Raw genomic sequence first — 57,149 nt, forward strand, 5'->3', positions numbered from 1 at the left:
GCCGCCCCGAATGGCTGCTCCAGGTCGGCACCCAGTTGCTGCCCTGGCTGGCCGACCACGTGGTCAACGGCGTCAAGATCATGCCGGGCGCGGCCTATCTGGATGCCGCGCTCAGTGCCACCGCGCAGCGGATCGGCAGCAAGCAGGTCGCGCTGGAAGGGGTCCGGTTCGTCGCGCCGCTCGTCATGGGCGCCCCCGATGTGCCGTTGGTCGCGATGAGTGTGGAGGAGGCCAGCGGCCGGTTCCTGATCCGCTCCCGCAGCGCCACCGGAACGGCCTGGACCGTGCACTCCACCGGGCGCACCCTGACCGGCGCGCACGAACAGACCGAGGTCGAACTGCCGTCGATCGATGTCGGCGTCGATGTCGACCCGGCCATGTTCTACGCGGGACTCGCCTCGGCGGGTCTGCAGTACGGTCCGTCCTTCCAGCGGGTGACCTCGGTGCGCGTCGGCCGCGATGTCGTACTGGCCACCGTGGACGGCAGCATCGCCGCCGACTCCGGGCACCTGGCGCATCCAGCCGTGGTGGACGCCGCCATGCAGTGCGCCGCGATGCTGTTCACCGACGAACGGATCAACGAGGGCGTCATGGTGCCCGTCGGGGTGACGGCGGTGCGCCTGCTCGCCGACCTGCCCGCGCGGATCACCGTCATCGCCCGCCGCGACCCGAAGGCCCGGCTGCGCGCCGACGTCGACCTGCTCGATCAGGACCGGAAGCTGGTGGCGCGCTTGACCGGACTGCAGATCGGCGCGCTCAAGCCCGGCGACGACCCGCTGCACCGGATGGCCGACTTCTACTACACCGAGACCCTCGAGGAACGCGAAGCGCTCGACCCGGCGGCGCTGGCCGAAGCCGGATCGGTGTCGACGGTGATCGTCGGTCTCGGCGAGAGCCCGCGCACCGCGCGACTCGCCGCGGCCGTCCCCGATTCGCGGGTGTACGTCGTCGATCCGCCGAGCGAGCAGCTCGAAGCGGATCTGGTCGCGCTGCTGACCGCGGCCAAGGCCGAGGACAAGCAGCGCGTGCACGTCTGCGTCGTGGCCGGGGCGGGCACCGACGATGTCGCCGACCTGTGGACGCTCAAGCGCATCGCGGTCGCGATCTCCGAATACGTCACCCCCACCGTCGAAGGCGCCGCACCGCAGATCCACTTCGGCGACGGCACCGTCCACGCCACCCTGATCACCGAATCCGCCTTCGCCACGCGCGACAGCGACATCGCGCCCGACCCGAGACAGGCCGCGTTCGCCGGTGCCCGACGCGTGTTGCTCAATGAGCAGACCCCGCTGCGCTGGCGCCTGATCGACACCGAACCGGGCACGCCGATCGCCGATCTGGTCACCGAACTCGGTGTGCCGGGGGCGTTCTCACTCGACAACAGCGACGAGGTGCTGCTGCGCGGCGGAGTCCGTCTCGCACCGGTGGTGACCAAACCGCTGCCCGGGCGCATCGAGGAACTCGAGACTGCGCACCCGCTCACCGACCCGGAGGCCAACTTCGAACTGGACATGCCGCGCACCCGTCTGCTGTCGCAGGTGGCCTGGCGGCAGTGCCCACGCGTGGCGCCGGGCACCGGGGAGATCGAGGTCGCGATGGCGGTGATCGGGTTGAACTACAAGGACCCGCTCAAGATCATCGGTCTGCTCGGTGAGCGTGAGCTCGCACCGACCTATTTCGGCACCGTGCCCGGTATGGAGGGCATGGGCACCGTTGTGCGCGTCGGTGCGGGCGTCACCGATGTGATGGTGGGTGACAAGGTCGCGGTGGCTTCCAAGGGCATGATGCGCCGGTTCGCCACGGTCGACCGGGAACTGGCGGTGGTGGTTCCCCCCGACACCGATCCCGCCTACTGCACCAGCACCATCGCCTTCGGCACGGCCGAATACGCCCTGCACGATCTGGCCAGGCTGGAGCCGGGGGAGACGGTGCTGATCCACGGCGCCGCCGGCGGTGTCGGCACCGCGGCCATCCAGGTGGCCAAGTCGATCGGCGCCCGCATCATCGGCACGGCGAGTTCGCCCGAGCGCCGCGAGCACGTGTTGGCGATGGGCGCGGACTTCGCGGTGAACTCGCGCTCGCTCAACTTCGTCGACGACGTGCTCGCCCTGACCGGCGGTGCGGGCGCCGACGTGATCATCAGCAGTGCCCCCGGCGAGATCCTGCGCCAGAACTTCAACGCCGCCGCCGAATTCGGCCGCATCGTCGAGGTCGGCAAGGCCGACATCTACACCGGCGGGCTGCTGGAACTGGCCAACTTCGACAAGAACCTCGCCTACTACTCGATGGACCTGGACCGCCTGGTCGCGGTGCGCCCGCAACGCCTGTCGCGGCTGCTGCAGCGGGTGTTCGAGAAGGTCACCGAGGGCGTGTACACCCCGCTGCCGTATCAGCTGTTCGAGACGCACGAAGTGAGCCAGGCCTTCGAGGAGACGCTGCGATCCTCGCGGGTGGGTCGCGTCGCGCTGCGCATGGACGACCCGCAACCACCCGTGCGCCCGTACCTGCCGCCCCTCGAAATCGACGGGGACGCAAGCTATCTCATCACCGGCGGGTTCGGTGGGTTCGGGATGGCGATCGGCCGGTGGCTGGCCATGCGCGGTGCGCGCCGCCTGGTGTTGGTCGGGCGAAGTGGTGCGAGCACCGACACCGCCAAGCGTCAGCTCGAGGTGTGGCGCTCGGTCGGCATCGAAGTGGTCGAGGAACTCGCCGACGTCACCGACGCGGCCGCCGTCGCGGCGATCATCGCCCGCGCGCACCGCGACGAGCACCCGTTGCGCGGGGTATTCCACGCGGCGGGCGCGGTGGCCGACAACCGGCTGGCCAAGATGGAACTGGCCGAACTCGACCGCGTCTACCGCCCCAAGGTCCATGGCGCGCAGGTGATCCACCAGGCGGTCGCGGACGCGGGCATCACCCTCGACATGTTCGTGCTGTGTTCCTCGGGCGGCTCGATGTACGGCATCTACGGCCAGTACAACTACTGCGCCGCCAATGTGGCGGTGGAAACCCTGGCCCGGCGCTGGTCGGCGGCGGGGGAGCGGGCCCTGTGCATCGGCTGGGGCCACCTGTCCGGCGCCTCGGGCGGCATGGCGTCGGACGAGACCGCCGAAAAGTACCTGGACCTGGTCGGTTTCGGCCCGATCGACATGGCCGACGCCACCGCCTACCTCGAGCAGACCTTGCGTCTCGGCGCGTCCAATGCCGCGATCATTCCCACCGACTGGGTGAAGCTGACCGGCACCTTCCCCCAGCTGATCCGCACCGGCCGCACCGCCGGACTCGCGAAGTCCTCCGCCAAGGACACCTCCGAATTGGCCAGGCTCCGAGCCGAATTGGCCGCGATGGAGGAGGCCAAGCGTGGGCCCGCGATCGCCAGGAAGATGGCCGAGGAACTCGCGGTCGTCATGGGCGTGCCCGTGGAGTCGATCGACATGACGGTGCCGGTGCCCGAACTCGGGCTGGATTCGCTGATGGCGGTCGAGCTGGGCGCGCGCGTCACCAAGACGCTCGGCATCGACCTGATGTCGATGCAGATGGGCCGCTCGTTCAGCCTGGAACAGGCCGGACCGAAGGTCGCCGAGTTGATCCTCGCCTCGGAACCCGCTGCCACACCGCCACTTCCGGACGTCGTACCGGTACCAGGGGAGGACACCGCGCCGACGGAGGTGCCGGAGCAGTGGACCGTCGACCGCGCCTCCGAGGTCTCGATGGCGGGATCGCACTGATGGTCGAGTTCGGTCTGATCGATGAGTGGCGGCCCGCGCCGGGACGGCTCGTGACCTGGTTCGCCTCGGCGGACTCGGTCGCGCGCGCGGCGCGGGCCCCGGCCCACCCGGCGCCGCCGTCGCTGCAACAGGAACAGTATCTGCGCCTGGCCGCCCGGCACGCGGGCGCGGACTTCCGCTTCTCGGGCCTGTGCCTGGTGACCGCGCGGATTCCCACCACCGAACTGGATCGTGACGCCATCACCCGGGCGATCCACAAGTTCCTGCTGCGCCACGACACGTTCCGCACCTGGTTCACCGTCGAACCGGGTGGCACGGTGCGCCGCCACCTCGTGCCCGAGGCCGATGTGGAGTTCCTCCCGGTCGACTACGGCTACATCGACGACCCCGAGGCGATCTGCCGGCACGTCGAGAAGACCACACCCGGTCCGTTCCAATGGGATTGCTTCACCTTCGGCGCCATCGAGCACGAGGACTCGACCACCGTCTACCTGGCCGTGGACCACCTGCACACCGACGGCCTCGGCCAGTACCTCTCGGCCGCCGACTTCGCCCAGCTCTACGCCGCCGAACTGTGGCCCGACGCCGAGCCGCTCGCCCCCGCGGCGAGCTATCTGGACTACTGCCGCAACGAACGGTTCCTCAGCGATCAGCAGACACTGGCCTCGGCCGGGGTGAAGAAGTGGCTGGCATTGCTGCGCGGCAACGACAACCGGCTGCCCAGCTTCCCGCTCGACCTCGGCGAGAAGACCGACGGATATCACCGCAGCGCCCACCGCAGCATCGTGCTGCTCGACGAGGAACAGGGTGAGCGCTTCGAGGAGGTCTGCCGGGCCAACAGCGCCGATTTCGCCGGCGGGGTGTTCGCCGCGGCCGCGCTGGCCGAACGCGAACTGGTCGGTTCCGACTACTACTTCGGCATGACCCCGGTGAGCACCAGAACCTCGGCGGCGGAGAACAATTCGGTCGGCTGGTATGTGACGCTGGTTCCGGTCGCGTTCCCGCTGCCGGAACGGCTGACGATCGGACGCGCGATCAGGACCGCCCAGCGCGCCTACGACAGCGGACTCCTGTTGGCGCCCACGTCCTTCCATCGCGTCCTCGAACTGCTGCCCGCCGATTCGGAGATCAAGGCCGAACCGGGCTGGGTGACCCCGATGATCTCCTTCATCGACGCCAGGGACTTCCTCGGCAACGAGCTGTTCGACAGCCTGCACGCCGGTGTGTTCGCCAACCGCGCCGCGTCCGAGGAGGCGCTGATCTGGATAAACCGGTTGCCCGGACAGACCTCGCTGAGCGTCATCTTCCCCGACACCGCGATCGCGCAGGAGAACGTGAGCCGCTACCTCGACACCATGAAGTCCGTCTTCGGAGCCATCATCGACAGCGCCGCGGAGATCCCGTGATCCGAGAAGAGTTCGTTTCCTCCATCTTCCGTGACCCGTTCATCCCCGACGGCGAGAAGTCGACCTATCACGTCGGTATCACCGGACAGCCCGGCGGGATGGAGGTGTCCCAGGTGGTCGTGCACACTCGGGGCGGCTACCACACGACGCTCGAGGTCGGCCCCGCTCAGCGGCATCGGGACGGGCGCGAGCCGGTCATGACGATCGAGCAGCGCATCGGCCGCATCGATGGGTTCCTGCACGCGGAAACCTATCGCGCGCAGACCTTCTCGGGATCGACGCTGGTGTCGCGGGAGGAGGCGAACTTCGTCGACACCGTGCATCTGCAACCCGGTGGCCTGCCCGCGCCCTACCCGGCGAACGTGATGCCGATCGCCGCCGGGCTCACCCTGCTGCGCGGCCTGGAATTCGCCGAGGGGCTGATGGAGACCGTCGATGTGTGGCTGGCGTTCTCGGTGCACTGGCCACTGCTCGTGCGGGTGGAGAAACAGGTCGTGCTCACCGGGCCGGCCGGGGTGTTCTCCTGCTGGCAGGTCCGGTTGCGGCCCGGCTTCGAGCACGTGAACGGGATGCTCGACAAGATGGTCGGGTCCGTGGTGCCGCCGTTCCTCGCCTATTTCGAGGTGGCGGCACCGCACCGGCTGGTGCAGCTGAGTTTCCCGACGCAGATGTCGATGTCGGCTCCGCGCGCGACGATGGAGCTGGTGTCGTGACCGCCACCGAACAATCGCGAACGCCCGAACTCGGTGCCTGGCTGGCCTTCGGCGCCTGCCTGATCGCGGTGTTCATGCAGATGATCGACGTGACGATCGTGAACACCGCCCTGCCGAACCTGACCGCCGACCTCGGTGCGTCGCGCTCGGCGCAGCTGCTGGTGATCTCCGGCTACGCCCTGGCCTTCGCCTGCACCCTGCTCACCGCCGCCCGGATCGGGGCGATGGTCGGGCGGCGCACGATGTTCCTGGTGTCGGTCGCGGCCTTCACCGCGGCATCGGTCTGGTGCGGGTCGGCCGATGGTGCAACGGAATTGGTGATCGCACGCGTGGTGCAGGGCGCGGCCGGGGCGGGGATGGCCGCGCAGACCATCGCGATCCTCACCGCCGGATTCCCGCGTGAACGTCACCCGCTGGTGTTCGCGTTGTACGGGGGCGTGGCGGGGTTCGCCGGGATGCTCGGACCCATCGTCGGCGGGGTGCTGCTCACCCTCGACATCGGCGGCTGGGGGTGGCGGTCGGTGTTCCTGATCAACCTGCCGATCGGGTTGTTCGCGTTCGCGCTGGCCTGGAAATTCCTGGACCGCAACAGACCCGAAGGGCGACACCGCCTCGACCTGGTCGGCGCCGGATTGTCCGGGCTCGGGCTGTTCGCCCTGATCGCGGGCATGGCGCAGATCCAGCAGCACGGCTGGCGTCTCGACCTCGTCGCGGTCGTCGGTGCCGGCCTGGCGCTCACGGCGGTGTTCCTCGCCCAGCAACGTCGACGGACCGCACGCGGTGCGTCACCGCTCGTGCACCTGGAGCTGTTCCGCAACAACGGTTTCCGGGTCGGCTCGGTGCTGGTCGGCGCCTTCTTCGGGCTGTTCACGGCGTTCGTGTTCGCCGCATCGATCACGATGCAGGACGTGCTCGGTTACTCGCCACTGCTCACCGGCATGGTGATGACCCTGTTCGCCCTCGGTGCCGGTGCGGGCGCCATCGGTTCGCTGATCCTGGTGCCGCGCTTCGACATCTGGGCGCTGGCGGGTGGGATAGCGCTGTTCGGCGGGTGCATCGGCGCGGGCGGGGTCTACCTGTACCTGGTCGACGGCGTGGCCAGTGCGCTGCTGTGCGCGGGACCGGTGTTCGCGGCCGGCTTCGGTGTCGGGGTGTTCGGCGTGCAGTTGCAACCGATGATGCTGTCGGGATTGGACGCCGACCGGATGGCCGAAGCGTCCGGGGTGCTGCCGACGATCGAACAGGTCGGCAACGCGGTCGGCCTGGCGGTGTTGACCACGGTGTTCTTCAGCTCGCACAGCCTCGGCGGCGCCGTCACGATGATGGGTGCCATCTGCGGTGTCGCCCTGCTTCTCGCCGTGCTGACCTTGGCGATGCCCGGACGAGAGCAACGCGAGGCAGCCGCTGCCAGCGCTTCCCGCGAGGAGGTGCTCGACGGCGCCTGACTCACGCCGGACGCTCAGCCGAACAAGGTGAGTTGCGGGTTCGTCGGCGCAGGTACGGCGGTCGGCGGAGTCGTAGGACCCTGCTCGCGGCGCAGACCGTGGGCGGTAAGCAGGGGATTCACCCGGTCGCGCAACCAGTCGCGGTAGGTGGGGGTGACATTGGCACCCCGGTTGTAGAGCTGACGGTAGCGGCGCATGAGAGCGGGGTGTTCGGTATCGAGCCAGGCCAGGAACCAGTCGCGGGTGGGGCCACGCAGGTGCATGGGGAAGGCCATGGCGCTGGCGGCGCCCGCGTCGGCGATCGCGGCGAACAGGGCGTCGAGATGGGCGCGGCTGTCGGTGAGGCACGGAATGATCGGGGCCGCCATCACATGCACGGAGAAGCCCGCGTCGGCAAGCGCGCGCACCAGGTCCAGGCGGGCGCGGGGTTCGGGGGTGCCCGGTTCGAGACTGTGATGCAGGTCGGGGTCGAGAATCGCGATCGACACCGCCACACTCACCTCCACCCGCCGCGCCGCCTCGGTGAGCAGCGGCAGATCCCGGCGCAGCAGCGGACCCTTGGTGAGAATCGAAAACGGCGTCCCGGAATCGGTGAGCGCGCGAATGATCCCCGGCATCAACCGGTATCGCCCCTCGGCCCGCTGATACGGATCGGTATTGGTACCGAGCGCCACCGCCTCGCGCTGCCACGACCGGCGCCCCAGTTCCCGCCGCAACACCGCCGCCACATTGGTTTTCACCACGATCTCGGAATCGAAATCACGCCCGGCGTCCAGCCCGAGATATTCGTGACTGCCGCGCGCGAAACAGTACCGGCACGCATGCGAACACCCGCGCATCGGATTGATGGTCCACCGGAACGGCAACGCGCTGCTCTCGGGCATCTTGTTCAGCGCGCTCTTGCACAACACCTCGTGAAAGGTGATGCCGTCGAACTCGGGCGTGCGGACGGTACGAACGAGCCCCGCCCGGCTCAAACCGGGCAGGGCACCGTCATCGGCATCGAGGGTCTGGGTCTGCCACCGCACCCCTCGAGTCGAACATGCGTTCGATCAGGTGTCAAGCGTGCTGCGGGTCGAGCGCGAAGTCGACGAGGTCGTGGATGCTCTCCTGGATCGGGCGCGGGTGGTAGCCCAGTTCACGTTCGGCTTTGCCGTGGTCGACGACGGGGGCCGAGATGATCGCGCCGAGAGCGGCTTTGGAGAGCACGTCCGAACCGAGTCGCTTGCCGATCGGTTCGAGTACCGGCATGAGCGCGCCGATGAGACCCGCCGGGATGGCGAAACGCGGGCCGGTGGCACCCGCGTGCCGGGCGGCGATCCGGCACAGCTCGAGCAGGGTGATCATGTGCCCGCCCAGCAGGTAGTTCTCGCCGGTGCGGCCCTTCTCGCCGGCCAGGATCAGGCCGTGTGCCACATCGCGGACATCGACCATGTCGAAGCCGCCGCCGATCATCACCGGGACGCGCCCGCGCGCGCAGTCCACTGTGGTGCGGTTGACGCGGGAGAGCCGGCTCAGGTTGTCGATCGGGCCGAAGACGCCGGTCGGGTTGACGATCACCGCGTTGAGACCGCGTTCGATGGCAGGCCGCAGCGAGAGCTCGCCGGTCCATTTGGAACGGTCGTACACGGGCAGTTCGGGATTGTCGGAACGCTGGGAGGTCTCGTCGATGTGCCCACCCGCGCGGTACTGGTCGAAGGCGTGGATGGAGCTGGTGTGCACGAACCGGCGCGCGCCCACCTCGAGCGCGGCCTCGGCCGTGACCCGCACGCCCTCGGTGTTCACCCGCCAGGCCAGATCGTTGTTCTTGGCCAGCGTGATGAGGGCGACCAGGTGGTACACCACCTCGGCGCCGTCCAGCGCCGTGCGCATCGACGCCGCGTCGAGCACGTCACCCTCGACCCAGGTGACGGCCGGGTCGGTGGTGGCGGGGGCGACGCGGTCGATGGCAACCACCTCGTGTCCGCGCTCCACGAGCTGAGGGATCAGGTTGGATCCGAGGTAGCCGGCTGCGCCGGTCACTGCGACCTTCATGAGGCCGAGGATATAGAACATGTTCTAGTTTTGCCATCGAATGTCGCAGATCGGGTCCGTCGCGAGTCGAAACCGGTCGGGGTATTCGGCTATATTTGGCGCACTGCGCAATCGGGCGGTCGCGTCGGGAGTTGCGCGGCTACCCGATCGTGGTCTCCAGACCGACTTTTCACGACGAGTGGGGGATTCGCATGACCGATCTCTCGGTGCAAACCGAAGGTGTCAACGCGTTCGCGACGACCAATGCCGGGGTGGCGGGGCAGATCGCGGCGGCGGGCAATTTCGACCTGGTCGCCAATGTCTCCGCGATGACACCCGTGTTCGGGCTCATCGGGGCCGACTACCTGGCGATGTTCGCGGCCGCGCAGGTGTTGCAGGCCAAGGACATCAATGAGCTGTCCGCCAAGTTCGGGTCGCTGTCGGACGCGGCGTTCCGCTCGTCGGTGACCTTCGACGCCACCGACATCGACAACGCGGCGCAGATCGCGCGCCAGGCCGCCGGGATCGGGGGCGCGGCATGAAGCCGCTGAGCGCGGACACGGGCGTGATCAGCCCGGAAGCGTCGCTGGCCACCGCCGAGACCGAGACACAGTCCGCGCTCGGCGCCGTGCCGCAGGAGCTGGCGGGCCAGGCCATTCTCGACGTGCCGCTGGTGCAGCTGCCCGAGGACGTCGAGGAACCGGTCTTCACCCTCGCGCAGAAGATCACCGAGGAAACCCAGCAGGTCGGCATGCCGACCGGGCTGCCCGGCCTGTCCGGGCTCGGCACCGGGACGGACGCCCAGGACATCCTGACCGGTATCTCGGACGACGCGTCCTCGGCGCTCACCGACGTGCAGGGCGCGCTGAGCCAGGCCACGATCGACCCGTTCGGCACCGCCGAGACCCTGATGAACCAGGCCAAGAGCGCCGTCACCGGCGCGACGGGCGGCGCGGGCGGTGCCTCGAACACCGGGGCCGGTGGCAACTCGGCCGCCGCGACCAGCCTCACCGAAGACCCGGTCGCGGCACTGATGAACGGCCTGTCGCTGCCCGCGCTGCCCGGCATCGAGACGCTGTTCCAGCCGTTCCTCGACCTGCTCAGCAGCTTCGGCACCGGCGTGTTCGGCTCGCTCGACCCCACCTCCATCCTGAGCAATTCCTCGGCCGTCATCGAACAGGCCATGACCCTGGCCCAGGGCGGTGTGAAAACGGTGCAGCAACTGTGGGAGGGCCAGGCCGCCGACGCCGCGACCACCGCCAGCCAGCAGGCGCAGGCCCAGGGACAGGAGACCAGTCAGCGCGGCATCGATATCTCCGCGCTCACTCAGCAGGCGGCCGCGGTCGTGCAGACGGGCAACGCCCAGCTCACCTCCATCGCCACCACCTTCGCCGCGCAGGCGACGGCGCTCGCCCCGACCATCATGCTGCCGCCCACCCAGGCCACGCTGATCGGCCTGGCGACGACCCACCTGGGCGAGGCGGTCACGGTCGTCAACGCCACCCGCGGCCAATTGGCCGGGTACACCGGTGAACTCAGCGGTGTGGTCGGTCAGCTCGCGAGCCAGAGCGGGCTGCCCTCGCCGGAAGAGGTGCTCTCGGCCGCGTCGGAGAACATCGGCGAACCGCTGCTCACCCAGGCCGAGGACGCGCTGAGCAGCGCCACCGAGACCAGTGCGGCCAGCACCGGCGGCACCGGCGGAACCACTACGTCCCCGGCGGGCACCAGCCCGGCGGGCACCGGTGGCACGGGCGGCGGCGGTGGCTCGAGTGCCGCGCTCGGCGCTCTCGGTACCGCGCGCGGTGGCGGCGGTGGCGGAGGCGGTGGCGGCAGCTCGAGTGGCACTCCGAGCACCGGCTCGCCGAAGTCGACGGCACTGCCCGGCTCCGCGATGCCCGCCGCCGGTCGCGTGATGGCGACGGGTCTCGGCACCGGCATGGGTGGTGCGAGCACCACGCCCGCAGGCGCGGGTTCCGGATTCATGGGCGGCAGCCCGGGTGCCGCGGGCGCGGGCCAGCGCGGCAACGACGAGGAACACGGCCGCACGGTGCAGCCCTACCAGAGCCGCACCGGTAACGAAGACCTCACCGGTCTCCTGGGCGAAGCCACGCCCGAGGTCATCGGTGCCGTCCACGAGGACGAACGCACCGCCGACGAAGACCGGTTCTGATCGAAGGTCGCCCGCGGTCGGGTGCCGCGGGCGACCTTCGACTCACTTCTTGAAGGCGTCGACCAGCTTCTTGGTGAGGTCGGTGAAACGCTTACGCGCGGCCTGCTGCTCGGGGTCGAGGCCGTCGGCCGCGTCGGGGGAGTAGACCACCAGGTGGGCGTCCTCGGCCGGATCCTCGGTCAGCAGGTCGACGATCTGGGCGCCCTTGCCCTCACCGGCGGGGATGCCGAAGTCGATGTCCTGCAGCGCCTCGATCTCCTCGCGCGCGGCCGAGATCACGTCGGCGGCGACCTTTCCCCGTTCCTCCTTCGGCGCGGTCTCGGCCTTGCGGTCCTTGCTCACCGCGTCGGGCCGGTACACGGCCGTGCCGTCGTCGAACACCTGCAGCACCGGCCGCAGGTCGGTGCGCGTCGACCACCCGGCGGGGATGGTGGTGACGCTGATCAGGGGTAGCGGCGCCGGTTCGGCATGGGCGAGCGCGCCCGCACCGGGCAGAGCGAGCGCGCAGACGAGCAGACCGATGATGGGCAGGCGCATGATTTCCCCTCGATGAAAAACGCTGTGTCGGATCGGGTTCGAGGGTCAGCGTAACCCGGGGGGATTGTCCAGGTCGGCGGCGGAATAGGTATCGCAGGACTGCACCGAACCGCTGCGGTAGCCGGCGAGGAACCACTTCTGGCGCTGATCCGAGGACCCGTGTGTCCACGATTCCGGATTCACGCCACGACCCGCCGCACGCTGGATGCGGTCGTCGCCCACGGCGTTGGCGGCCGACAGCGCGTCGCGGATGTCGTTGTCCGACAACGGCTTCAGGAACGGCTGCGTGCTGCCCGGCGCGTTCTGCTTGTCGGCGAAATGCGCCCACATGCCCGCATAGCAGTCGGCCTGCAGTTCGGTGCGCACCGCACCGGATTCGGGTCCGCGCGGATCCTGTTGTGCGCGGCCGATATCACCGAGTTGGTTCTGGATGTGATGGCCCACCTCGTGAGCGACCACGTACTCCTGGGCCAGTGGCCCGGCACTCGCGCCGAACCGGTCGACGAGTTCCTGGAAGAAGCTGGTGTCGAAGTAGGCGGTGCGATCGGCGGGGCAGTAGAACGGGCCGACATCGCTGGTGGCGTTACCGCAGCCGGTGTTCACCGCCCCCGTGAACAGGACGAGTTCGGGCCGCACATACCGCTGACCGGTCTGTTTGGGCAGCTCCGCACCCCACACCGCGTCCAGGCTCTGCGCGGTGAGCACCACCCGGCAGTCGACGTACTTGTTCGCATCGGCCCCGGTCTTGCAGTGTTCGGGGGTGCCCGCGGTGACGTCCCCGCCCTGGTACTGCCCGCCGGACACCCCCGTGCCCGAACCGGTACCGGTGAGGTCGACGCCGAACAGCAGGCCGACCACCAGCAGGATCAGCCCACCCGCGCCACCACCGACGGCCAGCTTGCCGCCCATCCCCGGTCCGCCGCCCGAGGATGCCCGGCCCGGATCGATCTGCATACCCTCGTTGAAGGTCATCGCGGTACTCGCCTTCGCTCGGTTGTCCACTGCCCTGCAGCACCATTGGCCACCGCGCGCGCAGCCGTCGCGCAGGGCGCGCGACAAGCTTGACACGGCGCGGAAGATATCGGTTTTCCCTCGCCCATCGTGTCTCACTACGATGGGCGTGCACCGGGTCTTCTCCACGGTGCGAAAAATCGTCGAAAGGAATACCGTGCTGCGCACCCACTTGGCTGGTTCGCTGCGAAGCGAGCACGCCGGTCAGACCGTCACCCTCACCGGCTGGGTGGCCCGGCGGCGTGACCACGGTGGCGTGATCTTCATCGATCTGCGCGACGCCTCGGGGGTCGCGCAGGCGGTGTTCCGCGAAGGCGAGGCGGCCGAACAGGCCCACAAGCTGCGCGCGGAGTACTGCGTGCAGATCACCGGTGTGGTGGAGCAGCGTCCCGACGGCAACGAGAACCCCGAACTGCCGACCGGCCAGATCGAGGTCGACGTGCGCGAACTGGTCGTGCTCAACGAGAGCGCGCCGCTGCCGTTCCAGCTCGACGAGACCCCCGGCGACGAGGCCCGCCTCAAGTACCGCTACCTCGACCTGCGCCGCGAGGGCCCCGGCCACGCCATCCGCCTGCGGTCCAAGGTCAACGCCGCCGCCCGTGAGGTGCTCGGTGCCCACGAGTTCATCGAGGTCGAGACCCCGACGCTCACCCGGTCCACCCCCGAAGGCGCCCGCGACTTCCTGGTCCCCGCGCGCCTGCAGCCGGGCAGCTTCTACGCGCTGCCGCAGAGCCCGCAGCTGTTCAAGCAGCTGCTGATGGTCGGCGGCATCGAGCGCTACTACCAGATCGCGCGCTGCTACCGCGACGAGGACTTCCGCGCCGACCGTCAGCCGGAGTTCACCCAGCTCGACATCGAGATGAGCTTCGTGCGCCAGGAGGACGTGATCCTGCTGGCCGAGGACATCCTCACCGCGCTGTGGAAGCTCGTCGGCCACGACATCGTCACCCCGATCCCGCACATGACCTACGCGGAGGCGATGCGCCGCTTCGGTTCCGACAAGCCCGACCTGCGCTTCGGCGTGGAGATCACCGAGCTCACCGACTACTTCAAGGACACCCCGTTCCGGGTGTTCCAGTCCGAGTACGTCGGTGCGGTCGTGATGCCCGGTGGCGCGAGCCAGCCGCGTCGTCAGCTCGACGCCTGGCAGGAGTGGGCCAAGCAGCGCGGCGCCAAGGGTCTGGCGTACATCCTGATCAACGAGGACGGCACCCTCGGCGGCCCGGTCGCCAAGAACCTGTCGGACGCCGAGCGCGAGGGGCTGGCCAAGCAGGTCGGTGCCGAGCCGGGCGACTGCGTGTTCTTCGCCGCGGGCGCGACCAAGTCGAGCCGTGCCCTGCTCGGTGCCGCGCGCGGTGAGATCGCCCGCAAGTGCGGCCTCATCGACCCGAACGCCTGGGCTTTCGTCTGGATCGTCGACGCACCGATGTTCGAACCGGCCGCCGAGGCCACCGCGAGCGGCGATGTGGCCCTGGGCCATTCGTCCTGGACCGCGGTGCACCACGCCTTCACCTCGCCCAAGCCGGAGTCGATGGACACCTTCGACACCGACCCGGGTTCGGCGCTGGCCTACGCCTACGACATCGTCTGCAACGGCAACGAGATCGGTGGCGGTTCCATCCGTATCCACCGCCGTGACGTGCAGGAACGGGTGTTCGCGGTAATGGGCATCGATCACGACGAGGCCCAGGAGAAGTTCGGCTTCCTGCTCGACGCCTTCTCCTACGGCGCCCCGCCCATGGGCGGTATCGCCTTCGGCTGGGACCGCATCACCGCCCTGCTCGCCGGGGAGGATTCGATCCGCGAGGTGATCGCGTTCCCGAAGACCGGTGGCGGCGTCGACCCGCTCACCGACGCGCCCGCGCCGATCACCGCCCAGCAGCGCAAGGAAGCGGGCATCGACGCCAAGCCCGAGGTCAAGGGCGGCGACGCGCCGAAAGCTGTTGCCGCGCAGAAGTAGCGACCGGATAGCAGCACCGGTAGCTTCTGGTGTGGTCCCGTGCGGGACCGGTGACCAGGAGGCTATCGGTGCTGCATCTACGCATTATCAGTCCACCCGAGCAGACCGCTGAGCTGGTCCGCCTCCTCGAAGCCGATGCGGGTGTCACTCATCTGACGGTGGCGCCCGGCATCGCGGTCGACCCCGGCGGCGACCTCGTCCAGGCCGACATCGCGCGCGAGGCGGCCAACAAGATCCTAGACGACGTGAAGTCGCTCGGACTGGTCCACACCGGTGGTATCACGCTGGGACCGGTGGAAGCGGTGCTGTCCGATGCCGCCGACCGCGCGGTACGGGCGGCACCCGGCGACCCGAGCGACGCCGTGGTCTGGGAGCAGTTGCTCGTGGAGACACACGAGGAATCCTCGCTCAACTCCACGTTCCTCGCGTTCTTGACCATCGCCTGCCTGCTCGCCTCGATCGGCGTGGCGACCAATTCACCCGTCACCATCGTCGGCGCGATGGTGGTCGGCCCGGAGTTCGGGCCACTGGCCGCGCTGTCGGTCGCGCTGGTGCGCCGCAATTGGCGATTGGCCCGGCGGTCGATGATCGCGCTGGCCGTGGCGTTCCCGGTCGCGATGGTGATCACCTTGTTCGCCACCATGCTGTGGGAGCGGATGGGCTGGATCACCGTCGAAGGTGTGATGGATGCGCACAATGTCGACTTCATCTACCAGGTCGGGCCGTTCTCCCTGGTCGTGGCCCTGCTGGCCGGGGCGGCAGGCATGCTGTCACTGGTCACCGCGAAATCGGCGGCCCTGATCGGGGTGTTCATCTCGGTGACCACCGTGCCCGCGGCAGGCTACGCGGTGGTGGCCGCGACGCTCGGTCAGTGGCATCGGGCGTTCGAGTCGGCGGGTCAGCTCGCGGTGAACCTGGTCGGCATCGTGGTGGCCGGCGTGCTCGTGCTGGAACTGCGGCCGCGCGCGGGCGACGAATCAGGCCCGATCGGCCGCTTCAAACGGGCGATCGGCATGCGCACCCCGCTCGAGCACTAGACGCGGGCGACCGGTCCCGCGGTGAGCATCCGGTAGGCGTAGGTGACCGCGATCGCGCACACCGGCCCGGCGACGAACAAGCCGATCCCGCAGGCGAGTACACCGACGAAGGTGACGAGCATGATGGTGAGGAACAGCAGTACGCAGGCCCACAGGTTGGCCAGCACCAGCATGCCGCTCGCCTTGATCGCCTCGACCGGTCCGTAGTCCTGATCGATCACGAAGTGCAGCGAGAACATGCACAGGAACCCGACGATCACCCCCGGCGCCAGGCACAGCGCGGACGCGAGCAGGGTCGCGGTGAACGCCAGCAGTGCGGTGAGCAATACGTTGCCCGCGTTCACGAAACGGAAGAAAGACCCGAAAGCCGGTGGGTATCCGTCTGTTTCGTACAGCGCGCCACGCACCATCGCCGCCTGCAGCAACCACAGCGCAACCAGCACGACCAGGAACAGGAACAGCACGCTCAACGGCGAGGTGGGGTTCACGATCTGGACGATCGCGAGCGCGCCGAGATAGATGAGCACGCCCACGCCGATGATGCCGAGCCACGGTCCCGGGTTGGTGCGGAATCGTTCCACGCCGTAGCTCAGTGACTGCCCGATATCGAGCGCCTGTGCTCCCGAATGGAGGTAACCCGACGGCTGCCCGGACTGTCCCGGCGACACGCCACCGGCGGGGGTCGTGGCGAAACCCGAGGTTTCCGGTTTCTCCTGTGGCACCGCATAACCCGGGCCGGTGCCCGGCTGACCGTAGTGCGGTGCGCCCATTCCCGATCCGGCAACCGACGGCGGGGGTTCGACCGGTTCGCTGCCGTACTGGGCGGCACCCGGTCCTTCGAACTGCGGATAGCCTGCGCCACCGGCCATTCCGTGCCTGCCCGTCCCGGCGCTCGGGGCGGGGGGCCGATCGGGTCCTTCGTGGCGTCCGGTGCCGTGGGCGAATTGCCCGCTACCGCCGGGCGCAGGCGACCCACCCGGTGAATCGCTCGATGCGGCGGACGGTGTGTCGGTCACTGTGGTAGACCTTTCGACTCAACCGGTTTGCGGTGTGGCGCACTGCAGTTGACGTCGAGAAAACCCGACGAGCGACAGATGTGTCAAGCGAACAGGCACACTCGCGCAACCGCGGTGCCAACACGCCGGGCGACGCGGAAAGGTTGCGTAACCGCTCGCTAGAAGTGACCAGGTACGAGTAGCTTGAGAGGCGATGACCGCACTATTGGCCGAACGCGCCGCCGACGTCGTGTCCGCAGCACAACAGTTGCTCACAAAGCGAATGGGTGCTGCGGTGAAGCTGAGTGATCCAGTGGAGCTCAGTGGTAGTGGCAGGACCACTGTCCTGCGGGTGCGTGTCGCGGAGAACGCTTTCTCGCTCCCGCGCACGCTGATCGTGAAGCAGGTGCGTGGCTCCGCGCAGGACCGCGTCACCGGTGGCATGGCCCCCGGTGTCGCCAGCATCGATGCCGCGTTCCTGCGCGAGGCGGTGTCCTATCAGTTCACCACCGCCCTGAGCCGCGAACAGCGTCCCGGCGCCTACCTCATCGCGCACAGCGTGCCCGACCGCATCCTCGTGCTGTCGGATCTCGGCGACAACGCGCTACTCACCTCGGTGCTCGCCGCGCGCGCCGAACCGGGCACCCGCAACGCGCTGATGGCGTTCGCGCAGGCACTCGGTCGCATGCACGCCGCGACCGTCGGCCGCGAACCGGACTTCATCGCGCTGATGCGCCGGGTCGACTCGGCGCACCGCGTCGACGGGATCGCCCAGCAGGCGCAGGCCGCGATCGCGGAGGTGCCGGGTCTGCTCGAGGCGGAACTCGGCATCGAGGTGCCCGGTGAGATCGCCGAACGCATCGTGCACGGCAACCGGTTGTTCACCGCGGGCCGCTACCGCGCGTTCAGCCCCTCGGACCTGTGCCCGGACAACGTCATCATGAACGACGAGGGCGCCCGGTTCCTCGACTACGAGTGGGGCGGTTTCCGCGACGCGACCCTCGACATCGCCTACGCGCTGGTGTCGTTCCCCGGATGCCTGTGCGATTTCGAACTGTCGCGCGGCCGGGCCAGGGAGATGGTCGAGGCGTGGCGTTCGGCCGTGGTCGGCGTGTGGCCCTCGCTGGCCGACGACAGGGTGCTGGCCGAACGGATCCTCGAGGCCCGCCTGATCTGGGTGTGGCTGTCGACCTACTGGTTCCTGCCCGCCGACCACACCCGCATCGCCACGGCCCGCGAGCACGGTCTGTCCGTGCCGCGATCGGAAGCACTGATCAACCGCTGGTCGGCGCTGGCCGAGGATGCGCGGGTCACCGGCGACGACGCGGTGGGCGACTTCGCCGAACAGGTGTCGGCGATGCTCGAGGAACGCTGGTCGGAGTGAGAACGTAGCTCCCCACATGGTCCCCGACGCGGAGTAGCGTCGGCGGGGATCCGAGAGTTGGGAGCAGACGTGCCGCAGTCGATCACCGTCACCGTCGTCGGCAAACAGTGGCTGACACCGCACCTGGTGCGCGTCGTCGGCACTGTCGACGACGGTGCGTTCACCCCGAACGCCTTCACCGACGCCTACGTGAAATTGATCTTCCCCGTGCCCGGCGTCGACTACCCGGAGCCGTTCGATCTGGACACGGTGCGCGAAACGATGGACGCCGCGAGCCAGCCCGTACTGCGCACCTACACCGTGCGCTCCTACGACCCGTCACGCCGCGAGATCAGCATCGACTTCGTCGTCCACGGCGAGGAGGGCATCGCGGGCCCGTGGGCGGCCGAGGTCGAACCGGGCGAAGAATTCCGCCTGTTCGGCCCCGGCGGTGCCTTCGCTCCCGACCCGGCCGCCGACTGGTACCTCCTGGTCGGCGACGAATCGGCGTTGCCCGCCATCGCCGCCGCCGTCGAAGCATTGCCCGCGGGCGCACCGGCCCAGGTGTTCATCGAGGTCGGCGGCGCCGAGGACGAGATCCCGCTCAACTCACCCGCCGACCTGCGCGTCCACTGGGTGCACCGCGGCACGTCCTCGGACGCTGTCCCCGACGAGCTCGCCGGCGCGAACGCGCCGCTGGTCGCCGTAGTGCGCGCGGCCGACTGGCTCCCCGGCCAGGTCCAGGCCTTTGTGCACGGCGAGGCGGAGGCCGTCATGCGCAGCCTCCGTCCCTACCTGCGTAAGGACCGCGGGGTCGCACCGAAATGGCTGTCTGTTTCAGGCTATTGGCGCCGCGGCCGCACCGAGGAGGGCTTCCGCGAATGGAAGCGCGAGCTCGCCGCCGAGAACGCCTGAGCGCGAGCGGGCCAGCTGGACCAGCCCGAGCGGGCCGGCCGGACCAGCACGACTGCGCCGGCCCGATCAGCGTGACTGTGTTGGCCGGAACAGCGTGACTGCGCTGGCCGGACCAGCGTGACTGCGCTGGCCGGAACAGCTATCCCGGTCGCCGCCTGACCGACTGGTCCGTCATTCGGACAAGGCCGTCAGCTTGCCGCGAAGATGCGCTCGTTCCACCGCGTTGTCGGTGAGCAGCAGCGCGGCCTCGTAGGCGGCGACCGCCTCCTCGACCCGACCCAGCTCGGCGAGAAAGGCCGCCCGGGCGGCGTGCAGATAGCCGTAGGTGGCCAGCGCCGGTTCGGCGCCGAGCGGACCGAGCAATTCCAGCGCCCGCGCCGGATCACCCGCCAAACCGACCGCGACGGCGTGATTGAGCCGGGCGACCGGTGACGGCCACACCCGCAGCAACAACCGGTACAGCCCGATGATCTCGGCCCAATCGGTGTCGGCCCAGCTGGGCGCCTCGTCGTGGACCGCCGCGATCGCCGCCTGCACCGTGTACCGATCCACATGGGGCAGCGCCTGTTTCACCAGGGCGATGCCTTCGGCGATGGCGTCGTGGTCCCAGCGGGACCGGTCCTGGTGTTCGAGGGTGCACAGCTCGCCCGCCGCGTCCACGCGGGCGGCGCGGCGGGCGTCGGTGAGCACGACGAGTGCGAGCAGGCCGGTCACCGACGGGTCGTCAGGCACCAGCGCGTGCATCATCCTGGCCAGTTGCAGTGCACGATCGACCAGATCCGTGCGCACCAGGTCCTCGCCGGCGGGGGCGGTGTGGCCGGTGGTGAACAGCAGGTGGATCACCGCGCAGATCGCATCGAGCCGTTGCGGCAGCTCCCGCGTCGACGGCACCCGGTACGGGATGCCCGCCACCGCGATCTTCTTCTTCGCCCGGGTGATCCTGGCCGCCATCGTCGGCTCGCTCACCAGGAACGCCCGCGCCACCTCGGCGGTCGTCACCCCGCAGACCAGCCGCAAGGTCAGCGCCACCTGCGCCTCCGGGGACAGTGCCGGATGGCAGCAGGTGCTGATGAGGCGCAGCCGGTCGTCGGGGATCACGGGGTCGTCGAGTGCGGCCAGGGCCAGGTCGGCGGTGTCGGGCACCGGTTCGTCGACCACCAGCCGGGGCAGGGTGCGATGGAAGGTGGTGTCGCGGCGTAACAAGTCCAGGCCCCGTCGGCGGGCGACGGTCGTCAGCCACGCACCCGGCCGGGCCGGAACGCCCTCGGCCGCCCACACGGTCAGCGCGGTCGCGTAGGCGTCCTGCACACATTCCTCGGCCAGGTCGAAATCGCGGACCAGCCGCACCGTCGCGGCGAGCACGAAAGCCCACTCGCGACGGTGCGCCAGCTCGACGGCCTCGGCCGCCGTGGTCACGCCGGCTCGAAAACCTGGATCGGGCGCACCTCGACCCCACCGGTCGGAGTGGGCACCTGCGCGGCGAGCGCGATCGCGGCATCCAGGTCGGGGGCCTCCAGCAGGTAGTAGCCGCCGAGTGCCTCCTTGGCCTCGGCGAAGGGGCCGTCGGTCACCACCACCTCGCCGGTGGCGTCGTGCCGGATCGAGGTGGCGGTGGCGGTGGGCTGTAGGGCGTGGCCGCCGAGGTTGGCCGCACCGGCGATCTGCTGGAAGGTGCGATGGGCGGCGAGCATGTCGGCGCGTTCGGCGGGGGACATGGCGGCGTAGGTCGGTTCGTCGCCGTAGATCAGGACCAGGTATTGGCTCATGGTGAGGTTCCTTCGGGGTCGTGGTCGCCCGTTCGTCGGGTGGCCGTACTCACCCGACGAACGACAACCGTCGCGATCGACAGCCGGTCCGAAGAATTCTGCGCCGAATTTCGCGGCACCGCACCGAAGTGCTGTCAGAGCACGGAAGCGCCGTCGACACAGCGGAGTGGCACCAGCCGCGGCAGAGCGGATCAGAGCACCGGCGCGGGCCGCGGCTCCAGGCGACCACCGGAGCGCACGGCGAAGGACATGCCGTGGCGGATTCCGGTGGCGGGGTCGGTGACGTCGAACGCGTAGAACCAGTCCATCTGGGTCGCCTCCGGGGTGACGTCGAGGACGCCGAAACCGTGCGAATCCAGCTCCACATACCGCAGGTGGTGATTGGCCGCCTTGATGGCCTCCTCCGCCGCGATCGACGTGGTGCGCGGCGGGGTCTTGGTCAGGTCGCCGACGCTGGCCGAGGTCACCGACGGGATGACGAACTCCGCGCCCACCGTCGGCCCGGCGGGATAGTTCGCGGCGTTGAGCGGCAGATCGGAGGCCCAGGAGGTGTGGATGTCGCCGGTGAGGAACACGACGTCACCGACCTGGTTGTTGGCGATGGTGTCGAACAGGGTGCGGCGGTCGGCGGTGTAGCCGTCCCACTGGTCGCCGTTGACGGTGATGCCGCCCTGCGGGATGCCGAGCGCGGCGGTGATGGCCTCGGTGGTCGCCGATTCCAGCGGCGGGAACACCAGCGGCGCGATCATCACCGAGTTGCCGACCAGTTTCCACCGGGTCGGGGAGGACACCAATCCCGCTGTGAGCCAATCCATCTGGGCGCGGCCGGTGATGGTGCGGGCCGGGTCGTCGGCGTTGCGCCAGCCCGCGACCGGACCCGCCTCCTCGTCGCGGTAGCTGCGCAGGTCGAGCATCGACAGTTCGGCCAGCGTGCCGAACCGCAACCGCCGGTAGATCTGCACCGCACCGTCGCCGCGGGTGGCGCGGACGGGCATCCATTCGAGGTAGGCCGTGGCCGAGGCCGCCCGGCGGTCGGCCCAGTCGCCCTGGGTGGCGGGGTCGTGGTCCTCGGAACCTTCGCGCCAGGAATTGTCGGCCGACTCGTGGTCGTCCCAGGTGCAGATGAACGGCAGCGCGGCGTGCAGCGCCATCAGGTCCGGGTCGGTCTTGTACTGGCCGTGGCGGATTCGGTAATCGGCGAGGGTGACGATCTCGTTCGCCGGATCGTGTGCGCGCACGGCACCGTTGCGGCCCACGTACTCCCCGCGCCCGTACTCGTAGATGTAGTCGCCGAGGTGCACGATGGCGTCGAGGTCGCCGCGTGCGGCCAGGTGCCGGTAGGCGCCGAACCAGCCCGCCTCCCAGTTCGAGCACGACACCAGGCCCAGGCGCAGCCGGTCGACGGAGCTGTCGGCGGCGGGTGCGGTGCTGGTGCGCCCGATCGGGGAGGTCTGGCCGAGCGCGTGGAAGCGGTAGCAGTAGCCGGTGCCCGCCGACAGACCCTTCGCGTCGATCTTGACGGTGTGGTCGGTGTCGGCGGTCGCCGTCACGGTGCCGGAGGCGGCCACCTGCGTGAAGTTCTCGTCGGTGGCGATCTCCCAGCGCACCGAGACCGCGTCGCCGAGGCCCGAGCCCGGGGTGGCGTCGTCGTCGACGCTCACTCGCGTCCACAGGATCACCGCGTCGGGCAGCGGATCGCCCGAGGCAACGCCGTGCCGGAACACCGCTCCGGTCGCGTGTGCCTGCGCCGAACCGATCAGCACCGCCGCCGCGGCCGCTGTACTGCCTTTGAACAGGGTGCGGCGGGCGAACAGCCCTGCGGGCACGACCTCGGTGTTTTCGACCACGATCAGCGATCTCATCCCAGCGCGGCCCGTCGCGCAAGTCGGACACACAGAATTTGGTCATCTGTTCAGGTTCGTTGCCCGTACCGGGCGATCGACCGGATGTGTCCGAGGGTCTCGGTACCCTGCACGACGTGAGTGATCAGCTGTTCGACGTGCCGGGCGAACCCGCCGAGCCCGAGCGTGGACTCGACGCGGTGGTGCGGCGTGATCCCGGGGCGCCGCTGGCGGTCCGGATGCGGCCGCGCTCGCTGGACGAAGTGATCGGTCAGCAGCATCTGCTCGGTCCCGGTTCGCCGCTGCGCCGACTCGTCGAGGGGTCCGGCGCCGCATCGGTGCTGCTCTACGGCCCGCCCGGCACCGGGAAGACCACGCTCGCATCGTTGTTGTCGCAGGCCACCGGTCGCCGGTTCGAAGCGTTGTCGGCACTGTCGGCGGGAGTGAAGGAGGTCCGCGCGGTCATCGACCTCGCGCGCAAACGGCTGGCCGTGGGCGAGCAGACCGTGCTGTTCATCGACGAGGTGCACCGCTTCTCCAAGACCCAGCAGGACGCGCTGCTCGCGGCGGTGGAGAACCGGATCGTGCTGCTCGTCGGCGCGACCACCGAGAACCCGTCGTTCTCGGTGGTGTCGCCGCTGCTGTCGCGGTCGCTGGTGCTGCAGTTGCAGTCGCTCACCACCGACGACATCCGGGCGGTACTCGACCGCGCGATCACCGACGAACGGGGCCTGGCGGGGGAGTACACGGTCACCGAGGAGGCCCTGGACCACATCGTGCGGGTCGCCGGTGGGGACGCGCGCCGGGCGCTCACCGCGCTGGAGGCCTCGGCGGAGTCGTCCCTGGACGGCACCGTCGACCTCGAGCTTGTCGAGGCGAGCGTCGACAAGGCCGCCGTGCGCTACGACCGCGCGGGTGACCAGCACTACGACGTCATCAGCGCCTTCATCAAATCCATTCGTGGCTCCGATGTGGACGCGGCCCTGCACTACCTGGCCCGCATGCTCACCGCGGGCGAGGACCCACGCTTCATCGCCCGGCGCCTGATGATCCACGCCAGCGAGGACATCGGCATGGCCGACCCGATGGCATTGCAGACCGCGACCGCCGCCGCCCAGGTCGTGCAGCTCGTCGGCCTGCCCGAAGCGAAACTGGCGCTGGCGCAGGCGACCATCCACCTGGCCACCGCGCCGAAATCGGGCGCGGTCACGTCGGCGCTGGCCGCGGCCATGTCCGACATCACCGCGGGCAAAGCGGGCGCGGTGCCACCGCACCTACGCGACGGGCACTACGCCGGTGCGAAAGCCCTCGGCAATGCCAAGGGCTACAAATTCCCGCACAACCACCGCGGCGGTGTGGTCGCCCAGCAGTATCCGCCCGACGAGATCGTCGGCACCGACTACTACGAACCCACCGACCACGGCTTCGAACGCGAGGTCGGTTCCCGCGTGAGCAAACTGCGCCGGATCATCCGGGGCACCTGAGGAGATCCTCGCGGCAGCGGTCTCGTCCCGCTCAGTCCTGCGTGAACGGCGCCGACCCGCCGACCGACCAGATCCGCCGCAACTTCCCGCCGACGGCTTCGAACATGTCGATGCCGCCGTGTTCGGGCCTGCCGGAGGCCTCCGAATGCCACCGGACCGCGAAGGTTCCCGACCCGTCGGCATCGAGCTGCCCGGCCGCCCCCGAGTCGACGACGAACCGGACTTGTGGTCGCTGCCGCCGGAATCCGGCGACGAAGCCACTGATGTCGGCCGGGCCGCGCAGCCCGTCGGTGAGTTCGCGTGTCGGCGAAGCGAAACGGAGTTCGAAATCCTCGGTGAGCAGCTGACCGGCAAGGGTGGGATCGGAATTCCAGAGTTCGGTCCAGCGGGCGGCGAGGTGGTCGGCGGTGATCGGGGCGGCGGTGCTCATGAACTACTCCTCGAACTCGGGGCGCCTGGGTGGCGGCCTCGGAGTCCAGCGTTCAGTCCGTGCGCGACAACGGTGTGTCGGTGATCGAGGTCACATCGATCAGCCGTCCGTCGCCGGTCGGGATCGTCGACAAGTCGATGCCGCGATCCACCGCCACCTCGTCGAGGACTTCCGCACGCACCACGCGGTCGAGCCTGAACCCACGCAGCCCCCCGCGCATTCGGCACCAGGCGTAGAGGAACCAGTGCTCGCTGCCCGCCACGAACGCGAGGGGCTCGACCGCGCGCCCGCTGGGCACGTCGTTGCGATCGAGGTAGTCGAGCCGCAGCACGCGCCGGCTGATGACTGCGTCCAGGATCGCGGGGGAGATGGCTGGTGCGTGTGGTGTCGGGAAGAACCGCACCCGGTCGACCAGTGCCGTCGCACGCTGCCGATCCTGTTCGGGAAGGACCGCCACCACCTTGTGCACCGCCGACAGCGCGGCCTCCGCGAACGGTGTCCCGGCCAGCCGGGGCAGTGCCACAGCGAGCGCGGTCGCCTCGGCGGCCGTCAGACTCACCGGCGCCAGAGTGCGGTGCCGATCGATGGCATACCCGCCCGCACGCCCCGGCACGGACCGGATCGGCAACCCGGCCTGCTGCAACGCGGCGAGGTCACGCTCGATCGTGCGGGTCGACACCTCGAAGCGGGCGGCCAGCTGACGTGCGGTGCGCGGGCGCGGACTGTAGGCGCGCAGTTCTTCGGCGAGGGCGTAGAGCCGCTCGGTTTTCGTCACGTCCGGATTGTCGCCGAGACCACCGACTCCGGCGGAAAACCGGTGGATCGCAGACGGTAGGCTGGTCAGCTGTGCAGACCCACGAGATTAGACGGCGTTTCCTGGACCATTTCGTCCGTGCCGGACACACCGAGGTACCCAGTGCCTCGCTGATCCTGGCCGACCCCAACCTGCTGTTCGTCAATGCGGGCATGGTCCAGTTCAAGCCGTATTTCCTGGGTCAGGAAGCGGCGCCGTACGCGCGAGCTACCAGCGTGCAGAAGTGCGTGCGCACCGGTGACATCGAGGAGGTCGGCGTCACCACCCGCCACAACACCTTCTTCCAGATGGCGGGCAACTTCTCCTTCGGCGACTACTTCAAGGAAGGCGCCATCACCCTGGCCTGGGAGCTCATCTCCAAGTCCCAGGAAGAGGGCGGTTTCGGTTTCGACCCCGAACGCATCTGGGTCACCGCCTACGAGTCCGACCCGGAAGCCGCCGAGATCTGGCACCGCGTCGCCGGAATCCCCTACGAGCGCATCCAGTTCCGTGACGGCAAGGACAACTACTGGGACATGGGCGTGCCCGGCCCGGGTGGTCCCTGCTCGGAGATCTACTACGACCGCGGCCCCGCCTACGGCAAGGAAGGCGGTCCGGTCGCCGACGAGGACCGCTACCTCGAGATCTGGAACCTGGTGTTCATGCAGGACATCCGTGGTGAGGACAGCCCGAAGCTGGGCTTCCCGCCGGTCGGATCGCTGCCGCGCAAGAACATCGACACCGGTATGGGCGTCGAGCGCGTCGCCATGCTGCTCCAAGGCGTGGAGAACGTCTACGAGACCGACCTGCTGCGCCCCATCATCGACAAGGCCGAGCAGCTCACCGGCCGCTCCTACGGTGTCGAGCACGCCGACGACGTGCGCTTCCGCGTGATCGCCGATCACGTGCGCAGCTCGGCCATGCTCATCGCCGACGGCGTGAACCCCGGCAACGACGGCCGCGGCTACGTGCTGCGCCGCCTGCTGCGCCGTATCGTGCGCTCGGCCCGCCTGCTCGGCGCCGAGAAGCCGGTGATGGCCGAGCTGATGAAGGTCGTCTCCGACCTGATGTCGCCGTCCTACCCCGAGCTGGCCACCGACTTCTCCCGCATCGAGACCGTCGCTGTCGGCGAGGAAACGGCCTTCCTGAAGACCCTGAACACCGGCGAGACCCTCTTCGAGAACGCCGCGTCGGCGGTGAAGTCCAAGGGCGGCAAGCAGATCGCGGGTTCGGACGCCTTCGCCCTGCACGACACCTACGGTTTCCCGATCGACCTCACCCTCGAAATGGCCGCCGAGGCGGGCCTTTCCGTGGACGAGGCGGGTTTCCGCTCGCTGATGGCCGAGCAGCGTCAGCGCGCCAAGGACGACGCCCAGGCCCGCAAGCACGCCCACGCCGACCTGACCGTCTACAAGGAACTGGTCGACCGCGGCGCCACCGAGTTCACCGGTTTCGACGAACTCACCTCCGAGGCCAACGTGCTCGCGCTGATCTCCGGTGGTGTGCGGGTGCCCGCCGCCCAGGCCGGTGCGGACGTCGAGGTCATCCTGGACCGCAGCCCGATGTACGCCGAGTCGGGTGGTCAGATCGCCGACCGCGGCGCGATCACCGCCTCGGGGCTGAAGCTGCGCGTCAACGACGTGCAGAAGATCGCCAAGAAGCTGTGGGTGCACAAGGCCACCGTGGAACAGGGTCAGATCACCGAGGGCGATGTCGTTCTCGCCCAGGCGGACCCGTCCTGGCGTCGCGGCGCCACCCAGGGCCACTCCGGCACGCACATGGTGCACGCCGCGCTGCGGCAGGTGCTCGGCCCCAACGCCGTGCAGGCCGGTTCGCTGAACAAGCCCGGCTACCTGCGCTTCGACTTCAACTGGCAGGGCGCGCTGTCCGAGCAGCAGAAAGCCGATATCGAGGCCGTGTCCAACGACGCGGTCGGCGCCGACTTTCCGGTGAACACCTTCGTTACCGACCTGCCCAAGGCCAAGGCCATGGGCGCGATGGCGCTGTTCGGCGAGAACTACGGCGACGAGGTGCGTGTCGTCGAGATCGGCGGCCCGTTCTCGATGGAGCTGTGCGGTGGCACCCACGTGGAGCACTCCTCGCAGATCGGCCCGATCACCGTCCTCGGTGAGTCGTCGGTCGGTTCCGGTGTGCGCCGCGTCGAGGCCTTCGTGGGCCTGGACTCCTACAAGTACCTGGCCAAGGAACGTGCGCTGCTCGCCGGTGTCGCGTCGTCGCTGAAGGTGCCGTCGGAAGAGGTGCCCGGTCGCGTCGAGCAGCTCGTGGAGCGACTCAAGGTGGCCGAGAAGGAACTCGAGCGCACCAAGATCGCCGCCGTGCTTGCCTCGGCGGGCACGTTCGCCGAGCAGGCCGAGCGCGTCGGTTCCGTGCGCCTGGTCGCCGCCGCCGCGCCCGAGGGCGCCTCGGCCGGCGACCTGCGCACCCTGGCCACCGATATCCGTGGCCGCCTCGGCAGCGATCCGGCGATCGTCGTGCTGCTCGGCAACGTCGACGGCAAGGCGCCGTTCGTGGTGACCGTCAACAAGGCCGCCCAGGACCTCGGCTTCAAGGCGGGCGATCTCGTCGCCAGCTTCGGCCCGAGCATCGCCGGACGCGGCGGCGGCAAGCCGGAGATGGCGCAGGGCTCCGGCTCGGACCCGTCGGGTATCCCGAACGGTTTGACCTCGGTCCGCGCCCGGGTGGCCGAACTCGCCGGCTGATGAGCACCCCTGCCTCGGACGAGGCCCCGGCCGACCGACCCGATCCGGCGACCGACCCCGGTCGCGGCCGCCGGATCGCGGTCGATGTCGGCAGCGTCCGCATCGGCGTGGCGTCGTGTGACCCCGACGGGGTGCTCGCCACGCCGGTGGAGACCGTCGCGCGCGCCAAATCCAGCCGTCAGGGCGGTCCACCCGCCGACATCGCAAGAATTGCCGAGATTGTGCGGGAGTACGAGGCCGTCGAGGTGATCGTCGGCCTGCCCCGGACGTTGCGCGGCGAAAACGGCACCGCCGCGGGCATCGCCCGCAAGTTTGCCAAGCAGTTGCGCCGGGTGATCGACCCGATTCCGGTGCGCCTTTCCGACGAACGTTTGACTACGGTGTCTGCTGCACGTGCGTTGCGCGAGAGTGGAGTTCGCGCACGTGGCCAGCGGCAGATGATCGACCAGGCGGCAGCAGTGTCGATTCTGCAAGGATGGTTGGACGAGCGGAGTTCGATGGTGAAGGACGCAGCAGACACAGCGGTCGGAGATGATGCATGACCGACCGATGGGCCAGGGCCGAGGAGCGGTACCGGGCGCGTGAGGCGGACCGGCGTTACCCGCGCCGCGACGACTGGGGCCTGGACCCCCGTGCGTCGCGCGAGGAGCCCGAGGTCCCCGAATGGGACGACTTCGACGACGATACGAACGTCATCCCGCGCTACGAGGACGAGTTCCCCGAACCGGAACCCGAGCCGGAACCCGAACCGCCGCGCCGGGTGGGTCAGCGCCCACCGCGCGCCACACCCGCCGGACGCGGGCGTGGCAGATCCGGTGCGGGGCGCGGCAAACGGTCGCGGATCGCTTCACGCAAGGCGGCCGAACGCAAGCGCCGCCGCCGCAACATGTGGGTGGTGGCCGCCGTCTTCGCACTGCTGTTCGTCTCGGCGGCAGGCTTCGCGGGCTACAAACTGATGGGAAGCCTCGCTCCCGCCGAGGATTTCGCGGGGCCGGCAGGCAAACCCGTTGTCGTCCAGGTACATCCGGGCGACACCGCCACCGAGATCGCCGACGCGATGCACGAACGTGGGATCGTCGCCAGTTCCGAGGCCTTCTACGAGGCGGCCGTGCAGAACGCCGGGATGAACAGCGTGCAGCCCGGCTTCTACGCCATCGGTGAGCGCAGTCCCGCCGCCGACGCCGTCGCCGCGCTGGTCGGTGGCAAGTCCCGCGTGGGCAATGTGGTCGTGTCCGAGGGCAGGCTGCTGCACGACAAACACGACGTGAGCACCGGTGGCCGCTACGACGGCATCTACCGCAAGATCGCCGACGCCAGCTGCGTCGGCCCCGAACGCAAGTGCGTGACCTACGAGCAGCTGGACGCGGCAGGCGCCAGTCTCGACTTGGCCGCCCTCGGCGTGCCGCAGTGGGCCATGCAGGCGGTCAAGGACTGCCCCGACCGGGCCAGGCAGCTCGAAGGACTCATCGCGGCGGGCACCTGGGATTTCGATCCGAGTGGCACACCGCAGCAGATCCTCAAGCAACTGATCACCGCGAGTGTGCAGGCCTATGAGGCCACCGGACTGCTGCAGTCCGGAGCCGACACGAAGCTGTCGCCGTACGAGACGCTGATCGCCGCGTCCCTGGTGGAACGTGAGGCCAAGCCCGAAGACATGGGCAAGGTGGCACGGGTGATCGTGAACCGGCTGCAGGTCGGCCAGATGCTGCAGTTCGACTCCACGGTGAACTACACCCTCGACACCACCGAGGTCGCCACGACCGACGCCGACCGCGCCGCCGTGACCGCCTGGAACACCTACGCGATGGAGGGCCTGCCCAAGACGCCGATCGCCGCACCGTCGGTGGCCGCGTTGCAGGCGATGGAGAAGCCCGAGCCGGGACCGTGGCTGTACTTCGTCACCGTCGACAAGCAGGGCACGACCAAGTTCACCGACTCCTACCAGGAGCACCTGCGGCTGGTCACCCAGGCGCAGCGCAGCGGCATCCTCGACAGCTCGCGGACCGGTGGCTGAGCCGCGGAAGGCGGCGGTGCTCGGGCAGCCGATCGGGCATTCACGATCGCCGCAACTGCACACGGCCGCCTACCGCGCGCTCGGTCTGCCCTGGACCTACGAACGCATCGAATGCTCCGCCGAGCAACTGCCCGGTCTGGTCGACGGACTCGGCCCCGAGTGGGTGGGACTGTCGGTGACGATGCCGGGCAAGGAAGCGGCGCTCGCGTACGCGGACCGGCGCACCGACCGGGCGGAACTGGTCGGCTCGGCCAACACCCTGCTCCGCACCGGCGACGGCTGGCTGGCCGACTGCACCGATGTCGACGGCGTATTCGGCGCGCTGCGTGACGGCGGTGTCGAACGGGTCGAGGAGGCGGTGGTGCTGGGCGCAGGCGGTACCGCGCGGCCCGCTCTGCTCGCGCTGTCGCAGCTCGGCGCTCGATCGGTGACGATCGTCGTGCGCGATGCGGGGCGGGCGCGTGGTGCGCTCGACCTGGCCGAGCGGCTCGGGATGTCGGCTGCCACCGCGGCCTTCGATGCCGATTCCCTCGCCGCGATCTGCGCGCGGGCCTCCGCGGTGGTGAGCACGGTGCCCGCGGAGGCGGCGGGCGCGGTCGCGGAATCGGTGGCGACGGCGCCGGTGGTGCTCGACGCGATCTACAACCCGTGGCCGACACCGCTGGCGACAGCCGTAGGCGCGGCCGGGCACACGGTGGTCAGCGGGCTGCGGATGCTGCTGAACCAGGCCTACGGTCAGGTCGAGCTGTTCACCGGACAGCCCGCGCCCCGCGCGGCGATGGCGGCGGCACTCGACCTCTGATCGACCGGTTGCCGCGCCGATCCGCGAATTGGTACCGGTTCTAGTTTTGTCCGATTAGGGTGATGCACATGACCACTTGGCTGTTGCGTGCCATCGCACTCGGGGCGACAGTGGTCGCCCTGCGGGTTCTGCTCGGATTCGCCATGGCGGCCCTGCCGACCTTCGGCATCCTCTGGCGGGCTGCGTGCCTGATCGTGATCATCGGCGTGGCCATCGCTTGGGGCGCGCGCGACGCGCGCTCCGCCGACGGCACCGACCTCACCGTCCGCTGGCTGCTGGCAGGCATGGTCGCCGGACTGGGCAGCGGAGCGGTGTGCTGGATCCTCGACCAGGTCCCCGGCATCGAACTCGGCGACGCAGGCGCACTGTTCGAACTCACTTCCGCCGCGTCGTTCATCATGCTGCTGGTGTTCCTGCCCGCGATGATCGGCGTGGGTTACGGCCGTGCCCGGGCGCGCAGATCAGCCGCGAAGCCCCAAGCCGCCCCGGAGCCGGTCCCCGCTTACGCGGGATAGGCGGACGGCGTACCGCTGGAGGTGTGGTCCAGCGGTCGACGCCGCCTGTGCGCTGTGGGCGGCTGCGTCGAACTCGCCGCAGGGCGTGCCGCCTGCCTACGCGGGGTAGGCAGGCGGTGTCTCCGAGCGCGTTGCTCGTCCTCGCGTGGTGGAGGTGCGGCCCGAGCTCAGAGCAGGATCGCGCCGCTCGTCGGGGTCTCGCGGGCGATGGCCGAGTAGGCCGCCGCGAGCAGGCTCGGATCCGGGCCTTCGAGGCGGCCGGGCTTGGCCAGGCCGTCGAGCACCACGAAGCGGAGCACGCCGGAGCGGGTCTTCTTGTCGGTCTGCATGGCGTCCATCAGCTGCGGCAGCGCGTCGGCGTCGTAGCTCACCGGCAGGCCGACGCTTTCCAGGATGGTGCGGTGACGGTCGGCGGTCGCGTCGTCCAGGCGGCCGGCGAGGCGGCCCAGTTCGGCGGCGAACACCAGGCCGACCGACACGGCCGCGCCGTGACGCCAGCGGTAGCGCTCGCGCCGCTCCACCGCGTGGCCGAGGGTGTGACCGTAGTTGAGGATCTCGCGCAGGCTCGATTCCTTGAGGTCGGCGGCGACCACGTCGGCCTTCACCTGGATGGCGCGGCGGACCAGTTCGGGCAGCACCTCACCGGTGGGGTCGAGCGCGGCCTCCGGATCGGCCTCGATGAGGTCGAGGATCACCGGATCGGCGATGAAACCGGCCTTGATGATCTCGGCCATGCCCGCGACGATCTCGTTGCGCGGCACCGTTTCCAGGGTCACCAGGTCGACGAGGACGGCGCTCGGCTCGTGGAAGCTGCCGACGAGGTTCTTGCCCGCCTCGGTGTTGATGCCGGTCTTGCCGCCGACCGCGGCGTCGACCATGGCCAGCAGTGTGGTCGGCACGTGCACGATGCGCACCCCGCGCATCCAGGTGGCCGCCACGAAGCCCGCGAGGTCGGTGGCCGCGCCACCGCCGAGGCTCACCACGGCGTCGTTGCGGGTGAGCCCGATGCGGCCGAGCACCTCCCAGCAGAACCCGGCCACGGCCAGGTCCTTGCCGTCCTCGGCGTCGGGGATCTCGATGCGGTGTGCGTCGATCCCGGTGTCGGCCAGCGCCTTTCGCACTGCCTCGGCGGTCTCGGCCAGCGGCGGCTGATGGAAGATCGCCACGGTCCGCACCGCATTGCCCGCGGTCACCGCCTCGACGAGGTCGCCGAGCAACCCGCGACCGATGATCACCGGGTAGGGATCGGCGGTACGGACCTGGATGGTGGTCGGCTCTGTCACGTGCGCTGCTCCGATTCTCTCGGGTCGTTGGTCATACGTCTTGTCGCTCGCCGTCGCGGCCGCGCCCGCCAGGAACCCGGCGTCGGTTCCCCGGGCCCTCGATCAGCAGGTGGCTGAACCCCGCGCTGGTCGGTCGGGCCTGCGGGCGCTTCGGTGCCGGGATCGGTTGCCGAACTCCGGCGTCCACCTGCTTGATTTGCACCACCGCGCCGACCGCGTGCGCCACGTCTGCGGTTGCCGGATGATTCCTTGCCGCCGGATCTGCGACCGGTGACCGTCGGGGAGTCGTCGGTGCCGGCAGGGGAGCCCTGGGCGGTGGCGGAACGCGTAGTCGGCTGGGACTTGCGGCCGCGTCGGTTCGTGCGGGCGGTCTTGGGGTTTTCGGCGGCCAGGTTCTCGGCGCGTGCCTCGTCGGCAGGTGCGGCCGTGTCGGCGGTCGGCTCGCCGGTGCGGGTGGAGTCGGTCGCGCTGCCGACGGCACGGGACCGGCTGCCGTGTCGGCGCGAGCGGTTGCGGCGCGAGCGCCTGCCCTCACCGGCCGGCGGTGTTTCACCGGAGGCGGATCGTCCCGGCGCGGATCGTGCTGCGGCGGAAGCGGTTCCGTCGTTCTCGGTCTGGGCCGCGGGTGCGGCAAGGGTCTCGCCGCGCCGTGCGGCTGCTGCCCTGGCACGGGATCGTCTGCGCGCTTTGGAGCGGTTGCTGCCGGAGCCCGGTGTGGAAGGTGAAGGGGGAGTGGGCTTCGTGGCGTCGGCGGTACGCACGATGTCGGTGCGCACCGACTCGAGTCCCAACCGTGCCAGGATCATCCGCACCACCCGGCCCGGACTGCGACCGTCGGTGCGCACGCGCACGGTAGCGACTTCTTTATAGAGGGGGCGGCGCTGCTTCATCAGCTCGCGGTACTTCGCGGCGGGGTCGGCGCCGTTCAGCAGGGGACGGGCATTGCTCGAACCGGTGCGCCGAAGTCCTTCGCCCACACTGATTTCCAGGTACACCACGGTGGCACCGCGCAGCACCTCGCGCGTGCGCGCCGACAGCACCGACCCACCGCCGAGCGACACCACGCCCTCGTGCTCGAGCACAGCCCGCCGCACTACCTGCTCCTCGATACGGCGAAACTCCGGCTCACCGTCTTCGGCGAAGATCTCGGGAATGCTCCGCCCGGTCTCCGCCTCGATCCCCGCATCGGTATCGAACAGCTCGACACCCAGCTCCCTCGCCAGCTTGCGCCCGATCGTCGACTTCCCAGAACCGGGCGGCCCGACCAGCACCACCCGAGCACGCGCGACGATCCCGTCCTCGCTACCGGAATCGGCGCCCGGTGACGTGGGCGCGTTGTCGTCAGCCATGTCCGCACCTGCTGCGGGCGCGTTCTCGCCACCGGAGTCTGCACTCGGAGCAGTGTGCGCAATGTTCCCCCCGACCTCCGCGCTGGGGGCCGTGGCCGAGGCGTCGTCCCCGGCCTCCGGACCGGGTGCCGTGGTCGAGTCGGCGCCCCCCGTCCTTGCAGTGTGGTCGGGTGCCGTGCTCGGGTTGTCGCCGCTGGTCGCTGTGCCGGGTGCGGTCGTCGATGAGGGGCCCGCGTCGGTGTGGCGCGCGGTCCCCTCCTGGCCCGGCGTGGTCACGACGTGCGGCTGTCCGCGGGCACGTGGGGACGGCTGCTGATCCGCTCGAGGTAGCTGCTGATGTTGTCGACGGTCTCGGCCAGCGAATCGCCACCGAACTTCTCCAGCGCGGCCTGCGCCACGACCAGCGCCACCATCGATTCGGCGACGACGGCGGCGGCGGGCACCGCGCATACATCGGAGCGCTGGTGGATGGCGACAGCTTCCTCGCCGGTGGACATGTCGACGGTCGACAGCGCACGCGGCACCGTCGAGATCGGCTTCATCGCCGCACGCACCCGCAGCGCCTCGCCGTTGGTCATGCCGCCTTCGAGACCGCCCGCGCGGTTGGTCGAGCGCAGCACACCGTCGGGACCGGGGCGCATCTCGTCGTGGGCCTGGCTGCCGCGGCGGCGCGCGGTCTCGAAACCGTCGCCGACCTCGACACCCTTGATCGCCTGAATACCCATGAGCGCGGCGGCGAGTCGCGAGTCGAGTCGCTGCTCACCACTGGTGAACGAGCCGAGTCCGATGGGCAGCCCGTCGATGATCACCTCGACGACCCCACCGAGGGTGTCGCCGTCTTTCTTGGCGGCCTCGATCTCGGCGATCATCGCCGCTTCGGCCTCGGCGTCGAACGCGCGCACCGGGCTGGCGTCGACGGCATCGAGATCCTGGCGACCAGGCACGACGCCGGTGGTGTTCGCGGCGGTACCGATCGACACGACGTGCGAGATCACCTCGACGCCGAAGGCCTGGCGCAGGAAGTTACGGGCAACGGTGCCCGCCGCCACGCGAGCGGCGGTCTCCCGGGCGCTGGCCCGCTCGAGCACCGGGCGTGCGTCGTCGAAGCCGTACTTGAGCATGCCGGAGTAGTCGGCGTGTCCGGGGCGCGGACGGGTGAGGGGGGCGTTGCGCGCCATGCCTTCCAGCGCCGCCGCGTCGACGGGATCGGCCGACATCACCTCGGTCCACTTGGGCCACTCGGAATTGGCGACCTCGATCGCGACCGGACCGCCCATGGTCCGCCCGTGGCGCACGCCACCGACCAGGGTGACCTTGTCGGCCTCGAACTTCATCCGGGCGCCGCGCCCGTAACCGAGCCGGCGGCGCGCGAGCTGTGCGGAGACATCGTCCGATGTCACCTCGACTCCGGCGACCATCCCTTCCAGGAGGGCGACGAGAGCGGGACCATGGGATTCTCCGGCAGTTATCCAGCGCAACACGCCGACCATCTTCCCATGTCGGCGCCCGTGGTCGGGCACGTGGTCCGCAGTGACGAGCGGCACGTCGGTGGTGTGCCTGCTCGCACGCCCAGCAGACCGTCACGCCGGTGCTGTGCGGACGGTGTCGCGATTCGGCGCGTCGGCGTCGCTGTCATGCCAGCGCCATCGCCGTCACCGTGGCCAGACACATCGCCGGACCGTGGGGTACCACCCGTCGTGAGGTCACCTGCCGCGCGCCCTCGACGGCGCGGCCCGATACCGAACGCAACCAGTGCCTACTCAGCACCACAGCCGCCGCCACCGCCGTGAGCAGTGGCGCCGCTACGGCCGCCCACGTCCACGCGGGTGGGCCGGCCAGTGCGGCGGCGGCGCCCAGCGCGATCGCCAGTTTCACATCACCGGCGCCGAGCGCGGCGGGCGCGATCAGATGGGTGACCAGGTAGGGCATGGTCAGCAGGGCGGCACCGATCAGCGCCGTGGTCAATTGCCCGGTGGACCAGGCGAACCCGAAGACGGCGACCGCACCCGCGCCGGTGAGCGCGTTGGGCAGGCGACGAGCATGGACATCGATCACGCCGAGGAGCAGACACCAGGCGATGAGCAGGCAGAACGCGGCAGTAGTCATGTGTCGATCGTGCTGGTCCGAGCGGCGGCGATCGAGTCCTCTCTGCCGAATGTGGACAACTTCCGCACATGTGGACAGCCCGATCTCCAGAACTGCTGTCGCAGACGGACTCCGCCGAGGTCGGCGCAGGAAAAGCCGGTGCCACGCCCGGAACCGAACATGGCGCACTCGATGCCCACGTGTCCGTGGTTCGGCGGTAGCGTTGACTCATGTGTGCTGACTACACGGGTCCCGACCACGCGGCACGGCGTGGCGCCCTGCGGAGCCTGCTGGTGGAGAACGGCGTCGACGCGCTGCTCGTGACCGATCTGGTCAATATCCGCTATCTCACCGGCTTCACCGGTTCCAACGCCGTCCTGCTCGTGCACTCGTGGGACATGCGTGGCGCCGAGGACCGCACCGTCATCGGCACCGACGGCCGCTACGCCGCCCAGGTGGCCGAGCAGACCCCGGATCTCCGTGCCGAGATCTCGCGCGCCACCGCCCGGCGCATCCTCGAGCTGGCCGGCGAGTGGCAACTCGGCCGCGTCGGCTTCGAAAGCCACGTGGTGACCGTCGCCGAGCACGAGTCGTACGGGGAGCTGCGCACCGGGCTGCAGCTCGTGCCGACCTCCGGCCTGGTCGAGCAGCTGCGGATGGTCAAGGACGACTACGAGGTCGAGCAGTTGCGGGCCGCGTGCGCCGCCGCCGACGCCGGGCTGGCGTCCCTGCTCGAGCGTGGCCTGCTGCGGCCCGGGCGCACCGAGCGCCAGGTGGCGAGGGATCTCGAATGGGCGATGTTCGAGCACGGCGCCGAGGCCGTCTCGTTCGAGACCATCGTGGCCGCGGGCGTCAATTCGGCCGTGCCGCACCACCGGCCCACCGGTGCGGTCCTCGCCGAGGGCGACTTCGTGAAACTCGACTTCGGCGCGGTCGTCGACGGCTACCACTCCGACATGACGCGCACGCTCGTCCTCGGTGAACCGGCCGGCTGGCAGCGCGAGATCTACGAGCTGGTCGCCCGCTCCCAGCAGGCGGGGCGGGAAGCGCTGAAACCAGGTGCCAAGACCGCGGAGGTCGACGCCGCCGCCCGCGTGGTCATCGAGGGCGCGGGCTACGGTGCGCAGTTCGTGCACGGCCTCGGACACGGCGTCGGGCTGCAGATCCACGAAGCGCCCGGAGTGGCCAAAACGAGTACCGGTACACTTCTGGCAGGCGTGGCGGTGACCGTCGAACCAGGTGTGTACCTTCCCGGCCGCGGCGGGGTCCGGATCGAGGACACGCTCGTGGTGCGCGAAGGGGGCCCGGAACTGCTCACCCTCACCAGCAAGAACCTGACCGTCGTCGAGTGACGACGGCGCCCCCAGAGACACGCAGTAACGAACGAGGAGATCCGAAGACAGTGGCGGACACCAGCGACTTCAAGAACGGCCTTGTGCTGAAGATCGACGGTCAGCTTCAGCAGATCGTCGAATTCCAGCACGTGAAGCCGGGTAAGGGCCCCGCCTTCGTGCGGACCAAGCTGAAGAACGTCGTGTCCGGCAAGGTCGTCGACAAGACCTTCAACGCGGGTGTCAAGGTCGAGACCGCCACGGTCGACCGTCGCGATATGACCTACCTGTACCACGACGGCTCCGACTACATCTTCATGGACGGCGAGACCTACGACCAGATCTCCATCCCGGAGGCCACCATCGGTCAGGGTGCGCGCTTCCTGCTGGAGAACATGGGCGTGCAGGTCGCCGTGCACGAGGACGCGCCGCTGTTCGTCGAGCTCCCGGTGACCATCGAGTTGCTGGTGCAGCACACCGACATCGGTCTGCAGGGCGACCGCTCCACCGGCGGCACCAAGCCCGCCACCCTGGAAACCGGCGCCGAGGTGCAGGTCCCGCTGTTCATCAACACCGGTGACAAGCTGAAAATCGACTCGCGCGACGGCAGCTACCTCGGCCGCGTCAACGCCTGATCGTGGCGGACTCCCCGGCAGACAAGAAGGGCTCGTACAAGAAGCTCGGTGCGCGCCACAAGGCGCGTCGCCGTGCCGTGGACATGCTGTTCGAGGCGGAGGCGCGTGACGTCGACGTCTCCGATCTGCTGGCCGAGCGGGCCGAGCTCGCGACCCGCGATCAGAGCGTGGCCCCTGTGCACCCGTACACCAACACCCTGGTCGAGGGCGTCGCCGACGACCTCGACCGGGTGGACGGCACCATCGAGTCCTACCTGCAGGACTGGACCCTGACCCGGCTGCCCGCCGTGGACCGGGCCATCCTGCGGATCGCGGTGTGGGAGCTGTTCCACGCCACCGACGTGCCGCCGGTCGTCGCAGTCGACGAGGCCGTGGAGCTGGCCAAGGAGCTGTCCACCGACGATTCTCCGTCGTTCGTGAACGGTGTGCTCGGCCAGGTCGTGCAGGTGGCGCCGCAGGTGCGGGCCGCCGCGGCGGCGACACGGGCCCCTCGGCAGGAACCTGAGGCCTGAGCGTGGCCAAGTACCTGGTGATGGCCCGGCGCACGCCCGGGTTCGACGCCTCGGTCATCGAACCGCACCGTGAATTCCTGCGTGACCTGCTCGCGAAAGGGCAGCTGCAGGAGAGCGGTGGATTCAGCGACGGCACCGGCGGCGCCTATGTGGTGCTGGCCGAAAACCTCGACGCCGCAACGACAATCGTGCACTCCGATCCGCTGCACACCATGGGTGCTTCGGAACTGACCATTCACGAATGGACGATCACCGTCTCCGCGTGATCCCGTTCCGCCGACAGCCGCGCGCTCGACCGAGCGTGCGGCTGTTCGCTTTTCCTGAAGGTGGCAGGGTCGTCGACAGCGTGCGGACCAGGTAGTCGGAGAGGACCCGGCTGTCGGTACTGCGAGCAGCGATGTAGCCGTCGGGTCGTATCAGGATCAGCGTGCCGGGTTTCGCGTGCAGCAACCGCCGCGCCTCGACGCTGACGAACACGGAGACGGTGTCGGTGCAGGTTGCGGAGTCCACGACGAGGCAGGTCAGGACATCTTTCTCGTCGGCGAACTCGCGCAGTTTCGCGGCGGTCCGAGCCCCGAATCCCAAGATGGTCCAGTGGGTTCCACGAGTGATGTCGAACAGCCGAGCTCGTGTTCCGTCGATCGTTGTGCCTCGGGCATCGGGAGCGCGGTCACCCGGGCGTGGGCCGCGCCGGCGTGAGGGGTCGGTGAGGGTGAGGGGTGAGTCCGGGTAGGCGACAGCGAGCTGATCCGTCTTCGCCAGCAGTTTGACCATCACCGCGGGGCGCTTCACCAGCGGGAAGATCACATGATCGCGGAGGAAACGGCGCACGCCGCGCAGCCCGAACACGGACTCGAACCCGCGTGAACTGCCCGCGAGCACCTTGGCTGCGACCGGGATCCGCTCCAGCCCATAGCTGTCGAGCAGCGCGTCGTCTGCGCCGGCGAGTACCGCGGACAGTTTCCAGCCCAAATTGTAGGAATCCTGGATGCCGGTGTTCATGCCTTGCCCGCCCGCCGGGGAGTGCACGTGCGCGGCGTCGCCGGCCAGGAAAACCCGGCCGTACCGGTAGCGGTCCACCATGCGAGCGTTGAAACGGTAGCGCGACAACCAGGTCGGCTCGGAGAGCGTGACATCGCGCCGGCCCGAGCGGGTCGCGAACAGCTCACGGAAGGTCTCGAGGGTCGGCTCGGGTACTGATCCATCCTGAGCGGGCCGCGCATTCGCCTGGAACTGCCACGCCCCGTCGGCATGCGGTAGCGGCGAAACAGCGAGATAACCACTGTCTTCGGTGAACCAGGCGTACGCGGCATCCGAAGCGAGTCCGGAGATGCGCACATCGCCGACCAGGAAGTACTGGTCGTCGTGGGTGCGGCCGCTCATCGTCGCGCCCAGTAGGTGCCGAACCGTGCTGTGCCCGCCGTCGGAGCCGACCAGATACCGGGCCCGCACGGTATCGCCGTTCTCCAATACCGCGACGACACCGTCGGCACCCTGTTCGAACGACGCCAACGCGGAATCGAACGCGACTTCTCCGCCGAGTGCTTCCAGGCGGTCTCGCAGCACCTGCTCCACACGCCATTGCGGCAACAGCACGAGGTCGGGATACGGAATGCCCGGCCGTGGACCAGTTCCGGCGCTGGTCGCGAGTTCGACGGTGAACTTCTCGCCCTGGTGCAGGCGCAGCGGCAGCCCGGTCTCACCGGCAGCGAAGATCTGGTCGATCACACCGAGGTCGGCGAACACTTCCAAACTGCGCGGCTGCAACCCTTTTCCGCGCGAGCCGGTGGCGGGACCCTCGTTGCGGTCGATTATCCGGTGGCTGACACCGCGCCGCGCCAACTCGAGCGCGAGGGTCAGACCGGTCGGGCCCGCACCCACCACGAGAACGTCGGTGTCGTGAACATTGTTGCCTTGCCTCATCGGAACCACCCCTACTTTGATCTACTACGATGTAGTAGATCAAAGTAGTACTACGATGTAGTAGAATCAAGGCCGTGCCGAAGAAGACCGATCGACGGGAACGATTGGCGGATGCCGCTCTCCGCCTGATAGACGAGATCGGGCTGTCCCAGGTAACCCACCGCGCCGTCGATAAAGCGGCCGATGTCCCTCCCGGCACGACCTCCAACTACTTCCCGACGCGAGCCGCGCTGTACGCGGCCATCGCCCGCCGTATCCTCGATCAACAGTCCGCTGCCGAAAGCCGGTTCCCCGCAGGTACATCCGCCAGCCCCGGGCAAGTCGCCGAACTCCTCGCCGACGCCGTCGACGCAGGAGCCGGCCCCGCCCGCAACCGGCATCTGGCCCGCTTCGAGCTGTCGACCGAAGCGGCTCGCAACCCAGAGTTGGCCGCCCTCATGCGGGAATTGCGCGCTGTCACCGTCCGCACCCGCGCCGCCCAGATCCGTACCGCGTACCCGCACGCCACCGACGAGCAGGTCGACGCCGTGGTTTCCCTGCTCACCGGAGTCGCCTTCGACCGTATCGCTCTCGGCGTGCCCGACACCGACACCGCCGCCATCGTCCGCGCTGTCTTACAGGGGTACTTCGAGTAAGCGACGACCCTGCTCTGCCGTGCTGCCTGCAACCCGCACATCGGCAGGACGGGCCGGTGGGCCCGACGGCCTCCGCCGGTGGGTGTACGAGGAAACCGGCGGAGGCGCGGCCGCGCCGGGTAGCGCGGTGTCGGGTGTGCCGTGGGCACCCGATGATCCTGCAACCTCGAGTGGGCTCGAGGTCAAGAGGGTCAGCGGCGGGCGTGGACGAGGGGGGCGAGGAAGCTTTCGATCTGTGCACCCGACGGTTGACCGAGGCGCCTGCCCAGATAGTCCGGTGCGTCGCCGGCGGCCCGGCAGCGGTCGGGGTCGGTGTTGGCCGGGTCGTTGGAGTAGCGCTCGCCGAGCATGGTCGCCTTGGCGACTTCGCGTCCGGTGCGCAGCTCGTAGACGATCACCTCGTAGGTGGCGCGGAACAGGTTGACCGTGCGGCCCACCGGTGTGCCGGGCGAGGGTGCGTACTGGCAGGTCTGGACGAGGTCGCGCAGTTCCAGTTGCTTCATGCAGGCGATGAGCTGCACCGATGACGGGTCGGTCGGGCGCCACGCGCTCGAATCCTCCGGCCGGACCATGCTCGTGAGATGGCCCGACAGATAGATCGGCGCCACATCGCCGCGCTGGTAGGGGGCGGCGTTCGGGAACGGCTTCTTGTCCGGCCCGCACATGCGGTCGTAGTCCGACATCTCGAAACGGCTCGCCTGCACCGCCGTGATGGCGAAGAACCCGGCCCCGAACAAGAAGATGAACAGGATCAAGCCGAGCCCAGCACCGATCTTCGGCAGACTCCTGCCGCGCTCCGCACGCTCGCGAACGGGGCGGTTCTGCCAGCGTGCACGCAGTGACGGTCCGCTCGGCCCGGTGCGCCGGAGCGATCCCGTGCGCCGGAAGTCGCGCCAGCGACGGCGCAGCGACGGGCGCCGCGCGGGTTGCTCGTGGCCGACCCAATCGGTCCAGTTACCCGAATTCGACGAGTGTGTATCGGTGCTCGACGGGGTGCTCCAGGAAGCGGCGGCCGCACCGGACGACCAGCTTTCGCCGCGCGGCTGGTTGGTGTCGGCGGTGCGGGAATCATCGTGCCGCTCACCAGGTTCCACCGCCGTGCTCGAATCGAGCGTCGGCGTGGGGGGAAGGCGTTCGGGTTCGCCTCGGCCGCTCTTGCTCAGCGAGATGACGTGGTCGGAATCGCGATCGTGGACATCGTCATCCCGCGGCCCGTCAACCGGCTCCTCCGTTTCGCCGCGCAGCGGCGGTGCACTGGAGTGTTGTGCAACGGCCTCGCCGCTCCCGGGCGATGCGGCGCGCTCCGGGGATGCCGAATCAACCGATATGTCGGTCGAATTCGGCACCTGAGCGCTCGTCACCACATCATCGGGTGGTCCCGCACCAACAGGTGCCGATTCCTGTTCGGCAGGGGTAGTCGCTGTCGCGGTGGAGGTCGGCGCAGGCGCGGACCGATGCGGCCGGTTCGCCAGCCGGTCGATCGCCGCCAAGAACGCGGGCGTCGGCGACTGACCCGTCCCCACCGGATCATGACGAGTCGCCTCGGCTTTCTCGTCCTCGGAATGTGTTGCCGCCGAGCCGGACAGCGAACCGAGCTCCGCCGGTGAAGCGGGCGCCGCGGGCCGGCTGGTGGCTGCCGCTTCGAGTTCGTCCGGGAACCCCTGCGCCGTCAGTTCGTCGGTCGAGGGCAGCAGGTGACCGAGATTGAGGGCCGTGAAAACCCGCGCGACGTCCTCGACGCTGAGCCGAACGGTTCGCCCGATCTCGGCTTCGAAGTAGTCGTGCAACGCGGTGAAGTCGTCGCGGTCGACGATCACCGCACGGTATCCGTCGGCGATGCGTGTTTCCTCGATGGTGATCTGGGCGCCCGGCTGGGGGACCAGTGCGATGACCGCGTTCACCCAGCCGAAGATCCCGGACTGCTGCAGCAGGCTTTTCGCCGCGAACACCTGCCTGCGCACCTGCACGAACGGGTTCGGCACGCGCGCGGCGTGATACAGCGCCGCCGGGGCACCGTCGATGGTCCACGGTCCGTTCGGTGGGGTGGCGAGGGTGCCTTCCTGGCGGGTGGTGAAACCCTTGACCTCCAGGATGGTCACGGTCTGCGGGGTGCACACCAGCGCGTCGACCTCGACCGACCCGCCCCGGTTCTCCGGCACATGGCAACGGAAGACCGCGACGCCACCGGCCCGGAATGCCTCGTCGCGGATCGCCGCACCGACGATTTGTTCCGCGCCTTCGAGTTCGGTCTCGTCCGCGACAACGACGATCACCACGACCCCCTGAGCACCCGACTGCGGACCCCTACCAGAATACGGCCTCCCCGTGCCGTTCCGAATCCTGTTGCCGAGCAACGTGTTCGGTAAGAATGATTACCCATCTCACCACGGCGCGCTTCCGGGCGGCCGTGGGTCCTCGCCCGCCGGACGTTCCCAGGTGAGTGGGGGTGTGGTGACCTGGCCCGCGACGAGCACCAGCCCGGTCGGCCGGTCGACGGCGAGGAATCCGAAGGGCCGATCGATATTCACCGAGGTGATGGTGGCCCACTCCAGCTGCGGCATCCAGCCCAGGGTCACGGCCGCGGCGGTCACCGCGGCCGCCTCGAAGCCCGCGGCGTCGAACCGTGCGATCACATTCTGCGCCGCGGCCTCGACGGCGAGCGGGAACGAGCTGATGCCCGGAAAATGCCCTCGCGAAGAATCACTGGCGGCGGAGAGGCCGAACAGCGCGGCGTGGTCGAGAAGATCGTGGTGTGCGGCGATGTCGAAGGGCGGAAGCGTCAGGACAACAGAGTCGCCGTCGGCGGTCTCACGCCGCTCGACGGTCAGACAGGGGGCAGTCGTTCCCAGTGGGAGGTCAGACGTGGCGGGCAGGGACCCGTCGAGTGCCGCGATACCCGCCTCCACGGCATGGCGAGGGTCGGCACCGATCAGGAGATGAACATCCAGCTCCCCACGACCGGCGACGATCACCCTGGTGACGTCCGAACCGAGAACGGACACACTGCCGTCGGGATAGCTGCTCCGGTACAGCCCGGTGCCGCGATGCCCCTGCCAGGGACCGGTTGCGGGCATCCACAGAATCTCGTCGAACGGCGTGACCCACTTGGTCCGCGCCAACAGGGCTGTGGCCAGCGCGAATACGGTCGAAGGCGAGATCGGCACCGGAAATTTCCCGATCAACCCGCCGGTCTGCTCCCGCGCCCAAGCATCAAGTGCGGCAGGATCACCCAGTTCGCCGACGGTTCCAGCCGGCATACTGGCGATCCATTCCGGGCGCACAGGCAGACCAGCCTTCGCCCATGCGCCGATCGCCGTGGACACCTCCCGGGAATCGTCGAGGGATTTCAGCATCGCCAGCCCGGCCGCATGCGCCTCGTCGGCCGGAACCCCCAGGGCAGCGGCCAATTCGGTCCTGGCCGGTCCCTCCGCCGCACCCGCGAGGACGGCGAGCAACGGCCACAGCCCGGCCGCCGACACCGCCGTGTTCGCGCCCCCGAAGGTGGTGCACCACCGCGCCGTGAGCTCGTTGGCCGAGCGGACGTGTGGCATCAGCAAACTCCCCATGGGCGCCGATCTTACGACCAACCACCGACAACTCGCCGTCTTCCCACGGCGGCGCAGCCGATCAGTCGCGAACGATCCCCAGCCAGACATAGTCCCTGGCCCGGGTCACCGCGACGAATTGCTGACGCATCAGCAGGTCGTAGCGTTCCTGCTCGGCATCGGTGCGCGGCGGTGGCGTGGGTTGGGTGAACGGGTGGATCACCGCCTGGAAGTCCAGCCCCTTCGCCCGGTACACGGTGCCGACCTTGACGCCGCTGTCGGTATCGGCGCAGCGGTAGTCGACGAGCTCCTGTGCCGCGATGCCCCATTCGCGCAGCGTGCGCAGGACGGCGTCGGCCTCGGCGTTGGTGATCGTGATGACGGCGGTGTCCGACAGCGAGATCCCCTCGGCGACAATACGATCGAGCTGACGCCGAAGATGGTCGGGCAGTTCGGCGCTGGTGCAGGTGATCTGTTCGGCGTAGCCGTCGGGCAGGACGGCATCGGTGAGGTCGAGGCTGTGCCGGTCCGGGGTGTCGACATCGTCGACCGGGCAGGCGCCGTCCAGGCTCGCGGCCAGTTTCAGGATCGCGTGCCGATTGCGGTAGTTCTTGGTGAGCTTCTCGCTGCGACCGACGATATTGATGTCGGCATCGATGAAACGCCAACCGCCCGCGTAGATCTGCTGCTGGCGGTCCCCGACGAACAGCAGCGAATTCGGTTCGTCGCCGGTGAGCGCGTGCACCAGGCGCACTCCCTGCAGGGTCATGTCCTGCATTTCGTCGACGACCACCATCGCGTACGGCCGCGGCAACGGGTTGGCGCGCAGTTCGTCGAGCGCGGCGGTGATGACGTCGTTGCCGTCGTAGCACTGGCGTTCGGTGCGGATCCGCTCGTATTCCACGTACAGATTCCACACGTGTACGCGCTGGCTGGTGCGCAATGCGACGCGCCTGCCCCGGCGGTCCAGCCCGTCGTAGGCGGCGAAACCCGCCTCGGTGGGTGGTAGGCGTCGGCCTTTGATCACCCGATCGATCTCCTCGCGCCAGTAGCGGGGATCGGGGGCGGCGTTCGTGAGCGGGCTCGAGCGGCCGACCTTGGCCCACGCGCGATTGAACGCGGTCTCGGTGCGGCGTAGTTCCATCTTGCGGTGGATACCGCGTTCGGCGAGGAAGTCCTGCGCCCAGGAGTGCAGGTTGGTGAATTCCGCGCGACCCACCGTCGGCAGCAGGCGGGCGAACGCGGATTCCTGGCACGGCGGCAGGTTCTTCACCAGTGTGGTGAACAGCAGCGGTCCCGTGCTGCGGCGCGCCCGGTGCGCCATCCGGTGCAGCGCGAGCACCGTTTTGCCGGATCCGGCCGGGCCGACGATGCGGGCCGGCCCGTTGTGATTACGGGTCACCAGGGCGAGCTGGTCGGGATCGAGGAACGACAGCCAGGTCGGGAACGGTTTGCGCAGCGCACCGGTCAGATGGTCGGTGCGCAGCGACTCCACATCGAGTAGACCGTCGGACTCGGTGGGTGCCTGTTCCGGTTCCACGCGGGGCACCGCCCGGTAGTCGGAGTTGCGTCGCGCGGTGTGTTCGGCGAGCGCACCGGCCAGCCGGGCGGGCATCACGGGCTTGCGGCTCAGCAACGACCGAACCGTGGCATCGGTGCACACCACGAACCGTCCGTCCGCGCCGGTGTGACGGCCCGGTGGCAGCACGAACACCAATTCGACCGTCTCGCGCACGAATTCGTTGCCGTTCGGCCCGATCTTCACGCCGGTGAACATCTGTTCGGCCTGTGCCCGCAACCGTCGGATCTGCGCCTCACCGGGCAGTTCGTCCACCACGTTGACCGCGAAAACGCCACCGGGCCCGACGATCACCGCATCACACCGCCCCGCGGGCGCGGGCTGCCGACGATGCAACAGCAGCCGCCAGCGCTGTCGCCCGGCCAGCAGTACCGACGTGTAGACCCCACGCGACCGCCCCGGCATTTCCTCGACGGTCTCGGCCAGCGCCTCCTCGGCCCGTACCCGCAGAACCTCATGATCATTACTGGAAACCATCACGCCACCCCACTGTTCCGTGCACTCCAACGCCCCTCCAGTATCGTCCGATACCCAAGCAACAGAACGCATTTCGGACCAAGAGGTGACCGCGGACCCACACCCGACCGGTCGGATTGCCGACCGCTGATTCACGGTCGCAACAACACGCTGCCCATCGCGACACGATCCTCGAGCATCCGATGCGCCTTCGCGGCGTCGGCCATCGGGAGTACCGCGTCCACCACCGGAACCAGTCGCCCCTGCGCCGCGGCTTCCAACGCCGCCGCACCGTGTGCGGCCACCGTGCCCGACCAGGCCGGACCCGCGCACCCGGTGAGCGTGAGCCCCCGCAGGATCAGATCCGCCGCCGCGACCTGAGCGGGGGCTCCCGCGAGCCACCCGTAGCTGAGGATTCGACCCCGCAGTGGGGTGACGAGGTCGAGCAGAGGTGTCAACGAGTCGCCGCCGATCGAATCGAAGACGACGCCGAGGGTGTCGTCGCCGAGCAGTGCCGGTAGTTGCCGCGCCCAGTCCGGTGCGTGGTGGTCGACGACCTCGTGCGCACCGTTGGCGCGGGCCAGTTCGGCTTTCGCAGGGCCACCCGCGGTGGCGATCACCCGCAGTCCTGCTGCGGCGCACAATCGGGTGAGGCTCGCACCGACTCCGGTCGCCGCCGCCTCGATGAGCACGGTCTCACCTGTGCTCGGCGCCGCGGTGTCGAACAGCGCGGTCGCCACCGACCCGGCCATCAGGATCGCCGCGGCGGCATCCAGTTCGAGACCGGCCGGGACGGCAGTGACCGAATCCGCCGCCACCGCGACATATTCGGCATACGACCCGTATCCGGGCGTGGACACGACGACCCGTGAGCCGACGAGCCCTGAATCTATGTCGGCACCGACCTCGACCACGGTGCCCGCTGCTTGGAACCCGAACACCGCGGGTAGTCGCGCGGGAAACGGGAAGGCTCCCGACCGCATCAGGGTCTCCGGGTAGAGCACCGGGATGGCCTCGATCCGGACGAGTACCTCACCCGCCGCTGGTCGTGGGGCGTCGACTTCCGCGACGACCAGGACTTCGGGTGCGCCGACGGTGGTCATTACGATTGCTTGCAACGGAACTCCATAAGTTGACTGACGGTCCAGTTCTCTCGGTGGGAGACGATATGGACCGTCGGTCAACTTTGTCAACGGATCGGCGGGCGCCGAGGAAATGAGTGCGATGAGCGAGGGCCGTCGGGTGGAACGAGCGGATGCCGCGCGCAACCGGCGGGCAATTCTCGAGGCGACCATGACGCTGCTCGACGAACACGGTGCCGCCGGAGTGACCATGGATCGGGTCGCGGCGGCGGCGGGGGTCGGGAAGGGCACCATCTTCCATCGCTTCGGTAGCCGCTCCGGCCTGCTCTACGAACTCATCGCGGAGGGGGCGACCGAGCTCATGACGCGAGTGCTCGACGGCCCGCCGCCGCTGGGTCCGGGTGCGCCCGCCGGTGACCGGTTGCTCGCGTTCTTCGATGCGATGACCTGTCTGGTCACCGACCATGTCGAGCTGATCGCGGCCTACCGCGCGATGCCGCCGCATCCGCGCACCGAGGAGTTCCATGCGTTCTGGGCCGAGCACATCAGCACGCTCCTCCAGGAGGTCAGGCCGGATCTCGATGCCGAAACCGTTGGTGCGCTGCTGCTTTCGTCGATCGGTGGCGACCTCGCCCAGCAGATGGCCAGGGCGGGGGAGGTCGCGCGGCTACGAGCGGCCGTTCAGGACATGGTCCGCTCGGTGCTGAACATTCCCCGGTGACGAGCCGGGGGCGGCAGTTCAGCGGACGCCGCGGGGGCGGAACTGGATGCTGATGCGTGGACCGACCGGGCGCGTGGTTTTGGGGACGGCGTGTTCCCAGGTGCGCTGACACGCGCCGCCCATGACGAGCAGATCGCCGTGACCTGCGGTGAAGCGGACGCTGGCGCCGCCACCTCGCGGGCGTAGGAGCAGGGCGCGCGGGGCGCCGACGGAGACGATCGCCACCATGGTGTCGTGGGTGGCGCCACGGCCGATGGTGTCGCCGTGCCAGGCGACGCTGTCGCGACCGTCGCGATAGAAGCACAGCCCCGCCGTTCGGAACGGTTCGCCCAGTTCTGGCAGGTAGTGCGCGGTGAGCGCGTCGCGGGCCTCGACCAGCACCCGATCCGGCAGGGGATCGTGCTCACCGAAGAAGGAGACCAGGCGCGGCACGTCGACCACCCGGTCGTACATCGGCCTGCGCTCGGCGTGCCACGGCACCCGCTCGGCGAGTCGATCGAACACCTCGCTTGCCCCGCTCAACCATCCGGGCGCGACATCGACCCAGGCGGTGGCGTCGAGCTGGGTCCGCCGGAGAGCGTCCAGCGAACCCAGCGCAATCGCCTCACCGTCGAACAGTGAACCTTGCAGGGGCATCGACATGACCGCCATTCTAACGCGCATTCGAACGTATGTTCGCATTCCTGGCGACCGGGATTCCGTACGCCAGTGCGGGTGATCGGCGCTCCCGCGAGGTCCTATGTCCCGGCGAGCGCGGCGACCACCGGGGCGAACCGTTCGGCGAAGTCGGCACCGACAACGATGTAGGAGAAGCCGGCTTCCTCGCGACGACGCTGGATTTCGTCGATGGCGGCGGCGGGGTCGTCGGGGAGGACGGTCAGGGCGTCGGCGGCGCGGAGTGCGGCGGGATCGGTCGCGGGGTGGGCCATGTGCGGGGCGACGGTGTCGCCGATCACCGGGACGGCCAGCGCCAGTTCGGGGCCGTTGTCGGTGCGGAATTCGCGGGTCAGCCGCTCGACCTGGTTTCGGGGCTTATCGCCGAGCGGGAAGGTGACCGTGTCGGCGATCTCGGCCGCCAGGGCGCGTGCCTTCGGGCCGTACACCGCCATCGCCACCGGGGTGCGCCGGTCCGGGCCGTCGAGTTCGCGCAGCCGGTCGACGGTCTCCCGGATGTGGGCCAGCCGTTCGCCAGGCGCGACGATCGGCAGACCCTTGTCCCGCAACTCGTCCTCGATGCCACCGCGTCCGGTGCCGATTCCCATCTCGAACCGGCCGTCCGTCAGGAGCGACAGTGAATGCGCTTCCCAGGCCGTCATCCACGGCGGGCGCAGGGGAGAGGCATACACCCAGGTCCCCACGCACAGGTCTGTCAGTGTGGCAGCGGTGGCGAGCATGGGCGCCGGCGCCGGTTGCGTGAGTGGGAAATCGGCCACCAACAGGGTCGAATACCCGAGCCCGGCGATCTGCCGAACTCGCTCTCGCCACACCTGCGCTTCACTCCTGAGTGGTGCGACAACCCCGAACCGAAACTTCCTGACCATCTGCGAACACCTCTCCGTCGACGTCTGACGCATGTTCCGACGACAACCCGGCTCGAAATTCATCGCCGACTCGCTCGTGCGACTGTCCGACCGGGGACTTCGGTGCGTTCGACGCGGCAGACTTGACCCTTACGTAACGTCAGGGTCGACGATCACTCGTATGAACTTTCCAGCTTTCGAGATGAGCCCAGTGCCCCTTCCCGGTCCCGACGCCGTTGCGCCGCAACCGTTCCGGGGTATCTACGGGATGCCGATGTTCGTGATCGTGCCGTGTGCCGATATCGCGAAGTCGGTGGAATTCTGGGTGGAGGGCCTCGGGTTCTTCGAGTTCTTCACCGCGCCGGGGCAGGTGACGCACCTGCGGCGGTGGGCGTTTCAGGATGTGCTTCTCGTGCCGGGGGCACCGGCGGACAGACCGGGTGGGTTGACGGTGAGTTTCTCCTGCGTGCTCGACGAGATCGACGGCATCGCCGAAGCGTGCGAGCGGGCGGTGCCGGGATGCACGGTCGGACCACGGGTGATGCCGTGGAATTCGATGGAACTCGAGGCGGTGACACCGGAGCACACGCGCGTGGTGATGACCGCGGCCCGCCCGTACGACCCGGACAGCCCGGCGGCCGAGCACCTGCGGTCGATGGGTATCGAAGGGCCCTGACGGCACAATGGTGGTCGTGACCACCTCGCCACGCACCGTCGGCGCCACGGCGCGGCTGCTCGGTGTCACCACCCGCACCCTGCATCACTGGGACGCGATCGGGCTGGTCTGCCCGTCGGAGCGCAGCCCCGGCGGGTACCGGCTCTACAGCGCGGCCGAGGTGGCGCGCGCCCACCGTGTGCTGGTCTACCGCGAACTCGGCGTACCCCTCGACGACATCGCGAGCCTGCTGGACGCACCGACCGCCGACGCCCTCACCACCCTGCGTGCGCAGCGCGCCGAACTCGAGGCCCGCATCCACCGGCTACGCGGGATGGCCGACGCGGTGGATCGGCTGATCGAAGCACGCGAGTCGGGGATCCTGCTCCCCGCCGAGGATCAGGTCGCGATCTTCGGCGAGGGATGGGAACCGACGTGGGTCGAGCAGGCCCGCGAACGCTGGGGCGAGACTCCGCAGTGGGCGCAGTACGCCGAACGCGTGGCCGACCGCACCCCCGAGGACTGGCGCAAGATCACCGACGACCTGTCCGCCCTGCACACCGACCTCGCCGCGGCACTGCGCCACGGTGTCGCCCCGGGCAGCCAGGAAGCCGACACTCTCGCCGAACGCCACCGCGCCTCCCTCGCGGTCTATTTCGACTGCACCCACGCCATGCACGTCTGCCTGGCCCGCACCTACCGCACCGATCCCGGCTACACCGACTTCTACGACTCCCTCGCCCCCGGCCTGACCCGGTGGCTGTGTGCCGTCATCGACGCCAACGCCCGAGCCAACGGCATCGACCCCGCGACCGCGACCTGGAGTTGACTACGGTCCTCACAAGGTGAGGGCGGCGTTTCAATTCGCGAGGGCGACCAGACCGGCGCCGACCAGTGCCACCAGCGCGATCACGTCGGCACGGGCCACCCGAAGGGTTCGCGCGTTGAGCCTCCCCGGCCCGATCACCGCGGTGAGTACGAGAAACGTAGCGGTGCTGACGATTCCGGCCGTGATCGTCAAAGCCCTGGCGGCCGGCACAACAGCACCGACGACCAACCCGAACCCCACCATCGCGAGCAACACCGCGCGATGACGCAGGAGAAGCTCCAGATCCCGGTCCGTGACGACGGTGCCATAGGCGGTGCTCGCCCGTCGCGGCGACAACGCGACCACACCGGGCACGATGTGCAGAATTCCGACGCCCACCAGCAGCGTCGCGACAATGCCTGCTCCCACCTTGCACTCCTCCGATTCGCCTACCTGAAGTCGTGCAAGCATGTCCGGTCCGGGTCGCCGTCCACTTCCGTAAACGTGTCGTATCCCGGCGGACGCCTTCGGCGGCGGCACGCGGTTTCCTCGAGAACGCGCGTCACGAGCCATGTGCGGTGGTCGCCCAGACCTGATAGCGACCGGAATCGCACGGAGCCTCGGCCGCGCGCACACCGGTCTCGACCAGGCGGTAACCGAGCCTGCGAGGCACTGCCGCGCTGCGGACATTGGCCGCGTCGCAACGGATTTCGACGCGCTCGATGTGGGGGAGTGCGAGGGCGGCGGCGGTGAGCGCGCGCGCCGCCCGGGTGATCACGCCGCGACCGGTATGGGCGACGTGACGCCAATACCCGATTTCCAGTGCTCCGGCCGCCACACGGTCGTGCAGCCCGATCCCACCGACGACTTCGCCTGCCGCAGTGAAGATTCCGTACAGATACCCGCCGCCAGGAGTCGGCCACCGCGTGCTCGATATCTCGATGGAAAGCCGCTGATCCTCGCGCGTGGGTGGTTCGGCCGCCCACGCCATCCACTGGTGCAGGTGCTCGTGCGAATCGATGAGCGCGCCCAACCGGCTGTCCACGTCGTCCAGTCGCCACCGGCGCACGACCAGATCACCCAGGTCGATACGCGCCGGCGGCGTCGCCGCGATGTCGATTTCCATAGTCGATGGTCGCCGCACCGGGAACGCCGCGTCAAAGCGTTTTCACCGAGCGGTCAGGGCGACACACGCGTGCGCGCGGCAACTACCTGACCTGGGCCGCCGACCGTGAGTTCCACGGTCGGCGGGTGGCTCAGCTTCCCTGGGTCAGATAGTTGTAGATCTCGTGGATGGTGACGGTGGGCTGGGTGGTGATCCCGGCCTCTTGGCTCAGCGGCCCGATGGTGGTCTGGGCGAACTCCTGGAACTGGCCTGCGGACTCCCACACATCGGTGACGTGAAAGCCGTCATCGGTCTTCCTGACCAGATGAAAGATCATCCCGGGCCCGCCGGGCCCTCCGTGCTCGAATCCCATCTTCTTTATGACCTGGTCATATTGCTCCATCGTCGCGCCGGGGAAATCGAGTTCGACGGCAACAGCCATAACGTCATCTCCTTGTCGGAAGGTGCGGAAGATCCCGCGAAACAGCCCGCCCGCGGCGCAAAGTCCAGCGGTCGAGCAGGAAGGAGCGACTACAGGCCCGGCTCATCGAGAGGGGGTCGCGAAGATCACCATGGCCCGGCACTCCGATCGGACCACGCTTGCGCTGAATGCGACACCACCTCCGCGCTACCGTATGTGGTGCGCATCACAGTGTAGTTGGCGCTCCGGTGACCGACAAGACAGCGCCCTGTCGCCCCGCGACTGGAAATCACCGCGCTCGCAGGGCTTTCGATCGGGCTGTGATCGTCACCGCACCCACGGTCGCCACCCGCGGCCCGTGGCCGTGCTCACAGGCGGGACGACCTGGTCAAAGGCGGGTTCCGACGCTGATAAGGTGGAGCGCGAGTTAGACATCCTTTAACGGACCGTCCGGTGAGGCGGGGAAGGAGGTCGGCATGGCTGTGCCCGAACGGGCGGCCAAAACCGGCGCGGGCGAAACATCGCAGCGGCACACCCCGGAATGGGTGGCGGCTGGGCGGGAGCTGTTGTCGCCGTCGGATGTGCAACGCACGGTAGCGCGCATCGCGCACCAGATCATCGAGAAGACCGCCCTGGATTCCGGCGACGCCGACGCGCCACGGGTGGTTCTCATGGGAATCCCCACGCGCGGCACCACCCTGGCCAACCGGCTGGCGGACAAGATCGAGGAGTTCTCCGGCGTGCGGCCCGCGCTCGGCTCGCTCGACATCACCCTCTACCGCGACGACCTGCGCAGCCGTCCGCACCGTCCGCTGGAACGCACTTCGGTGCCCGACGGCGGCATCGAGAACTCCCTCGTCGTCCTGGTCGACGACGTGCTGTTCTCCGGGCGCACCGTCCGCAGCGCCCTCGACGGCCTGCGCGACCTCGGCCGTCCCCGGGCCGTGCAGCTGGCGGTCCTCATCGACCGAGGCCACCGCGAACTGCCGATCCGCGCCGACTACGTGGGCAAGAACGTGCCGACCTCGCGCGCCGAGGACATCTCGGTGCTGCTCACCGAACACGACGGCCACGACGGCGTCTACCTGCACCAGGAGGCGAAATGAAGCACCTGCTGACCGTCGCCGACCTGGATCGCGCCGCCGCCACCGAACTGCTCGACGAAGCCGAACGCTTCGAACAGGCCCTGCTCGGTCGCGAAGTGAAGAAGCTGCCGACCCTGCGCGGGCGCACCGTGATGACGGTGTTCTACGAGAACTCCACCCGCACCCGCGTCTCCTTCGAGGTCGCCGGTAAGTGGATGAGCGCCGATGTGATCAATGTGAGCGCGTCGAGTTCGTCGGTCTCCAAGGGCGAATCGCTGCGCGACACCGCGCTCACCCTGCACGCCGCGGGCGCCGACGCGCTGATCGTGCGCCACCCCGCCTCGGGCGCGGCGCACCAGATCGCGCGCTGGATGGAGCAGTGGGCCAAGGAGGAGAACCGCCAGGCGCCGTCGATCATCAACGCCGGCGACGGCACCCACCAGCACCCCACCCAGGCGCTGCTCGACGCGCTGACCCTGCGTCAGCGCCTCGGTGACATCGAGGGCAAGCGGGTGGTGCTGGTCGGCGACATCCTGCACAGCCGGGTCGCCCGATCCAACGTCGTTTTGCTGAACACCCTCGGTGCGGAAGTGGTGCTGGTCGCGCCGCGCACACTGCTGCCGGTCGGGGTCGAAGCCTGGCCCTGCCGGGTCGCGACCTCCCTCGATGCCGAACTGCCCGGCGCCGACGCGGTGATGATGCTGCGCGTGCAGGCGGAGCGGATGAACGGCGGGTTCTTCCCGTCGGCCCGCGAATACTCGATCAACTACGGATTGTCCGAGCGCAGGCTCGCGCTGCTCGACGACGACGCGGTGGTGCTGCACCCCGGTCCGATGCTGCGCGGCATGGAAATCGCCTCGGCCGTCGCGGACTCACCGAAAGCCGCTGTGCTGCAGCAGGTTTCCAACGGTGTGCACATGCGGATGGCCGTGCTGTTCCGGCTGCTCGTGGGTCAGGAGGAAACGGTATGACTGAGCTGCTCATCAAGAACGTCAAGCCCTATGGTGAGGGCGAGCCGGTCGACGTGCTCGTGCGCGGCACCGTCATCGCCGAGATCGGTTCCGGTCTCACGGCCGCCGACGACGCCGAGGTGATCGAGGGCAACGGCCAGATCCTGCTGCCCGGCTTCGTCGACCTGCACACCCACCTGCGCGAACCCGGCCGCGAAGACACCGAGACCATCGAAACCGGTTCCGCCGCAGCCGCTCTCGGCGGGTACACCGCCGTGTTCGCCATGGCCAACACCAGTCCGGTCGCGGATTCGCACGTCATCACCGATCACGTGTGGCGGCGCGGCCAGGAGGTCGGCCTGGTCGACGTGTTCCCCGTCGGCGCGGTGACGGTGGGTCTGGAAGGCAAGCAGCTCGCGGAGATGGGCACCATGGCCGCCGGTGTCGGCCAGGTCCGGATGTTCTCCGACGACGGGCACTGCGTCTACGACCCGCTCATCATGCGGCGCGCGCTCGAGTACGCGAACTCGCTCGGTGTCCTGATCGCCCAGCACGCCGAGGAGCCGCGCCTGACCAAGGGCGCCGTCGCGCACGAGGGTCCGAACGCCGCCCGGCTCGGGCTGGCCGGCTGGCCGCGCGCGGCCGAGGAGTCGATCGTCGCGCGCGACGCCCTGCTCGCCCGCGACGCCGGTGCCCGCGTGCACATCTGCCACGCCTCCACCGCCGGCACTGTCGAGCTGGTGAAATGGGCCAAGTCCCAGGGGATTTCGATCACCGCCGAGGTCACCCCGCACCACCTGCTGCTCGACGACTCGCGCCTCGAGACCTACGACGCGGTCAACAAGGTGAACCCGCCGCTGCGCGAGGCCTCCGACGCCGCCGCGCTGCGTCAGGCGCTGGCCGACGGAATCATCGACTGTGTCGCCACCGACCACGCCCCGCACGCCGAGCAGGACAAGTGCTGCGAGTTCGCGGTGGCCCGCCCCGGCATGCTCGGCCTCGAGACGGCCCTGTCGATCATCGTGCAGACGATGGTGCAGCCGGGTCTGCTCGACTGGCGCGGTGTCGCGAAGGTGATGAGCGAGAAACCCGCCGCGATCGTCGGACTCGACGACCACGGCCGCCCGATCGCCGTCGGCGAACCCGCCAACCTGACCCTCGTCGACCCCGACGCCGAGTGGACGGTGCGCGGCGCCGAACTGGCGAGCATCTCGAACAACACACCGTTCGAGGACATGACGTTCCCGGCCGAGGTCACAGCCACCGTGCTGCGCGGCCGGGTAACTGCCCGCGAGGGCAAGGCGGTCGGGATCTAGGGAGGCCAGGACGTGGAGAGAACGCTGTGGGTAGTCGGGCTGCTGGCGGTATTCGTACTGTGCCTGTGGCTGATGTACCGGGCCTGGCAGAAGAAAGCCGCGAGCCAGCAGTCGCGGATCGGTGACCTGCCGACCGTGCCCGCCGAACTGGGTGCGCAACTGCTGGAGCCGACCACCGGCCTGTACCTGGGCAGCACCTTCGCGCCCAGCTGGCAGAACCGGATCGCGGTCGGTGACCTGGGGTTCCGCGCGACCGCCGAACTGACGCGGTTCGAACGCGGGATCCTGCTCGAACGTGACGGGGCGACGCCGATCTGGATTCCCCAGGAATCCGTGACGGCCGTGCGCACCGAGCGCGGACACGCGGGCAAAGTGATGACGGACAATGGTGTGCTGGTAATTCGCTGGACACTGCCGACCGGAACCGAGATCGATACCGGATTCCGGGGCGACGACAAGACGGTGTACCCGGCATGGACCGCGGATGCGACCAGG

Annotated in this window: 51 protein-coding genes and 1 pseudogene (2 of these 52 only partly in view); 28 read left to right on the forward strand and 24 right to left on the reverse strand. The window is 69.1% G+C overall.

All coding sequences use genetic code 11. The annotated features are described in order from the left end of the window. The 4 genes in view from LDL21_RS15430 to LDL21_RS15445 are tightly spaced (each overlapping or abutting the next) and all read left to right on the forward strand, a layout consistent with a single transcriptional unit that may run on beyond the window. Window positions 1–3,728 carry the 3' portion of a type I polyketide synthase gene (locus LDL21_RS15430; protein ID WP_225280607.1) on the forward strand. The gene continues 2,698 nt to the left of window position 1, outside the view, so 3,728 of the gene's 6,426 nt are visible here — the last part of the coding sequence; its start codon lies off the left edge, out of view; the stop codon is at window positions 3,726–3,728. Further along, a complete protein-coding gene (locus tag LDL21_RS15435) occupies window positions 3,728–5,134 on the forward strand; it encodes a condensation domain-containing protein (RefSeq protein WP_225280608.1) in 1,407 nt (468 codons plus the stop codon). Before LDL21_RS15430 ends, LDL21_RS15435 begins: the two co-directional genes overlap by 1 nt. Further along, window positions 5,131–5,847: a hypothetical protein gene (locus tag LDL21_RS15440; RefSeq protein WP_225280609.1), complete on the forward strand. Its 717-nt coding sequence runs from the start codon at window positions 5,131–5,133 to the stop codon at window positions 5,845–5,847. Before LDL21_RS15435 ends, LDL21_RS15440 begins: the two co-directional genes overlap by 4 nt. After that, entirely contained in the window at window positions 5,844–7,292 is a 1,449-nt protein-coding gene (locus LDL21_RS15445) for an MFS transporter (RefSeq protein ID WP_225280610.1), read from the forward strand. Before LDL21_RS15440 ends, LDL21_RS15445 begins: the two co-directional genes overlap by 4 nt. A 14-nt stretch (window positions 7,293–7,306) precedes the next feature. Here the strand turns inward: LDL21_RS15445 and LDL21_RS15450 are convergent, their stop codons facing one another. Together LDL21_RS15450 and LDL21_RS15455 are read right to left on the reverse strand one after the other, a co-directional pair. Beyond that, a complete protein-coding gene (locus LDL21_RS15450; RefSeq protein ID WP_225280611.1) occupies window positions 7,307–8,320 on the reverse strand; it encodes an Rv2578c family radical SAM protein in 1,014 nt (337 codons plus the stop codon). Between the two features lie 31 nt (window positions 8,321–8,351). After that, complete coding sequence (locus LDL21_RS15455; protein WP_225280612.1) at window positions 8,352–9,326, reverse strand: NAD-dependent epimerase/dehydratase family protein; 975 nt, start codon at window positions 9,324–9,326, stop codon at window positions 8,352–8,354. 191 nt (window positions 9,327–9,517) lie between these two features. Here LDL21_RS15455 and LDL21_RS15460 point away from each other — a divergent pair, with 191 nt between their 5' ends. Continuing rightward, window positions 9,518–9,847 carry a type VII secretion target gene (locus LDL21_RS15460; RefSeq protein WP_067493548.1) on the forward strand — a complete coding sequence of 110 codons (330 nt, stop codon included), beginning with the start codon at window positions 9,518–9,520 and terminating at the stop codon, window positions 9,845–9,847. Further along, window positions 9,844–11,475: a hypothetical protein gene (locus tag LDL21_RS15465; protein WP_225280613.1), complete on the forward strand. Its 1,632-nt coding sequence runs from the start codon at window positions 9,844–9,846 to the stop codon at window positions 11,473–11,475. The genes LDL21_RS15460 and LDL21_RS15465 overlap by 4 nt, the downstream gene beginning before the upstream one ends. A gap of 42 nt (window positions 11,476–11,517) precedes the next feature. On the opposite strand, the gene LDL21_RS15470 is transcribed toward LDL21_RS15465, so the two are convergent. Next, the gene (locus LDL21_RS15470) at window positions 11,518–12,012 is read right to left on the reverse strand and encodes a hypothetical protein (protein WP_225280614.1); all 495 of its coding nucleotides are present in this window, start codon (window positions 12,010–12,012) and stop codon (window positions 11,518–11,520) included. A 45-nt stretch (window positions 12,013–12,057) separates the two neighbouring features. Beyond that, on the reverse strand, window positions 12,058–12,984 hold the full coding sequence (gene ypfJ / locus LDL21_RS15475) for a KPN_02809 family neutral zinc metallopeptidase (protein WP_225280615.1): 927 nt from the start codon (window positions 12,982–12,984) through the stop codon (window positions 12,058–12,060). Window positions 12,985–13,180: 196 nt separating this feature from the next. Here ypfJ and aspS point away from each other — a divergent pair, with 196 nt between their 5' ends. Both aspS and LDL21_RS15485 read left to right on the forward strand, forming a co-directional pair. Next, window positions 13,181–14,983 (forward strand): aspartate--tRNA ligase, encoded by a 1,803-nt coding sequence (gene aspS / locus LDL21_RS15480; RefSeq protein ID WP_225280616.1) that lies wholly within the window; start codon window positions 13,181–13,183, stop codon window positions 14,981–14,983. A 68-nt stretch (window positions 14,984–15,051) separates the two neighbouring features. Continuing rightward, window positions 15,052–16,020: a DUF389 domain-containing protein gene (locus tag LDL21_RS15485; protein WP_225280617.1), complete on the forward strand. Its 969-nt coding sequence runs from the start codon at window positions 15,052–15,054 to the stop codon at window positions 16,018–16,020. Here the strand turns inward: LDL21_RS15485 and LDL21_RS15490 are convergent. Beyond that, on the reverse strand, window positions 16,017–17,036 hold the full coding sequence (locus LDL21_RS15490) for a DUF2189 domain-containing protein (protein WP_225280618.1): 1,020 nt from the start codon (window positions 17,034–17,036) through the stop codon (window positions 16,017–16,019). The two genes, LDL21_RS15485 and LDL21_RS15490, sit on opposite strands and share 4 nt — an antisense overlap. Window positions 17,037–17,229: 193 nt before the next feature. Here LDL21_RS15490 and LDL21_RS15495 point away from each other — a divergent pair, with 193 nt between their 5' ends. Together LDL21_RS15495 and LDL21_RS15500 are read left to right on the forward strand one after the other, a co-directional pair. Further along, window positions 17,230–18,399: a phosphotransferase family protein gene (locus LDL21_RS15495; RefSeq protein WP_225280619.1), complete on the forward strand. Its 1,170-nt coding sequence runs from the start codon at window positions 17,230–17,232 to the stop codon at window positions 18,397–18,399. Between the two features lie 69 nt (window positions 18,400–18,468). Continuing rightward, window positions 18,469–19,293 (forward strand): siderophore-interacting protein, encoded by an 825-nt coding sequence (locus LDL21_RS15500; protein ID WP_225280620.1) that lies wholly within the window; start codon window positions 18,469–18,471, stop codon window positions 19,291–19,293. A gap of 171 nt (window positions 19,294–19,464) precedes the next feature. Here the strand turns inward: LDL21_RS15500 and LDL21_RS15505 are convergent, their stop codons facing one another. The 3 genes from LDL21_RS15505 to LDL21_RS15515 all read right to left on the reverse strand — a co-directional run bounded on the left by LDL21_RS15505 (window position 19,465) and on the right by LDL21_RS15515 (window position 22,921). Continuing rightward, the gene (locus LDL21_RS15505; RefSeq protein WP_225280621.1) at window positions 19,465–20,709 is read right to left on the reverse strand and encodes an RNA polymerase sigma factor; all 1,245 of its coding nucleotides are present in this window, start codon (window positions 20,707–20,709) and stop codon (window positions 19,465–19,467) included. After that, on the reverse strand, window positions 20,706–21,059 hold the full coding sequence (locus LDL21_RS15510; RefSeq protein WP_225280622.1) for a YciI family protein: 354 nt from the start codon (window positions 21,057–21,059) through the stop codon (window positions 20,706–20,708). The genes LDL21_RS15505 and LDL21_RS15510 overlap by 4 nt, the downstream gene beginning before the upstream one ends. Window positions 21,060–21,250: 191 nt before the next feature. Continuing rightward, window positions 21,251–22,921 carry an alkaline phosphatase D family protein gene (locus tag LDL21_RS15515; protein WP_225280623.1) on the reverse strand — a complete coding sequence of 557 codons (1,671 nt, stop codon included), beginning with the start codon at window positions 22,919–22,921 and terminating at the stop codon, window positions 21,251–21,253. Between the two features lie 116 nt (window positions 22,922–23,037). On the opposite strand from LDL21_RS15515, the gene LDL21_RS15520 reads away from it, so the two are divergent. Then, window positions 23,038–24,384 (forward strand): replication-associated recombination protein A, encoded by a 1,347-nt coding sequence (locus LDL21_RS15520; RefSeq protein ID WP_225280624.1) that lies wholly within the window; start codon window positions 23,038–23,040, stop codon window positions 24,382–24,384. A gap of 31 nt (window positions 24,385–24,415) precedes the next feature. Here the strand turns inward: LDL21_RS15520 and LDL21_RS15525 are convergent, their stop codons facing one another. Both LDL21_RS15525 and LDL21_RS15530 read right to left on the reverse strand, forming a co-directional pair. Next, the gene (locus LDL21_RS15525; protein ID WP_225280625.1) at window positions 24,416–24,814 is read right to left on the reverse strand and encodes a nuclear transport factor 2 family protein; all 399 of its coding nucleotides are present in this window, start codon (window positions 24,812–24,814) and stop codon (window positions 24,416–24,418) included. Window positions 24,815–24,866: 52 nt separating this feature from the next. Then, the gene (locus LDL21_RS15530; RefSeq protein WP_225280626.1) at window positions 24,867–25,589 is read right to left on the reverse strand and encodes a helix-turn-helix transcriptional regulator; all 723 of its coding nucleotides are present in this window, start codon (window positions 25,587–25,589) and stop codon (window positions 24,867–24,869) included. Window positions 25,590–25,660: 71 nt separating this feature from the next. Here LDL21_RS15530 and alaS point away from each other — a divergent pair, with 71 nt between their 5' ends. The 5 genes from alaS (at window position 25,661) to LDL21_RS15555 (ending at window position 31,658) form a co-directional block, all read left to right on the forward strand. Continuing rightward, window positions 25,661–28,327 carry an alanine--tRNA ligase gene (alaS, locus tag LDL21_RS15535; protein WP_225280627.1) on the forward strand — a complete coding sequence of 889 codons (2,667 nt, stop codon included), beginning with the start codon at window positions 25,661–25,663 and terminating at the stop codon, window positions 28,325–28,327. After that, a complete protein-coding gene (ruvX, locus tag LDL21_RS15540; protein WP_225280628.1) occupies window positions 28,327–28,869 on the forward strand; it encodes a Holliday junction resolvase RuvX in 543 nt (180 codons plus the stop codon). The genes alaS and ruvX overlap by 1 nt, the downstream gene beginning before the upstream one ends. Continuing rightward, complete coding sequence (gene mltG / locus LDL21_RS15545; protein ID WP_225280629.1) at window positions 28,866–30,341, forward strand: endolytic transglycosylase MltG; 1,476 nt, start codon at window positions 28,866–28,868, stop codon at window positions 30,339–30,341. Before ruvX ends, mltG begins: the two co-directional genes overlap by 4 nt. Then, the gene (locus LDL21_RS15550; RefSeq protein ID WP_225280630.1) at window positions 30,334–31,143 is read left to right on the forward strand and encodes a shikimate dehydrogenase; all 810 of its coding nucleotides are present in this window, start codon (window positions 30,334–30,336) and stop codon (window positions 31,141–31,143) included. The genes mltG and LDL21_RS15550 overlap by 8 nt, the downstream gene beginning before the upstream one ends. Window positions 31,144–31,211: 68 nt before the next feature. After that, on the forward strand, window positions 31,212–31,658 hold the full coding sequence (locus LDL21_RS15555) for a B-4DMT family transporter (protein WP_225280631.1): 447 nt from the start codon (window positions 31,212–31,214) through the stop codon (window positions 31,656–31,658). 167 nt (window positions 31,659–31,825) lie between these two features. On the opposite strand, the gene aroB is transcribed toward LDL21_RS15555, so the two are convergent. The 4 genes and pseudogenes from aroB to LDL21_RS15575 all read right to left on the reverse strand — a co-directional run bounded on the left by aroB (window position 31,826) and on the right by LDL21_RS15575 (window position 36,396). After that, a complete protein-coding gene (gene aroB / locus LDL21_RS15560) occupies window positions 31,826–32,941 on the reverse strand; it encodes a 3-dehydroquinate synthase (RefSeq protein WP_067493579.1) in 1,116 nt (371 codons plus the stop codon). 596 nt (window positions 32,942–33,537) lie between these two features. After that, a pseudogene (locus LDL21_RS15565) lies at window positions 33,538–34,233 on the reverse strand (shikimate kinase); the annotation flags it as partial. Window positions 34,234–34,562: 329 nt separating this feature from the next. After that, entirely contained in the window at window positions 34,563–35,771 is a 1,209-nt protein-coding gene (gene aroC, locus LDL21_RS15570) for a chorismate synthase (RefSeq protein WP_308017140.1), read from the reverse strand. Window positions 35,772–35,922: 151 nt separating this feature from the next. After that, on the reverse strand, window positions 35,923–36,396 hold the full coding sequence (locus tag LDL21_RS15575; protein WP_225280632.1) for a prepilin peptidase: 474 nt from the start codon (window positions 36,394–36,396) through the stop codon (window positions 35,923–35,925). A 209-nt stretch (window positions 36,397–36,605) separates the two neighbouring features. Between LDL21_RS15575 and LDL21_RS15580 the strand changes: the two genes are divergently transcribed. From LDL21_RS15580 to LDL21_RS15595, 4 genes are read left to right on the forward strand one after another with little or no spacing between them, the layout of a single operon-like run. Further along, complete coding sequence (locus LDL21_RS15580; RefSeq protein ID WP_225280633.1) at window positions 36,606–37,727, forward strand: M24 family metallopeptidase; 1,122 nt, start codon at window positions 36,606–36,608, stop codon at window positions 37,725–37,727. Between the two features lie 50 nt (window positions 37,728–37,777). After that, window positions 37,778–38,341, forward strand: coding sequence for an elongation factor P (gene efp / locus LDL21_RS15585; protein ID WP_067493585.1), 564 nt, complete (start codon window positions 37,778–37,780; stop codon window positions 38,339–38,341). A gap of 2 nt (window positions 38,342–38,343) precedes the next feature. Further along, complete coding sequence (gene nusB / locus LDL21_RS15590) at window positions 38,344–38,853, forward strand: transcription antitermination factor NusB (protein WP_067636094.1); 510 nt, start codon at window positions 38,344–38,346, stop codon at window positions 38,851–38,853. Window positions 38,854–38,855: 2 nt separating this feature from the next. Beyond that, window positions 38,856–39,119 carry a YciI family protein gene (locus LDL21_RS15595; RefSeq protein ID WP_225280634.1) on the forward strand — a complete coding sequence of 88 codons (264 nt, stop codon included), beginning with the start codon at window positions 38,856–38,858 and terminating at the stop codon, window positions 39,117–39,119. Here LDL21_RS15595 and LDL21_RS15600 read toward each other — a convergent pair. Then, window positions 39,103–40,776 carry an FAD-dependent oxidoreductase gene (locus tag LDL21_RS15600; protein WP_225280635.1) on the reverse strand — a complete coding sequence of 558 codons (1,674 nt, stop codon included), beginning with the start codon at window positions 40,774–40,776 and terminating at the stop codon, window positions 39,103–39,105. The two genes, LDL21_RS15595 and LDL21_RS15600, sit on opposite strands and share 17 nt — an antisense overlap. A gap of 74 nt (window positions 40,777–40,850) precedes the next feature. On the opposite strand from LDL21_RS15600, the gene LDL21_RS15605 reads away from it, so the two are divergent. After that, window positions 40,851–41,411, forward strand: a complete 561-nt coding sequence (locus LDL21_RS15605) for a TetR/AcrR family transcriptional regulator (RefSeq protein ID WP_225280636.1) — start codon at window positions 40,851–40,853, stop codon at window positions 41,409–41,411. A 191-nt stretch (window positions 41,412–41,602) separates the two neighbouring features. Here the strand turns inward: LDL21_RS15605 and LDL21_RS15610 are convergent, their stop codons facing one another. The 4 genes from LDL21_RS15610 to LDL21_RS15625 form a co-directional block, all read right to left on the reverse strand. Next, a complete protein-coding gene (locus LDL21_RS15610; protein ID WP_225280637.1) occupies window positions 41,603–43,684 on the reverse strand; it encodes an NERD domain-containing protein in 2,082 nt (693 codons plus the stop codon). 108 nt (window positions 43,685–43,792) lie between these two features. Further along, on the reverse strand, window positions 43,793–44,977 hold the full coding sequence (locus LDL21_RS15615; RefSeq protein WP_225280638.1) for a serpin family protein: 1,185 nt from the start codon (window positions 44,975–44,977) through the stop codon (window positions 43,793–43,795). A 61-nt stretch (window positions 44,978–45,038) separates the two neighbouring features. Next, entirely contained in the window at window positions 45,039–47,012 is a 1,974-nt protein-coding gene (locus tag LDL21_RS15620) for a UvrD-helicase domain-containing protein (protein WP_225280639.1), read from the reverse strand. 131 nt (window positions 47,013–47,143) lie between these two features. After that, complete coding sequence (locus tag LDL21_RS15625) at window positions 47,144–48,109, reverse strand: quinone oxidoreductase family protein (protein WP_225280640.1); 966 nt, start codon at window positions 48,107–48,109, stop codon at window positions 47,144–47,146. Window positions 48,110–48,215: 106 nt separating this feature from the next. On the opposite strand from LDL21_RS15625, the gene LDL21_RS15630 reads away from it, so the two are divergent. Continuing rightward, complete coding sequence (locus tag LDL21_RS15630) at window positions 48,216–48,794, forward strand: TetR/AcrR family transcriptional regulator (protein ID WP_225280641.1); 579 nt, start codon at window positions 48,216–48,218, stop codon at window positions 48,792–48,794. A gap of 18 nt (window positions 48,795–48,812) precedes the next feature. Here the strand turns inward: LDL21_RS15630 and LDL21_RS15635 are convergent, their stop codons facing one another. Continuing rightward, window positions 48,813–49,436 (reverse strand): alpha-ketoglutarate-dependent dioxygenase AlkB, encoded by a 624-nt coding sequence (locus LDL21_RS15635; protein ID WP_225280642.1) that lies wholly within the window; start codon window positions 49,434–49,436, stop codon window positions 48,813–48,815. 95 nt (window positions 49,437–49,531) lie between these two features. After that, window positions 49,532–50,398 carry an LLM class flavin-dependent oxidoreductase gene (locus LDL21_RS15640; RefSeq protein ID WP_308017136.1) on the reverse strand — a complete coding sequence of 289 codons (867 nt, stop codon included), beginning with the start codon at window positions 50,396–50,398 and terminating at the stop codon, window positions 49,532–49,534. 97 nt (window positions 50,399–50,495) lie between these two features. Between LDL21_RS15640 and LDL21_RS15645 the strand changes: the two genes are divergently transcribed. Beyond that, window positions 50,496–50,990 carry a VOC family protein gene (locus tag LDL21_RS15645; protein WP_225280644.1) on the forward strand — a complete coding sequence of 165 codons (495 nt, stop codon included), beginning with the start codon at window positions 50,496–50,498 and terminating at the stop codon, window positions 50,988–50,990. A 7-nt stretch (window positions 50,991–50,997) separates the two neighbouring features. Continuing rightward, the gene (locus LDL21_RS15650) at window positions 50,998–51,798 is read left to right on the forward strand and encodes a MerR family transcriptional regulator (RefSeq protein WP_372462185.1); all 801 of its coding nucleotides are present in this window, start codon (window positions 50,998–51,000) and stop codon (window positions 51,796–51,798) included. 30 nt (window positions 51,799–51,828) lie between these two features. Here LDL21_RS15650 and LDL21_RS15655 read toward each other — a convergent pair whose 3' ends face one another. From LDL21_RS15655 to LDL21_RS15665, 3 genes are all read right to left on the reverse strand, one after another. Continuing rightward, window positions 51,829–52,206 carry a hypothetical protein gene (locus LDL21_RS15655; RefSeq protein ID WP_225280646.1) on the reverse strand — a complete coding sequence of 126 codons (378 nt, stop codon included), beginning with the start codon at window positions 52,204–52,206 and terminating at the stop codon, window positions 51,829–51,831. 133 nt (window positions 52,207–52,339) lie between these two features. Beyond that, a complete protein-coding gene (locus LDL21_RS15660) occupies window positions 52,340–52,903 on the reverse strand; it encodes a GNAT family N-acetyltransferase (protein WP_225280647.1) in 564 nt (187 codons plus the stop codon). 130 nt (window positions 52,904–53,033) lie between these two features. Then, the gene (locus LDL21_RS15665; protein ID WP_225280648.1) at window positions 53,034–53,324 is read right to left on the reverse strand and encodes a hypothetical protein; all 291 of its coding nucleotides are present in this window, start codon (window positions 53,322–53,324) and stop codon (window positions 53,034–53,036) included. A 455-nt stretch (window positions 53,325–53,779) separates the two neighbouring features. Here LDL21_RS15665 and pyrR point away from each other — a divergent pair, with 455 nt between their 5' ends. The 4 genes in view from pyrR to LDL21_RS15685 are tightly spaced (at most 12 nt apart) and all read left to right on the forward strand, a layout consistent with a single transcriptional unit that may run on beyond the window. Further along, complete coding sequence (pyrR, locus tag LDL21_RS15670; RefSeq protein ID WP_225280649.1) at window positions 53,780–54,409, forward strand: bifunctional pyr operon transcriptional regulator/uracil phosphoribosyltransferase PyrR; 630 nt, start codon at window positions 53,780–53,782, stop codon at window positions 54,407–54,409. Further along, complete coding sequence (locus tag LDL21_RS15675) at window positions 54,406–55,359, forward strand: aspartate carbamoyltransferase catalytic subunit (RefSeq protein WP_225280650.1); 954 nt, start codon at window positions 54,406–54,408, stop codon at window positions 55,357–55,359. The genes pyrR and LDL21_RS15675 overlap by 4 nt, the downstream gene beginning before the upstream one ends. Next, on the forward strand, window positions 55,356–56,654 hold the full coding sequence (locus tag LDL21_RS15680) for a dihydroorotase (protein WP_225280651.1): 1,299 nt from the start codon (window positions 55,356–55,358) through the stop codon (window positions 56,652–56,654). The genes LDL21_RS15675 and LDL21_RS15680 overlap by 4 nt, the downstream gene beginning before the upstream one ends. 12 nt (window positions 56,655–56,666) lie before the next feature. Continuing rightward, window positions 56,667–57,149 carry the 5' portion of a PH-like domain-containing protein gene (locus LDL21_RS15685; protein ID WP_225280652.1) on the forward strand. The gene runs 24 nt beyond the window's last position, so 483 of the gene's 507 nt are visible here — the first part of the coding sequence; the start codon lies at window positions 56,667–56,669; the stop codon falls past the right edge of the window.

It is taken from the genome of Nocardia rosealba, assembly GCF_020216065.1.
Lineage (GTDB): Bacteria > Actinomycetota > Actinomycetes > Mycobacteriales > Mycobacteriaceae > Nocardia > Nocardia rosealba.

What these genes read in the sequence shown, in the direction of transcription:
- LDL21_RS15640 (WP_308017136.1), bottom strand. Translation starts at nt 50,398, where the DNA reads ATGAATTTCGAGCCGGGTTGTCGTCGGAACATGCGTCAGACGTCGACG.
- LDL21_RS15495 (WP_225280619.1), top strand. Translation starts at nt 17,230, where the DNA reads ATGACCGCACTATTGGCCGAACGCGCCGCCGACGTCGTGTCCGCAGCA.
- LDL21_RS15630 (WP_225280641.1), top strand. Translation starts at nt 48,216, where the DNA reads ATGAGCGAGGGCCGTCGGGTGGAACGAGCGGATGCCGCGCGCAACCGG.
- LDL21_RS15680 (WP_225280651.1), top strand. Translation starts at nt 55,356, where the DNA reads ATGACTGAGCTGCTCATCAAGAACGTCAAGCCCTATGGTGAGGGCGAG.
- ruvX (WP_225280628.1), top strand. Translation starts at nt 28,327, where the DNA reads ATGAGCACCCCTGCCTCGGACGAGGCCCCGGCCGACCGACCCGATCCG.
- pyrR (WP_225280649.1), top strand. Translation starts at nt 53,780, where the DNA reads ATGGCTGTGCCCGAACGGGCGGCCAAAACCGGCGCGGGCGAAACATCG.
- LDL21_RS15580 (WP_225280633.1), top strand. Translation starts at nt 36,606, where the DNA reads ATGTGTGCTGACTACACGGGTCCCGACCACGCGGCACGGCGTGGCGCC.
- LDL21_RS15645 (WP_225280644.1), top strand. Translation starts at nt 50,496, where the DNA reads ATGAACTTTCCAGCTTTCGAGATGAGCCCAGTGCCCCTTCCCGGTCCC.
- LDL21_RS15615 (WP_225280638.1), bottom strand. Translation starts at nt 44,977, where the DNA reads ATGGGGAGTTTGCTGATGCCACACGTCCGCTCGGCCAACGAGCTCACG.
- mltG (WP_225280629.1), top strand. Translation starts at nt 28,866, where the DNA reads ATGACCGACCGATGGGCCAGGGCCGAGGAGCGGTACCGGGCGCGTGAG.
- LDL21_RS15675 (WP_225280650.1), top strand. Translation starts at nt 54,406, where the DNA reads ATGAAGCACCTGCTGACCGTCGCCGACCTGGATCGCGCCGCCGCCACC.
- LDL21_RS15515 (WP_225280623.1), bottom strand. Translation starts at nt 22,921, where the DNA reads ATGAGATCGCTGATCGTGGTCGAAAACACCGAGGTCGTGCCCGCAGGG.
- LDL21_RS15435 (WP_225280608.1), top strand. Translation starts at nt 3,728, where the DNA reads ATGGTCGAGTTCGGTCTGATCGATGAGTGGCGGCCCGCGCCGGGACGG.
- LDL21_RS15525 (WP_225280625.1), bottom strand. Translation starts at nt 24,814, where the DNA reads ATGAGCACCGCCGCCCCGATCACCGCCGACCACCTCGCCGCCCGCTGG.
- LDL21_RS15510 (WP_225280622.1), bottom strand. Translation starts at nt 21,059, where the DNA reads ATGAGCCAATACCTGGTCCTGATCTACGGCGACGAACCGACCTACGCC.
- LDL21_RS15635 (WP_225280642.1), bottom strand. Translation starts at nt 49,436, where the DNA reads ATGTCGATGCCCCTGCAAGGTTCACTGTTCGACGGTGAGGCGATTGCG.
- LDL21_RS15575 (WP_225280632.1), bottom strand. Translation starts at nt 36,396, where the DNA reads ATGACTACTGCCGCGTTCTGCCTGCTCATCGCCTGGTGTCTGCTCCTC.
- LDL21_RS15650 (WP_372462185.1), top strand. Translation starts at nt 50,998, where the DNA reads ATGGTGGTCGTGACCACCTCGCCACGCACCGTCGGCGCCACGGCGCGG.
- LDL21_RS15465 (WP_225280613.1), top strand. Translation starts at nt 9,844, where the DNA reads ATGAAGCCGCTGAGCGCGGACACGGGCGTGATCAGCCCGGAAGCGTCG.
- LDL21_RS15620 (WP_225280639.1), bottom strand. Translation starts at nt 47,012, where the DNA reads ATGGTTTCCAGTAATGATCATGAGGTTCTGCGGGTACGGGCCGAGGAG.
- LDL21_RS15600 (WP_225280635.1), bottom strand. Translation starts at nt 40,776, where the DNA reads ATGAGGCAAGGCAACAATGTTCACGACACCGACGTTCTCGTGGTGGGT.
- LDL21_RS15555 (WP_225280631.1), top strand. Translation starts at nt 31,212, where the DNA reads ATGACCACTTGGCTGTTGCGTGCCATCGCACTCGGGGCGACAGTGGTC.
- LDL21_RS15470 (WP_225280614.1), bottom strand. Translation starts at nt 12,012, where the DNA reads ATGCGCCTGCCCATCATCGGTCTGCTCGTCTGCGCGCTCGCTCTGCCC.
- LDL21_RS15660 (WP_225280647.1), bottom strand. Translation starts at nt 52,903, where the DNA reads ATGGAAATCGACATCGCGGCGACGCCGCCGGCGCGTATCGACCTGGGT.
- LDL21_RS15460 (WP_067493548.1), top strand. Translation starts at nt 9,518, where the DNA reads ATGACCGATCTCTCGGTGCAAACCGAAGGTGTCAACGCGTTCGCGACG.
- ypfJ (WP_225280615.1), bottom strand. Translation starts at nt 12,984, where the DNA reads ATGACCTTCAACGAGGGTATGCAGATCGATCCGGGCCGGGCATCCTCG.
- LDL21_RS15665 (WP_225280648.1), bottom strand. Translation starts at nt 53,324, where the DNA reads ATGGCTGTTGCCGTCGAACTCGATTTCCCCGGCGCGACGATGGAGCAA.
- LDL21_RS15455 (WP_225280612.1), bottom strand. Translation starts at nt 9,326, where the DNA reads ATGAAGGTCGCAGTGACCGGCGCAGCCGGCTACCTCGGATCCAACCTG.